This is a genomic window from Nitratireductor aestuarii, from assembly GCF_014641695.1.
GTDB lineage: Bacteria > Pseudomonadota > Alphaproteobacteria > Rhizobiales > Rhizobiaceae > Chelativorans > Chelativorans aestuarii.
On sequence record NZ_BMIF01000011.1, the window covers coordinates 57,672 to 113,822 of the forward strand.

Annotated in this window: 56 protein-coding genes and 1 tRNA gene (2 of these 57 running past the window's edge); 30 read left to right on the forward strand and 27 right to left on the reverse strand. The window is 59.3% G+C overall.

Annotation, left to right across the window (positions count from 1 at the left end; genetic code table 11):
• The 11 genes from IEX27_RS16315 to IEX27_RS21415 all read right to left on the reverse strand — a co-directional run.
• Positions 1-279, reverse strand: partial view of a phage head closure protein gene (locus tag IEX27_RS16315; RefSeq protein WP_188722150.1) — the 5' portion only. Its footprint begins 57 nt before the window's first position; only the first 279 of its 336 coding nucleotides appear in the window; it begins with the start codon at positions 277-279; its stop codon lies beyond the left edge, outside the window.
• Positions 279-848: a head-tail connector protein gene (locus IEX27_RS16320; protein ID WP_188722151.1), complete on the reverse strand. Its 570-nt coding sequence runs from the start codon at positions 846-848 to the stop codon at positions 279-281. Before IEX27_RS16320 ends, IEX27_RS16315 begins: the two co-directional genes overlap by 1 nt.
• 168 nt (positions 849-1,016) lie before the next feature.
• Positions 1,017-2,282 (reverse strand): phage major capsid protein, encoded by a 1,266-nt coding sequence (locus IEX27_RS16325; RefSeq protein WP_373869890.1) that lies wholly within the window; start codon positions 2,280-2,282, stop codon positions 1,017-1,019.
• A complete protein-coding gene (locus tag IEX27_RS16330) occupies positions 2,279-2,932 on the reverse strand; it encodes an HK97 family phage prohead protease (protein WP_188722214.1) in 654 nt (217 codons plus the stop codon). Before IEX27_RS16330 ends, IEX27_RS16325 begins: the two co-directional genes overlap by 4 nt.
• A gap of 27 nt (positions 2,933-2,959) precedes the next feature.
• The gene (locus IEX27_RS16335) at positions 2,960-3,292 is read right to left on the reverse strand and encodes a DUF6107 family protein (RefSeq protein ID WP_188722153.1); all 333 of its coding nucleotides are present in this window, start codon (positions 3,290-3,292) and stop codon (positions 2,960-2,962) included.
• Positions 3,293-3,294: 2 nt separating this feature from the next.
• Entirely contained in the window at positions 3,295-4,482 is a 1,188-nt protein-coding gene (locus tag IEX27_RS16340) for a phage portal protein (protein WP_188722154.1), read from the reverse strand.
• A gap of 326 nt (positions 4,483-4,808) precedes the next feature.
• Positions 4,809-5,333, reverse strand: a complete 525-nt coding sequence (locus tag IEX27_RS16345) for a hypothetical protein (protein WP_188722155.1) — start codon at positions 5,331-5,333, stop codon at positions 4,809-4,811.
• Positions 5,334-5,838: 505 nt separating this feature from the next.
• On the reverse strand, positions 5,839-8,172 hold the full coding sequence (locus tag IEX27_RS16350) for a hypothetical protein (protein WP_188722156.1): 2,334 nt from the start codon (positions 8,170-8,172) through the stop codon (positions 5,839-5,841).
• Between the two features lie 111 nt (positions 8,173-8,283).
• Positions 8,284-11,865 (reverse strand): hypothetical protein, encoded by a 3,582-nt coding sequence (locus IEX27_RS16355; protein WP_188722157.1) that lies wholly within the window; start codon positions 11,863-11,865, stop codon positions 8,284-8,286.
• 112 nt (positions 11,866-11,977) lie between these two features.
• Positions 11,978-13,285 carry a DNA-packaging protein gene (locus IEX27_RS16360; RefSeq protein WP_444980175.1) on the reverse strand — a complete coding sequence of 436 codons (1,308 nt, stop codon included), beginning with the start codon at positions 13,283-13,285 and terminating at the stop codon, positions 11,978-11,980.
• Complete coding sequence (locus tag IEX27_RS21415; protein WP_244630407.1) at positions 13,206-13,697, reverse strand: hypothetical protein; 492 nt, start codon at positions 13,695-13,697, stop codon at positions 13,206-13,208. The genes IEX27_RS16360 and IEX27_RS21415 overlap by 80 nt, the downstream gene beginning before the upstream one ends.
• A gap of 591 nt (positions 13,698-14,288) precedes the next feature.
• Between IEX27_RS21415 and IEX27_RS16365 the strand changes: the two genes are divergently transcribed.
• The 4 genes from IEX27_RS16365 (at position 14,289) to IEX27_RS16380 (ending at position 19,051) form a co-directional block, all read left to right on the forward strand.
• Positions 14,289-16,424 carry a transglycosylase domain-containing protein gene (locus tag IEX27_RS16365; protein WP_188722159.1) on the forward strand — a complete coding sequence of 712 codons (2,136 nt, stop codon included), beginning with the start codon at positions 14,289-14,291 and terminating at the stop codon, positions 16,422-16,424.
• Between the two features lie 119 nt (positions 16,425-16,543).
• A complete protein-coding gene (locus IEX27_RS16370) occupies positions 16,544-17,152 on the forward strand; it encodes a DUF1214 domain-containing protein (protein ID WP_244630413.1) in 609 nt (202 codons plus the stop codon).
• Complete coding sequence (locus tag IEX27_RS16375) at positions 17,145-17,699, forward strand: DUF1254 domain-containing protein (protein WP_188722161.1); 555 nt, start codon at positions 17,145-17,147, stop codon at positions 17,697-17,699. Before IEX27_RS16370 ends, IEX27_RS16375 begins: the two co-directional genes overlap by 8 nt.
• Before the next feature lie 425 nt (positions 17,700-18,124).
• Positions 18,125-19,051 (forward strand): hypothetical protein, encoded by a 927-nt coding sequence (locus IEX27_RS16380; protein WP_188722162.1) that lies wholly within the window; start codon positions 18,125-18,127, stop codon positions 19,049-19,051.
• Here IEX27_RS16380 and IEX27_RS16385 read toward each other — a convergent pair.
• The 3 genes from IEX27_RS16385 to IEX27_RS16395 are packed head-to-tail and all read right to left on the reverse strand — an operon-like array spanning position 19,027 to position 21,925.
• Positions 19,027-19,371: a DUF1491 family protein gene (locus IEX27_RS16385; RefSeq protein WP_188722163.1), complete on the reverse strand. Its 345-nt coding sequence runs from the start codon at positions 19,369-19,371 to the stop codon at positions 19,027-19,029. The two genes, IEX27_RS16380 and IEX27_RS16385, sit on opposite strands and share 25 nt — an antisense overlap.
• Positions 19,372-19,383: 12 nt before the next feature.
• Positions 19,384-20,184 (reverse strand): peptidoglycan-binding domain-containing protein, encoded by an 801-nt coding sequence (locus tag IEX27_RS16390; RefSeq protein WP_188722164.1) that lies wholly within the window; start codon positions 20,182-20,184, stop codon positions 19,384-19,386.
• Entirely contained in the window at positions 20,156-21,925 is a 1,770-nt protein-coding gene (locus IEX27_RS16395) for a sensor histidine kinase (RefSeq protein WP_188722165.1), read from the reverse strand. The genes IEX27_RS16390 and IEX27_RS16395 overlap by 29 nt, the downstream gene beginning before the upstream one ends.
• Positions 21,926-22,164: 239 nt before the next feature.
• Between IEX27_RS16395 and IEX27_RS16400 the strand changes: the two genes are divergently transcribed.
• Together IEX27_RS16400 and IEX27_RS16405 are read left to right on the forward strand one after the other, a co-directional pair.
• Positions 22,165-22,497 carry a DUF5330 domain-containing protein gene (locus tag IEX27_RS16400; protein WP_188722166.1) on the forward strand — a complete coding sequence of 111 codons (333 nt, stop codon included), beginning with the start codon at positions 22,165-22,167 and terminating at the stop codon, positions 22,495-22,497.
• 62 nt (positions 22,498-22,559) lie between these two features.
• Positions 22,560-22,985 (forward strand): SufE family protein, encoded by a 426-nt coding sequence (locus IEX27_RS16405; RefSeq protein ID WP_188722167.1) that lies wholly within the window; start codon positions 22,560-22,562, stop codon positions 22,983-22,985.
• A 65-nt stretch (positions 22,986-23,050) separates the two neighbouring features.
• On the opposite strand, the gene msrB is transcribed toward IEX27_RS16405, so the two are convergent.
• Positions 23,051-23,464: a peptide-methionine (R)-S-oxide reductase MsrB gene (msrB, locus tag IEX27_RS16410; protein ID WP_188722168.1), complete on the reverse strand. Its 414-nt coding sequence runs from the start codon at positions 23,462-23,464 to the stop codon at positions 23,051-23,053.
• Positions 23,465-23,677: 213 nt separating this feature from the next.
• On the opposite strand from msrB, the gene IEX27_RS16415 reads away from it, so the two are divergent.
• The 7 genes from IEX27_RS16415 to mnhG are packed head-to-tail and all read left to right on the forward strand — an operon-like array spanning position 23,678 to position 29,553.
• Positions 23,678-26,029, forward strand: coding sequence for a putative monovalent cation/H+ antiporter subunit A (locus IEX27_RS16415; RefSeq protein ID WP_188722169.1), 2,352 nt, complete (start codon positions 23,678-23,680; stop codon positions 26,027-26,029).
• A gap of 1 nt (position 26,030) precedes the next feature.
• Positions 26,031-26,450 carry a Na(+)/H(+) antiporter subunit B gene (locus tag IEX27_RS16420; protein ID WP_188722170.1) on the forward strand — a complete coding sequence of 140 codons (420 nt, stop codon included), beginning with the start codon at positions 26,031-26,033 and terminating at the stop codon, positions 26,448-26,450.
• Entirely contained in the window at positions 26,450-26,827 is a 378-nt protein-coding gene (locus tag IEX27_RS16425; RefSeq protein WP_188722171.1) for a Na+/H+ antiporter subunit C, read from the forward strand. Before IEX27_RS16420 ends, IEX27_RS16425 begins: the two co-directional genes overlap by 1 nt.
• Before the next feature lie 8 nt (positions 26,828-26,835).
• Entirely contained in the window at positions 26,836-28,389 is a 1,554-nt protein-coding gene (locus tag IEX27_RS16430) for a Na+/H+ antiporter subunit D (RefSeq protein ID WP_188722172.1), read from the forward strand.
• Positions 28,386-28,859, forward strand: a complete 474-nt coding sequence (locus tag IEX27_RS16435) for a Na+/H+ antiporter subunit E (RefSeq protein WP_188722173.1) — start codon at positions 28,386-28,388, stop codon at positions 28,857-28,859. Before IEX27_RS16430 ends, IEX27_RS16435 begins: the two co-directional genes overlap by 4 nt.
• A complete protein-coding gene (locus IEX27_RS16440; protein ID WP_188722174.1) occupies positions 28,856-29,191 on the forward strand; it encodes a cation:proton antiporter in 336 nt (111 codons plus the stop codon). Before IEX27_RS16435 ends, IEX27_RS16440 begins: the two co-directional genes overlap by 4 nt.
• Positions 29,188-29,553: a monovalent cation/H(+) antiporter subunit G gene (mnhG, locus tag IEX27_RS16445; RefSeq protein ID WP_188722175.1), complete on the forward strand. Its 366-nt coding sequence runs from the start codon at positions 29,188-29,190 to the stop codon at positions 29,551-29,553. The genes IEX27_RS16440 and mnhG overlap by 4 nt, the downstream gene beginning before the upstream one ends.
• A gap of 68 nt (positions 29,554-29,621) precedes the next feature.
• Here the strand turns inward: mnhG and IEX27_RS16450 are convergent, their stop codons facing one another.
• Positions 29,622-29,909 (reverse strand): cytoplasmic protein, encoded by a 288-nt coding sequence (locus IEX27_RS16450; RefSeq protein ID WP_188722220.1) that lies wholly within the window; start codon positions 29,907-29,909, stop codon positions 29,622-29,624.
• A 221-nt stretch (positions 29,910-30,130) separates the two neighbouring features.
• On the opposite strand from IEX27_RS16450, the gene IEX27_RS16455 reads away from it, so the two are divergent.
• From IEX27_RS16455 to IEX27_RS16465, 3 genes are all read left to right on the forward strand, one after another.
• On the forward strand, positions 30,131-30,550 hold the full coding sequence (locus IEX27_RS16455) for a helix-turn-helix domain-containing protein (RefSeq protein ID WP_188722215.1): 420 nt from the start codon (positions 30,131-30,133) through the stop codon (positions 30,548-30,550).
• Positions 30,547-31,371, forward strand: coding sequence for a DUF6456 domain-containing protein (locus IEX27_RS16460; RefSeq protein WP_188722176.1), 825 nt, complete (start codon positions 30,547-30,549; stop codon positions 31,369-31,371). Before IEX27_RS16455 ends, IEX27_RS16460 begins: the two co-directional genes overlap by 4 nt.
• Positions 31,372-31,478: 107 nt before the next feature.
• Positions 31,479-33,590: a S9 family peptidase gene (locus tag IEX27_RS16465; RefSeq protein ID WP_188722177.1), complete on the forward strand. Its 2,112-nt coding sequence runs from the start codon at positions 31,479-31,481 to the stop codon at positions 33,588-33,590.
• A gap of 64 nt (positions 33,591-33,654) precedes the next feature.
• Here the strand turns inward: IEX27_RS16465 and IEX27_RS16470 are convergent, their stop codons facing one another.
• The 3 genes from IEX27_RS16470 to IEX27_RS16480 form a co-directional block, all read right to left on the reverse strand.
• Entirely contained in the window at positions 33,655-34,563 is a 909-nt protein-coding gene (locus IEX27_RS16470) for a cytochrome c (RefSeq protein ID WP_188722178.1), read from the reverse strand.
• Positions 34,564-34,569: 6 nt separating this feature from the next.
• Positions 34,570-35,010, reverse strand: coding sequence for a c-type cytochrome (locus tag IEX27_RS16475; RefSeq protein ID WP_188722179.1), 441 nt, complete (start codon positions 35,008-35,010; stop codon positions 34,570-34,572).
• 179 nt (positions 35,011-35,189) lie between these two features.
• Positions 35,190-35,792, reverse strand: a complete 603-nt coding sequence (locus tag IEX27_RS16480; protein ID WP_188722180.1) for a superoxide dismutase — start codon at positions 35,790-35,792, stop codon at positions 35,190-35,192.
• 323 nt (positions 35,793-36,115) lie between these two features.
• Between IEX27_RS16480 and IEX27_RS16485 the strand changes: the two genes are divergently transcribed.
• On the forward strand, positions 36,116-36,772 hold the full coding sequence (locus tag IEX27_RS16485; protein ID WP_188722181.1) for a haloacid dehalogenase type II: 657 nt from the start codon (positions 36,116-36,118) through the stop codon (positions 36,770-36,772).
• A gap of 180 nt (positions 36,773-36,952) precedes the next feature.
• Complete coding sequence (locus tag IEX27_RS16490; RefSeq protein WP_188722182.1) at positions 36,953-37,714, forward strand: L,D-transpeptidase family protein; 762 nt, start codon at positions 36,953-36,955, stop codon at positions 37,712-37,714.
• A 56-nt stretch (positions 37,715-37,770) separates the two neighbouring features.
• On the opposite strand, the gene IEX27_RS16495 is transcribed toward IEX27_RS16490, so the two are convergent.
• Positions 37,771-39,330 carry a helicase HerA-like C-terminal domain-containing protein gene (locus IEX27_RS16495; protein ID WP_188722183.1) on the reverse strand — a complete coding sequence of 520 codons (1,560 nt, stop codon included), beginning with the start codon at positions 39,328-39,330 and terminating at the stop codon, positions 37,771-37,773.
• Positions 39,331-39,614: 284 nt separating this feature from the next.
• On the opposite strand from IEX27_RS16495, the gene IEX27_RS16500 reads away from it, so the two are divergent.
• Together IEX27_RS16500 and IEX27_RS16505 are read left to right on the forward strand one after the other, a co-directional pair.
• On the forward strand, positions 39,615-40,973 hold the full coding sequence (locus tag IEX27_RS16500) for a methylmalonyl-CoA mutase family protein (RefSeq protein ID WP_188722184.1): 1,359 nt from the start codon (positions 39,615-39,617) through the stop codon (positions 40,971-40,973).
• Positions 40,973-41,374 (forward strand): GFA family protein, encoded by a 402-nt coding sequence (locus tag IEX27_RS16505; RefSeq protein WP_188722185.1) that lies wholly within the window; start codon positions 40,973-40,975, stop codon positions 41,372-41,374. The genes IEX27_RS16500 and IEX27_RS16505 overlap by 1 nt, the downstream gene beginning before the upstream one ends.
• 25 nt (positions 41,375-41,399) lie before the next feature.
• Here the strand turns inward: IEX27_RS16505 and IEX27_RS16510 are convergent, their stop codons facing one another.
• The 4 genes from IEX27_RS16510 to IEX27_RS16525 form a co-directional block, all read right to left on the reverse strand.
• On the reverse strand, positions 41,400-41,942 hold the full coding sequence (locus IEX27_RS16510) for a dihydrofolate reductase family protein (RefSeq protein ID WP_188722186.1): 543 nt from the start codon (positions 41,940-41,942) through the stop codon (positions 41,400-41,402).
• 23 nt (positions 41,943-41,965) lie between these two features.
• A complete protein-coding gene (locus IEX27_RS16515; protein ID WP_188722187.1) occupies positions 41,966-42,349 on the reverse strand; it encodes a VOC family protein in 384 nt (127 codons plus the stop codon).
• A gap of 193 nt (positions 42,350-42,542) precedes the next feature.
• Positions 42,543-42,619, reverse strand: a tRNA-Pro gene (locus IEX27_RS16520).
• 149 nt (positions 42,620-42,768) lie between these two features.
• A complete protein-coding gene (locus IEX27_RS16525; protein ID WP_188722188.1) occupies positions 42,769-43,059 on the reverse strand; it encodes a DUF982 domain-containing protein in 291 nt (96 codons plus the stop codon).
• A 167-nt stretch (positions 43,060-43,226) separates the two neighbouring features.
• Between IEX27_RS16525 and IEX27_RS16530 the strand changes: the two genes are divergently transcribed.
• From IEX27_RS16530 to cydB, 4 genes are all read left to right on the forward strand, one after another.
• Positions 43,227-43,913: an SDR family NAD(P)-dependent oxidoreductase gene (locus IEX27_RS16530; protein WP_188722189.1), complete on the forward strand. Its 687-nt coding sequence runs from the start codon at positions 43,227-43,229 to the stop codon at positions 43,911-43,913.
• A 110-nt stretch (positions 43,914-44,023) separates the two neighbouring features.
• Positions 44,024-45,028, forward strand: coding sequence for an asparaginase (locus IEX27_RS16535; protein WP_188722190.1), 1,005 nt, complete (start codon positions 44,024-44,026; stop codon positions 45,026-45,028).
• A 160-nt stretch (positions 45,029-45,188) separates the two neighbouring features.
• Complete coding sequence (locus tag IEX27_RS16540) at positions 45,189-46,622, forward strand: cytochrome ubiquinol oxidase subunit I (protein ID WP_188722191.1); 1,434 nt, start codon at positions 45,189-45,191, stop codon at positions 46,620-46,622.
• Positions 46,623-46,627: 5 nt separating this feature from the next.
• Complete coding sequence (gene cydB / locus IEX27_RS16545) at positions 46,628-47,632, forward strand: cytochrome d ubiquinol oxidase subunit II (RefSeq protein WP_188722216.1); 1,005 nt, start codon at positions 46,628-46,630, stop codon at positions 47,630-47,632.
• 58 nt (positions 47,633-47,690) lie between these two features.
• Here the strand turns inward: cydB and IEX27_RS16550 are convergent, their stop codons facing one another.
• The 3 genes from IEX27_RS16550 to IEX27_RS16560 all read right to left on the reverse strand — a co-directional run bounded on the left by IEX27_RS16550 (position 47,691) and on the right by IEX27_RS16560 (position 50,479).
• Positions 47,691-48,341 carry a helix-turn-helix domain-containing protein gene (locus IEX27_RS16550; RefSeq protein ID WP_244630408.1) on the reverse strand — a complete coding sequence of 217 codons (651 nt, stop codon included), beginning with the start codon at positions 48,339-48,341 and terminating at the stop codon, positions 47,691-47,693.
• A 181-nt stretch (positions 48,342-48,522) separates the two neighbouring features.
• Positions 48,523-49,140: a response regulator FixJ gene (gene fixJ / locus IEX27_RS16555; protein WP_188722192.1), complete on the reverse strand. Its 618-nt coding sequence runs from the start codon at positions 49,138-49,140 to the stop codon at positions 48,523-48,525.
• Positions 49,130-50,479, reverse strand: a complete 1,350-nt coding sequence (locus tag IEX27_RS16560; protein ID WP_444980176.1) for a PAS domain-containing sensor histidine kinase — start codon at positions 50,477-50,479, stop codon at positions 49,130-49,132. The genes fixJ and IEX27_RS16560 overlap by 11 nt, the downstream gene beginning before the upstream one ends.
• 301 nt (positions 50,480-50,780) lie before the next feature.
• On the opposite strand from IEX27_RS16560, the gene IEX27_RS16565 reads away from it, so the two are divergent.
• From IEX27_RS16565 to ccoG, 6 genes are all read left to right on the forward strand, one after another.
• A complete protein-coding gene (locus tag IEX27_RS16565; RefSeq protein ID WP_188722193.1) occupies positions 50,781-51,620 on the forward strand; it encodes a universal stress protein in 840 nt (279 codons plus the stop codon).
• A 216-nt stretch (positions 51,621-51,836) separates the two neighbouring features.
• The gene (gene ccoN / locus IEX27_RS16570) at positions 51,837-53,471 is read left to right on the forward strand and encodes a cytochrome-c oxidase, cbb3-type subunit I (protein ID WP_188722194.1); all 1,635 of its coding nucleotides are present in this window, start codon (positions 51,837-51,839) and stop codon (positions 53,469-53,471) included.
• Positions 53,472-53,483: 12 nt separating this feature from the next.
• Positions 53,484-54,215 carry a cytochrome-c oxidase, cbb3-type subunit II gene (gene ccoO / locus IEX27_RS16575; protein ID WP_188722195.1) on the forward strand — a complete coding sequence of 244 codons (732 nt, stop codon included), beginning with the start codon at positions 53,484-53,486 and terminating at the stop codon, positions 54,213-54,215.
• Positions 54,216-54,226: 11 nt separating this feature from the next.
• Positions 54,227-54,388: a cbb3-type cytochrome c oxidase subunit 3 gene (locus IEX27_RS16580; RefSeq protein ID WP_188722196.1), complete on the forward strand. Its 162-nt coding sequence runs from the start codon at positions 54,227-54,229 to the stop codon at positions 54,386-54,388.
• Positions 54,381-55,247 carry a cytochrome-c oxidase, cbb3-type subunit III gene (gene ccoP, locus IEX27_RS16585; RefSeq protein ID WP_188722197.1) on the forward strand — a complete coding sequence of 289 codons (867 nt, stop codon included), beginning with the start codon at positions 54,381-54,383 and terminating at the stop codon, positions 55,245-55,247. The genes IEX27_RS16580 and ccoP overlap by 8 nt, the downstream gene beginning before the upstream one ends.
• A 220-nt stretch (positions 55,248-55,467) precedes the next feature.
• On the forward strand, positions 55,468-56,151 hold the 5' end (the start) of the coding sequence (gene ccoG, locus IEX27_RS16590) for a cytochrome c oxidase accessory protein CcoG (protein ID WP_188722198.1). The gene runs 864 nt beyond the window's last position; only the first 684 of its 1,548 coding nucleotides appear in the window; it begins with the start codon at positions 55,468-55,470; the stop codon falls past the right edge of the window.

The window sequence follows — 56,151 nt, forward strand, 5'->3', positions numbered from 1 at the left end:
CCTGATCGTCACGATGTAGAGATGTCGCCCGTCAGTCACGAAGCGCATCCCGCTCTTGAGCCCGTCTCTAAAGCGCACGAGCACCTTGTGGGTCACCCGTTCGTGCTCCTGCCCCGCCCCGAAATAACTATGGGCGTTTACGGGCTCGATCTGGCCGAATACCACCGCCCATTCCGTCCAGGTCTGGGTGTGGCCGCCAAAGCCATCCGGAGTCACCACCGCGCTTTCAATGCGAAGCTCGGTTCTCAATTGTCCCGGATCTATGAACTGCAACTTCATCACAGCCTTGGCGTCCTGAAATTGCGGATGATCCGTAAGAATTCATCGGGAATGGAAACGGGTTGATCCTTGGCGCCATAGGCTCCCCGGAACTCGTACCAATGAGAAACGAGAATGCCGATCGCGCGCTTGAGACTTTCCGGCACATCCGTACCGCTCTCGCCATACCCCGCATCGAAATCGATCTCGATGCCGTTGATGCGGCGACCAGGTGATGGAACGTTCTGGAAATAGAGGCGTGCGGGTACGCTCGACCGGTCGAGCAGATAGTGATCCGCAGAAAGCGCCGTGCTGTTCCCGTCCTCATCGAAAACGGAAACCGACGTGATGCTGACAACCGGTGTACGGCCTAGATAGACAAACCGGCTCTTCGGCCAGGAGTCCAGGATCAGACGCCAGGACTGGTCTATCAATGCACGGGATGTGCTGCGCTCAACCTCTTCGCGCGCGGCCTTGATCAGGCCTTCGATCAGAGCATCCTCACTGTCGTGCGTAACACGCAGATGCTCCTTGATCTCCGTCAGGGTGACGGGTTCAACGGCTGGTTCAGCCGTCCGTAACAATGTCATGCAAATGCCCCCAGTTACATGATCTCCGCCATACCGGTGAACCGGCAACGGCATAGCCTCCAACGACGCAAAGGTGCGGTCCCGGTGGGAGGAGAACCGGGACCGCTTCTCGCCGCGTGCAGAACGCAAGACCGCATCTGCACACGAACGATCCTTACTAAGGCGCTGCTAGGACGCAGCCACCTTGAGCAGCTTGATGGCTTCAAAGTCTTGAATACCACCACCTACGCGTTTCGTTGTATAAAACAGTACATATGGCTTAGCTGAGTATGGATCTCGCAATATTCTCACACCCGCGCGATCAACAACGAGATAACCGCGCTTGAAGTCACCAAAAGCTATTGGAAATTTATTTGCTTCAATATTCGGCATATCCTCGGATTCAACTACCGGGAAGCCCATGAGCATTGCCCTGGACGCAGCTGATGCAGGTGGCTGCCAGATATACTGACCGTTCTCATCCTTCAGCTTACGAAGCGCCGCCTGCGTCTTGCGGTTCATCACCCAGGTCGCATTCTGACGATATCCAGCCTTCAAAGCATAAACGATATCGATCAGCGTATCCGTCGGATCAGTGGTTGCGAGCGTCGAAGCCGCGCCCGTCGCAATGTAACCCACCTTGTCCCACGCCCAGCTCGCATCCGCCACCGTTGTATAGGCGAGGAACCCCTTCGGCTTGTTCGATCCGTCACCTGAGACGAATGCCGTGCCTTCCTGCTCGGCAAAAACGGTCTCGATCTCGCTTGCCAGCCACGCATCCAGATCGATCATGCTGTCGTCCAGAAGCGCACCCGTCGCAGCCGGCATCGCATAGAGTTCCGCCGTCGGGAAGGAAAGCTCCGCCAGTGTATTCGTGGTGGTCTGGGTACGCGACGCAGTCTCAGCAACCCAGCCCGTGCCGATACCCGTCGTTGCAAATGGCTTCTTCAGCGTCGTCGACGAAATCCTGCGCACCGATGAAATCGACCGGATCGGCGAGATCAAGGCCAGCCTGCGGCCAATCTCTGTTTCGGTTTCATCCGGAACCAGATACCCGCCATCCGCAGCCGTCCCATACGACATCGCCTTCTCTTCGAAGGTCCTGAGTTTGCGCTCGTCGCCGCTGCGCATATAGGCCTCGAAAGCCTGTTTGCGCTCGATGGAAAACGCCGAAGACGCAACCGTATCCACCCCCATGGGCGGCCTGGCGTTCTTCAGCGCAATCGCATCGACCAGACGCTTCTGCTCATCCAAAGCATTGGAAAGACGATCGACCTTTTCTGTAGTAATCGGATCCGCCACAGACCGGCGTTCAATCTCCTTCAACCGTTGATCATTGGCATCCTTGAAGGCTTCGAAGGAATACATAAGCTCTTCGATAGCCATGCTGATATCAGCGGATTTGGTTTCGACCAGACCCGCTTCTGCCCCTACTGTCATACTGCCCCGCTCTATTTTTGAAACATCTTCGCCGCCTGGCGGATCGTCTCCGCGACTTGTGGCGGCATGGTTGTTGCGGCATCCCGCTCGCGCTGCAGATATGCGAAGCCCTTCGCTATCACTGTCTTGGCCTCGCTTCGCGTCAGCCCCGCGTCTCGCAGGAGCCAGCGTTCGAAATCCCGGGTACTAGGTAAACCGGGACAACCCTTGACACGCTCAATGCGCGCCTCGGGATTCATGGGGAAAGTAACGACGGAAATCTCCCACAGATCCGCCTTCCGGATATGGCGCACGCCAGTCCGGGCGTCCTTGGTCGACTGGATGGTGCGAAACCCGATCGACAGCCCGTCGATAGCCTTGTTGCGCATCAGTTCCAGCACCTCGCTGGCTCTCGCAACACCCGGCGCTAGTCTGCCGACCACATACAGTCCGCGCGCATCCTCCTTGATTTTTTGCCATGTGCCGATCGGCTGGGCGGGATCGTGCTGAAACAGCATCCTGATCCCGCCCGCCCCCCGCCGATCTATGGATTCGACAAAAGCTCCCCTCTCGACGACCTCCCGTCCGAGATCTACCCGCCCGAACACGCTCGCGTAGCCCGAGAACGTACCGTCCCGATCCACGTCAGCGATCCTTAGCCCGGCGAACTTGCGTTCCCTTGCCATCATTGAATTTGCCTGCCCCCTGCTTGATTATTTCGGCGTCTTTTCGATCCGCCCGGCCGCGCGACGCTCCATCAGACGCAGCACCAGCCCGATCGCGTTCCATGCGCACAGGCTCGCCGCCGACGATCCCATCAGCACCATTTCGAACGGCGCCAGATACTCGGCCACGCCGAGCTCCGTTGCGATCTTGAGGCCCGCCGTACTGCCGAACACCAGCCCGCACGTCACACCCACCGCAAAGCGTATGGCCGCCTCGCGCCGTCCTGCCGGTAGAAAATACGCCACGGAAATTGCCGAACCCGCGAGCGCCCCGGACGTCTTGGCGAGCCACAGCCCTGCCGCGTCATTGATATCCGCCATCCTCATTGCCCGCCCTTGTTCAGGCTCAGTGGCTGATATCCGACGGCAGCGCGCTTCTCGTCATCCGTCAGGAACGACGCCGCACCAATCCGAGCCCAGAGTGACTCCCTCTCGGCCGAAAGCCCGTCGATCTGATCGGCATCATAGGCCAGCCGAATGTTCCCCCCGAACCTTCGCCCCAGGAACCCCTCGAATTCCTTGACGATCCGGCCAACCAGCGGCAGCACCGTGAGCCGATAGAACGCCCGGTTAGCCTCCTGATAGTTCGCATAGGTATTGTCACCGGGAATGCCGAGCAGCATCGGCGGTATGCCCAACGCCAGCGCCAGGTCCCTCGCCGCGCCATTCTTGGCTTCCATGAAGTCCATGTCCTTGGGCGTGAGGCTCATCGCCTTCCAGTCGAGCCCACCTTCCAGCAGCAGCGGCCTGCCTGCCCGGCTTGTCCCTGCATAGCCCTGCTCCAGCTCAGCCTTCAGCCGTTCGAACTGGTCGTCGGAGAGGTTACCACCCTCCTTCGGCGCATAAACGAGCGCACCGGAAGGTCTTGCCGAATTGTCGAGCAGCGCCTTGTTCCAGCGCGCCGCTGCATTGTGTATGTCGAGCGCAGGCATCGCTGCCGACAGCGGCGCAAAGCCATAGTGATCGTCGAGCGGATGGAACAGGCTAAGGTGCAGCGCACCAGGAAACGCCTCCAGTGGTATACGCCGCCTGGCAGAACCCATCGCATGCTCCAGCGCCACCGGCCAGCCACTCGCATCCGCGATAACCGACACCCGGTCCGGACGCAGGAGATGCAACTCCCTCGCCCCATTTGGCGCCTCCACCAGCTCCACATAGGCATTGCCGGAAATGAGCAGGTGACCGTAAAGCACCTCCAGGAAGCTCGGCCCCGCCTGCCTCTGGTTCGGCCGCTTCAGCAATTCCAGAACTGGATGCCCCTCCAGTTCCGCATCCCCGTCATAAGCCAGCCAGGGAATGGAGGCTGCCGCCTCCGCGATCATCTTCACGCCCCGGTGTGCAACCGGGTTGCGCATAAACCCCTCTCGACAGAGCGAACCATAGTCACTCCCTGTCCAGATCGCTTCTCCCTGGCCGTAAACGCCAATAAATCCCCAACCCCCGTGTTGTTTTTGTTCAACAAAAGCCTTCCCATCCCGGGAGTGTTTCCCCCAGGGCCAACCCCAAGCCATTTGATAAACCCCCACACGACCCCGCGGTCGTTGCATGTGCAATTCCTTGGAAAACGGAGACCCTGTTTTCCCGCCCGGAACTGCGAAGTGTTCTTAGAACAGAAGCCCGATCGCCAAACCCGCGAACAGACCCAGAGAAATTCCTCGCCAAAGAAGGCAGCACGGACAATCGGTCCACAGGCTTGCCGTCACCTTCGAAGTCCAGTGATCCGGTGCAGCGCACCAGCTCGGCAACAATGTAGTAGAAGCCCAGGCAAAACCGTTGCTGACAATATTGTCAGCCCATTCGTCGTCATCGTGTTGCGGTCTGTAGCGTACCGGATTGATCATGGCTGCCTCATCAACGGACAATCTCCACGCTGCTTCTGATCCGTATCACAGATATACACCTTGATATCATTAACCGTCTTTGTCAGTTCATCTGTCCTCTGCTCGACTCTGTCCAGGCGCGATGTAAACACGCCAAGAAAATCATTCGTCCGCTCCTCAAGCCGATCAAGCCGGTTAACACTCTTGGTTGAATCGGTCTGAACCGCCGCAATCTGATCAGAAAGCGAGGACGTACTCTTGTTCAGCGTCTCCGTAATGGAACCCACCGTCTGCTCACGATTTTGTGCAAGCTGTTCATTGACGAGCGCCTGGATGATCGAACCCACATTGACCTGCAGGATCAAACCTGAAAGCGCCAGAGCGATGGGAACAATGAGGAAAAATGTCAGTATGGACTTCTGCCACGGCGGCATGTCATGCAATATGACATTGATGACGCCCATCTGCTTGTCATCTCCGGCTCCGACAGAAGCCAGATCCTTTGCTGGTGGGGCTGCGGGTACTTCATTTTGGTCAGACATGGTACACTCCTGCGCGTGCCCCGCTGCGCTTATCGTTTATGCTTTTCGAAAGAGACGTCACGCACAGCCCACAAGGAATAGCCTGTGGGCTGCTGAAATTTTGCCCGGAAGCAGTCACCCCGGGCAAGATCAGGATGGATCGATGTGAGGATGCAACCGGAATGCCCGGCTGCCCTACTGCCCCTCGTTCGATCCCGGGTTCTGCCCGGAACCAGTCGTCGCAGTGCTCCCCGTGGTCGACGTAGACGCAGATTCCTTCATGCGCCTCGCAGCCTCCTGCAGAATGTGATCCGGCACCGGTACTGGCGGAGCAGTAAACTTCTTTCCACAATTGCAACCCATTTTCTTACCTCCTTATGGCTCTCAAGTATACAGACACAGCAAAACCACCGAGCCTTGTATTCGGAGATCTTTCTGCGCTGGATCGGTTGAAGTTTTGAGCAATCTACAAGGTCAGCGCCACTACCTCGTAGCTAGCGTTGCCCGATGGTCAGTATAACTGTTACTAGTTACAGATTCCTACCTTCCCCTTTATCTGGTAAGGTCGGCCGTCCAGGGTTTCATCCCTTACGCACATTACATTTCCACCGACATCATATGTCGTATAGCGCCTGAACTTGACAGAGCCGCCAGACTTCGCAGTCACCTTTAATGAGTTAATCGCGAACCCTTTCGTGATCTGATTAGGGTTGCCAGTGTCAGTGAACACCAGCTCCGTTACCTGCGTACCAGTCAACTTCGCCATTGCTGCAGCTGCACCGGTATCAAATCGCTTAAGCGCCCTGAGTATCCTGGTAGACGCAGCAAAGGCGACGTATTCCGCATCCAGCACCTCCACCTTTATTCCTTCCGGTATCTTTGCCGCATGGACCGGATTATTATTGTAAGTTGTAAAGAGATAAACCTCCATTTCAAAGTCAACAGGCTGGCTAAATGTCATTTTCACATCGGGGAATTTGCCTGATGCGTCCGGATTCGAGTAAAGCGGAAAATTGGTGAAATCAGATGAAGCTGCATTCACCACACTCACCGTAACGCCGTTATCAAGTGTCCGTGTCGTCGAATATACTTTCGGGTCGAAAATACTCGTAACTGGCGTTCCCTCTGGCGTTAAATCGCACAATTCTACGGGACCTTCACCCTTGGAGCGTGCGATCCATGTTACGAAGGAGTGTTGCTTTATTGGTACGTCTTTGACAGTGATCTTAATGGGCGACAAAATTTGACCGGATCCGGGTGCCTGCCAAGAAACCGACCGACCTACAACGATCTTTTGCGCTACCCCCCCTGTTTCCAACATGGCCTCGCCGCCAAGACACTCGATCTTAGCAGAGACTAAATCATAGCCAGCTGGGGGCACTGTGAACTCCACTCGCATGTTATCTTGATTGCCAACGTCCATCATCCCTATCGTCAGCTGCTCGGCACACCTACTTATGGAGCCCGACTGTTCCTGTTCCTGTTGCTGTTCTTCTTCTTCACCGCCACAGCCTGTGCAACACGGCCCTGGCTCGATAGTGAACCCGACGAAAGACGGCGCGTGGCACGCAGTACCACCACCAGTGTTGTGGTAGAAATGCTCTATTACATCTGGTATTTCATAGTAGTAGGCGAATACATGAACATTGTCCTTTGAACTTCGTATCGCTCCGACGGACTTGTCGGTTTGTAATAGATCCTTTGATCCTTCAGAATCTACAATTTCGTCAGGCCAGGGCGTTAAACCCCAAATACCTTCAAACGTGTCAAGATCAAGGAATTCGAGCCTGAACATGTCCATTTGCCGGACAACTTCATCGGGCTCAAAACGGAATTTGGAGCCGTTACTTGGGTGCTTCGTCCATACATTATTTAAATTACCGCCAGAGACAGGAGCATTCACAGATAACTTCTTACTATCTTGATTCCCGCAGCCGCCGCTGCCAACTTTCTGATTCGTAAAAAACTTTATACTTCCGACATCTCCTGTTCGTGGATGTTTCACCCGTAACCAGAAATTCTTATTTTCTCCATTATCCTGTTCATGGAGCACAAAGCCTTCTGATGGCCAGACCACATGCTTGACAGACGGAATACCATTCCCAACAGCCGCAACTGCCTTCACCGCTTTATAGGGATTGCCATCCATATCGGTATCGTTAGGCGTCCCGTCGACCTTTCCTTCGCAGTCATAGGTGTAGTGCCGAAGGAATGGCACCCCGCAAATTTTCTTGGCGTCAGCTTCATCGAGAATGACGCCATTTTTCGGGGCAATGTCGTACAGCTGAATTACGTTCACCGTCGCAGCACAATCGCCGCCTGAACTGGGAGGAACGACAGTTCCCACCACGGCATACGTTTGGGTTCCATCTAGTTCAAAATCAGTCGTTGTGATTTCACCATCCAACCCTTTGCAAATTTTGCGCAAGAACGGATGTTCACTACCGTCATCAAGGACATCCGTGAGTATGAACGTCTCACAATCACTTCGGTCAAAGGCTGGGTAAACCTTCCCCTTTGCTGAGACGGCATAAGGCTTCTGTCCATCAAGCTGCAAATCAAAGGTTTTAGTCGTTCCGTCAAGCTGCTTGCACACCTTCCTGAGGAAGTAGACCACGGTGCCGTCAGTTTGCTGGTCCATCATGGTGATGGTTTCGCAGTCGCGCTCATCGAAGGCTGGATAGACGGTTCCCGTCACCTGATAAGCCGTTATTCCGTCGAGCTCCATGTCGGTGACGGTTGTATTTCCGTCCTTATCCTTGCAGACCTTCCGTAAAAAATGAGTATCTACATCCCCATTTCTATCCATCAGCACGAAGGTTTCACAACCTACATCGTCAAAACATTTAACAAATGACATCTTTAACTCCATGACTGTGCACTGCCGATGCTGCCGCTCCGGCAGCACCAGGTCAGTAGTTCGCTTCAATCGTGCTATCTGCCCACCCGAAGACAGCCATGCTTATTGGGATTAGGATTTGCACGGACCTAATGTGCCGACAACCTTATACTCCTCACCGCTCAACGTTTGTAACGTCTCTGTCACGCGTCCTTCGCAGGTCGTTTTTGTCGTCAAAATCAGTGGAATTGGTTCCTTCTCGACGAGGAACTTCAACGAAGTAAGAAGAATCTGCTGGTCGGCTGTCATCGTTAGGTTAAGTATATTCGTTTCCCGAAATGTTGCTGTCGGCGAGACCGCAAAAGCGGGGAACTTCACGCTCCCGTTATTAAATGTGGCGTCCCCTGTAAGTGCGATCAACTCGCCCTTAATCCCCATCACATTGGTAACATCGGAGGGATAACCTGGGGACAAAGTGTATTCTATGGTTACCGGCTCATCGAAAACGAATTCGAGTCCACCTATGAAGTAAAACATGTTCTGGTAAATCCCGCCAAACTTTAGCGCAACCCATTCTTTATCCGTCGCGGGGTTTCGTAGGCGAGAGGGTGTCCCTTCGGAGTTTTCATCACCGTATTCGGTTTCGTATACGTCTGGAGGAAGGATGTCGCAAATGTCTACGATAGTTGTCTTTGGGCAATCAGGACAGAACCCCGGCATTACCCGTGCTGGATCAGGCGTCCGGGTGAGAGGGGCACCATTTAGATCAGTGTCGTTGAAAATCTTGGAGGGTCGTCCTCTTATGGACACATGCCAACGCAGGAAAACCTCTGGCTCCTCAGGATCTCCATCGCACATCAACTGCTGCGTTACATCCAGATCTTCCGGCAAGAGCAGCGTCGCGGTTGCGGGTGGAGTGTCAGTCTTTGCGCCATTGATGTCGTAGTAGACCGGTTCCTTGCCCCTGCAACGCTTCTGGAAGATCGGGGTGATATTAGCCCCCTCCCACTGGTAAAGCGACCGCGTTTCACAATCATCGACAGCACAGCTGCCAAACTCTGCCGTTCCGCGCAGGGTATACTCATTGCCATCCACGTCGGTATCGTAGCTGAAGTTCAGCGACGGATCGCTCTTCACATAAACTTGCCAGCGGATGAAAGTCGTACTTGTCTCGGTACTCTCCTCGACGTCACACATGGCCTGCTGTTCGACATCGACGTCTTCAATAGGAACGAGCGTACCCGTAATTGTGCTGAACTCTACCTCGTTGTTGTCAGTATCGTAGTAGACCGGATCCTGGCCAGGGCAGAACTTCACCCGGTAATTCGTAATCGCCTTGTTGCCTTTGTCGACCGCGGAATAGAGCAGCGTCTCGCAATCATCTGCGGCTTCGCAACTGCCGGACACCGCCGTCCCGCGAAGGGTATGGTTCGATCCATCCAGTCCGGTGTCGTAGCTGAAGTTTTGCGCCAGGTCGCTCTTCACATAAACGTACCAGCGGACGAAAGTCGTACGGGTACCACTGTCCTCAACGTCACACATCAGCTGCTGTTCGACGTCCACGTCTTCCGGCAGCAGCAGTTTCGCATCCGCAGCCGGAGCATCGATTTCTACGCCATTGATGTCGTAGTAGACCGGGTCCTTGCCAGTGCAGATCTTCCTGAAGATTGGCTTGAACGTATCGCCTGTATTCTCGTACAGAGCCTTCGTGTCGCAGTCGCCGGTCGCACAATTGCCAAACGTCACCGTCCCGCGAACAGTATGCGCTTCTCCTTCGAGGTCGGTATCGTAGCTGAAGTTCAGCGACGGATCGCTCTTCACATAGACGAACCAGCGTACGAAAGTCGTACTGGGGCCGTCCTCCTCGGTGTCGCACATCACCTGCTGTTCGACGTCAACATCGTCGGCCGGAACAACCGTCCCCGCAGGTGTCGCAACCTCATTCGTCTCCGGATCGTAATAGACGACTGGCTCACCCGTGCAGTAACGCGCCAGATACGGCGTGATCGTCTGGCCGTCGATCGCCGATACCACGACCGTCTCGCAGTCATCGATCGGCTCGCAACCGCCAACCTTCGGTTCACCCGCCGGCGTAAAGGCAGACGTGCCATCCAGACCCGTGTCATAGCTGAAGTTCAGCGAAGGATTGCTCTTCACATAGACGTACCAGCGGGCGAACGTCGTCGTCCCGTCGCACATCACCTGCTGTTCGACGTCGACATCATCGGCTGGAACCACGGTGCCCGCAGGTGTCGCAACCTCATTCGTCTGCGGATCATAGTAGACGACTGGCTCACCCGTGCAGTAACGCGCCAGATACGGCGTGATCGTCTGGCCATTGATCGCCGATACCACGACCGTCTCGCAGTCATCGATCGGCTCGCAGCCGCCAACCTTCGGTTCACCCGCCGGCGTATAGGCCGACGTGCCATCCAGACCCGTATCATAGCTGAAGTTCAGCCCTGGATTGCTCTTCACATAGACGTACCAGCGAACGAACGTGGTCGTTCCGTCGCACATCACCTGCTGTTTGACGTCGACATCATCGGCTGGAACCACGGTGCCCGCAGGTGTCGCAACCTCATTCGTCTGCGGATCATAGTAGACGACTGGCTCGTCCTTGCAGTAGCGCGCCAGATACGGCGTGATCGTCTGGCCGTCGATCGCCGACACCACGATCGTCTCGCAGTCATCAACCGATTCGCAACCGCCAGCCTTCGGCTCACCTGCCGGCGTAAAGGCCGAGGCGCCATCCAGGCCCGTATCATAGCTGAAATTCAGCGAAGGATCGCTCTTTACATAGACGTACCAGCGGACGAATGTCGTCGTCCCGTCGCACATCACCTGCTGTTCGACGTCGATGTCTCCGGTCGGGAAAAGCTTGGCGCTGGCGCTCAGTGTAACAACGTTATTGTTCGCGTCATAATAGACCGGATCCTTGCCAGGGCAAAACTTGGCTCGGTAGGTGGAGATCGCCTTACCCTCGACCTGAGAATAGATCAGCGTCTCGCAATCGTCGGCGGCGTTGCAGCTCCCAACAACGACGTCTCCTGTAACGGTAACTATTTCACCGTTGATGTCAGTATCGAAGCTGATCCCGAGCGGCGCACCCTTGCTAAGCACATACCAGCGGATGAAGCTGTTCGTGCCATCGCACATCATCTGCTTTTCAAAGTCGACATCTTCGGGGAAGATAATCTCGCCCTCGGGTTTAACCCCATCTGGATGCAGGCTGTAGATCGTCCTCCAGACTAGATCATCTCCAAACCCGCTCGGATTGCTGCACAGTTCTCCAATAAACGGGATCAACGTTCCATCGTTGTTGCCATAGAATAAGAACTTGGTACAGTTCAGGCTACAATTGCCAGCGACCACTTTTCCTGGATCCGCTGGAGTGTATATAGCGCCTTCCAGATCTGTATCATAACTATAATTCTTGGTTGGATCGCTCTTGATATAAACAAACCACCGAATGAAGCTTATTGCGGTGTTTCCGTCGCACATCATCTCCTGTTCGATATCGATATCTTCAGGAATGATCTCTTCGACTATCGTCTCCTGATATGGCGTACCATCAAGATTGAAATCCGTGACAACATTTTCGCCATTAAGGTTACAGATCTCTCTGACAAAAGGCTCCAATTCGTCACTACTTTTCTTGTTATACATGAAAAGCATTTGACAATTTGGCTGAAGGCACATTGCATTAGACATTACATTAAATCCTTTACAATAAGGACGCACCACACTTGAAATATTGTCGACAATATTCAGTGCGAATTCACCTTGTAATGCCCCCCGTTTTCTCAACACACGCTTCGACTGATCACGCCAGATGACGGATCTTCGGTTCTGCATCTCCTCGTAAAATTAAACTGCTGATTGCCCAGACTAGGGCATCTACACGATCCGGAGAGTGTCCTTCCGACAGCCCATCCGGACCGAAATTGCACATTTCATCTTCCAGCTCTGGAAAGCGTCCCGCATGGCGGACCCGCCCCTGGGCATAGAGTGCTGCCACCGGCTCAGCTCTGGTCCACTTGCCCCGCGTCGCCCGCACTGGAGTCACCGGAACCGACGCATCTGCCGTCGCCAGAACCGAGGCGACCATGTCACCGCCCTGGTTTACCTCGGCCACAACCATGTCAGCCTCAAACCTGTGGTACAGGCTCACCACCTGTCTCGCCCAGTCCTGAGGCTTGAGCCCCTGCGCGGTTGCATCCTGCAGCACCCACGCGACGTCCCCCTGATCAATACCCGCCACAATGATCCCGCACGCATCCGAACTTTTCCGGCTACTCGCCGGCGGATCCACCGCGATAACGATACGGCGCATGGCGTGATAGTCAGCCTGCACCCGACCCGCTTCATCGATCTGCGCTCTCGTCCATAGCGCCCCCTGCCGGTCCTCGATGATCTCTCCGTCGAGTTCCTGCCGCCCCAGCGCCGTTCCGCCGTAGCGCTGCTCCACCGCTTCGATGAAGCTCGCGGAAAGATTGCCGCTATTGTCGGCGGTCTTCATGCGGGTCACAGTCACCTGCTCACTGCCCAAAAGATGCCGGATCAACCCGATCGGTCTGGGCGTCGTCGTCAGGATCTGTATCGGCCGTGTCCCGAGCCGCAGTCCAAACTGCAGCATGTCGAAACATGCATCCGCATCCTTCCATTTGGCGACCTCGTCGCTCCAGGCGGCATCAAATTGCGGCCCACGCAGGCTGTCCGGTTCGGTCGCTGAAAAGATCTGCGCCACCGCCCCATTCTCCCAGACAAGCCGCCTGCGGCTTGGCTCGTACTGCGGCCGGTTGCGGCGCGCGGTACTCAGGATCCCCGATGGTCCCTCGACCATCACTTCCCGCACGTCATTGAGCGTCTCGCCTACCAGCGCGATCCGCCCGTATCTGTGATCTGCGAACGGCCGAAACCCATTGACGAGCGCGTTTACCCATTCTGCCCCAAGCCGTGTCTTTCCCGCCCCACGGCCGCCAAGGACGAGCCAGATATCCCGGAGCCCCATCCCTGCCGGATACTGTGCGAGCCGGGAAGTCCCCACCCATTCATCCAATACCTGCGCGGCCACCTCCGCCGTCAGATACTTCTCCGCCCATGGTGGCAGCGAGTTCACAAGCGAGTTCAATGATCCGGGCGTCCACAAGGGCGAGCGCGGTGGCCAGTTCTTCATCGTCTTTTTTTTCTTTTTCTACTGAGTACCAGGTTCCGCGAACGACCCCATCGAGGCGCTCGACGATTTTCAGCAGGGCTGTCAGGGTATCCAGGCGCTGCTTGTCATATTGCCCGCCAAGCGCCGAAAACCCCAGCTTCTCGATCTCATCAACCATGCCAGTAATGAGGGCGGAAAGCCGCGTCTCCAACGCCGCCAGGCTTTCCTGGCTGGTTTCCCGAACCTTCCAGCCTTCCTTCTTTGCGATGCGCTCGAAATAGCTGACTGATCTCCCTGAAAGCAGGGCGAGCAGCTCAAAGTCTGGCGGCGCCCCTTCCATCAGCGAGCGGGCAGCCAGCATTACCCCTCCGGCCTTTCCGGATGTCATGCCCCCTCCTATTGCGAAATTTTTCTGGATTGCCCGTCGAACATCGATCGACGGCCGGTCTGATCGCCATCCGCACAGGAATGGTTTTCGCCCGCGCGCAAAACGCCAACTGCCCAAGGCAGATGCCCGGGATCGATGGTCTGGACAAACAAATCTGTTCTGCTGTGTGGGGCTCAGAAACTGCGGGAGCCCCGAGAAATTCGGGCGTGTTATGCGCCAAAGTGCCAGCACCAGCTGGCGAACCCCTCCCGGCTGGCACAAGATGCCGCACAGGGACAACACGCCCGCCGGTTCCGCATCCTCCAGAAATACGAAAAGCGCCGGCAAGATGCGCGGCGCTTCAAATCTCATGCCCACTTCTGGGACATTACAGAAGTTATATCAGATCACCGTCACGGTCAAGACATATCTTTCGCTTCATCACCTTCGTCACGCCACTCAACCTGAACAAATATTTTACCACATTGTAACCCAGCCACTCCTTTTCATGCCACTCGTGTGGTAAATTTCGTCACGGGGTGGCTCCCTTCACTTGCCGCAAGCAATTCGTGCCTCAACTATGTGTTAGGATGCAGACAGGCGGCCGCGGGGATGGATAGAAAAGCAAACAGGCGACGCTGGAAACCGTGGAGCATCAACCTCCTCGCCGTCGACGCATGGCTCGATTCCACGCTTTACGAAGCGCGTTTCAAGGCGGCCGACGCCTGGGAGAGCATTTCAATCTTCTTCCGCCGCTTCAAGGTAACCGGCTGGCGCCGCGGCTTCTTCGAACTCGCGAGCGAAGGCTTCACCCTTGGCACGGTCGGCTCCGTCCTTATGCTGGCGCTTGCCATTCCGGCCTTTCAGGAAACGGAAGGCAACTGGCTCGCCCAGGACGACTACGCGGTCACCTTCCTTGACCGCTACGGCAACGAGATTGGCCAGCGTGGCATCATCCAGCGAGACTCCGTTCCTGTCGAAGAGATGCCCGACCACGTCATCAAGGCCGTTCTCGCCACCGAAGACCGACGCTTCTTCGAACACTACGGCATTGATTTCATCGGCCTATTCCGTGCGATGTCGGAAAATATCCGCGCCCGCACCATCGTCCAGGGAGGCTCGACGCTCACCCAGCAGCTCGCCAAGAACCTGTTCCTGAGCAGCGACCGGACCATGGAGCGCAAGATCAAGGAAGCGTTCCTGTCGCTCTGGCTGGAAGCCAACCTCACCAAGCGCGAGATCCTGCAACTCTACCTCGATCGAGCCTACCTCGGCGGCGGAACCTTCGGCATTGCCGCAGCTGCCGACTTCTATTTCAACAAGCGCGTCCAGGATCTGTCGCTCGCCGAAGCCTCCATGATCGCGGGCCTCTTCAAGGCCCCTGCCCGCTACGCACCGCACGTCAATCTGCCCGCCGCCCGCGCGCGCGCAAATGTGGTGCTCTCCAACATGGTCCAGGCGGGCTTCCTGACCGAGGGCCAGGTCCTGACCGCGCGGTTGAACCCCGCAAGCGCCGTGGACCGCGGTGATCGCGATACACCTGACTATTTCCTCGACTGGGCGTTTGAGGAGATCAAGAAGATCGTTCCGAAGGGAACCACCCATTCGCTGGTCGCGTATACGACACTCGACCCGGACCTGCAGAAAGCGGTCGAGGAATCCGTCGAATATCACCTGCGCCAATTCGGGAAGCAGTATAACGCTTCCGAAGGTGCAGTCGTCGTCATGGAAACCGATGGAGCTGTCCGCGCCATCGTTGGCGGACGGGACTACGGAAAGAGCCAGTTCAACCGTGCAACCAAGGCACTCCGTCAGGCAGGCTCCTCCTTCAAGCCCTATGTCTTTGCCGCTGCCATGGAAGCCGGGCTCACGCCCGATTACATGATCTCGGATGCTCCCATCTCGTGGGGCAACTGGTCGCCGAAGAACTATTCGCGCGGCTATGCCGGCAGGGTTTCCCTCAGCAACGCTCTTATCCGTTCATTGAACACGGTTCCCGTTCGGCTGGCGCGCGACCACCTCGGCATTGATAAGGTTGTCGAAATTACCCAGCGTATGGGCGTGGAGTCAGAGCTCAATGGTCACAAGACCATGGTTCTCGGCACCTCCGGCATGACCGTCATGGACCAGGCGACCGGCTACAGCGTGTTTGCGAGTGGCGGCTACACAGGTATCCGTCATGGAATCCTCCAGCTCACCACCCATAACGGCGAAGTGATCTATGACCATCGACGCCATGCACCTCAGCCCAAGCGGGTATTGAGCGAACAGGTGGTCTCTCAGATGAACAGCATGCTTGTGCTCGTCCCGGAGGCAGGCACTGGCCGCCGGGCCGCACTTGAAGGCATCCGATCGGCCGGCAAGACGGGCACGGGACAGTCCTATCGCGACGCCTGGTATGTGGGATACACAGGCAACTTCGTCGGCGCCGTCTGGCTCGGCAATGATGACTTTTCGCCGACCAAGGATATGACCGGCGGTACGCTGCCAGCGATGATCTGGCAGCGTTTCATGACCTTTGCCCATCAGAAGGTCATCCTGAAGCCCATCCCCGGCATCGAAAATCCTCTGCCGCGCGGCACGCAGGCGCCTGCGGTGGCGTCAGCAAGCGAGGTCGAGACAGGCGCGCCTTCAAATCTGTCGATGCCCTTCTCGACGGTCGACACTCTGAAGAAGATGGCTGACCAGTTCAGGAGCGCTCCCCCCATCCAGGCGAGCACCGGACCGGAAACCCTGTCGGTCCTGTGATCGCATCCTCCGCCGGAGTTCCTGAACCGCCTGCCTTTCGCGGAAAGGCTGAAATGATCTTAGCCGTGCAACAACAACAGCTTGGAACCTCTCAGTATTTCAAATAGAAGCTGATATTGGTGAAGTCAGCCGTCAGGAATTCGATGATCTACAGGGCCTTCCTCGTCGTACTATTCCTTGTCATCGCCATCGGCGGCGGGGCCTGGAGCGTATGGCTGGTACTCGAGCAGGCGCCGCCCTTCGGTAAGCTGACCTCGGGTCCCTGGGAAGCATTTCCTGTCGCCGGAACGCCCAACGCCGATCCCTATTCCCGCGCTCGCCATGTGCGCTCTGGCGGCCTCGCTCTCGGCCCTTCCGAGGGTATCGTCCTTACTGCCCACACCGATTCCAGCAATGGAGCTCTGAGCCGTAACTGCACTTATCGCATCGAAGGCAGCACACCTCCGGCTCGGCTCTGGACTCTCTACGTAGCCGATGCGCAAGGCAACGCTCTGCCTGGCAGCAAGCAGAAGCGGTCCGCAACCCACTCGCAAATGGCCGTACTCGAGAACAACAACCGCTTCTCGATCGCGGTTTCATCCCATCCTCTACCGGGGAACTGGGTTGCCGTCGAAGGCGATGGCCGGATGCAGATCGTACTGACCCTCTACGACACGCCGCTCGCCGCCGCTTCGCAGCTCTCGGAGATCTCCCTGCCAACGATCACCCAGGCAGGATGCGATGCTTAGGCTGTTTCACGCTATCGTTATGGGCCTGATCGGAGCTGGCATCGTCCACCTCGTGATCCTTTTCCTGCTGCCCAATTATTCGGTTCGTGACGCATGGACCCAGGTGTCCAGCGTCGCCGACTACTATGAAACCGTTCGTCTGCGGGGTGACAACAGCACCACCAGCGCTCTGCCTCATCCTGCCGACCCATTCATTGACGCGGCTGCCTGTCGGTTTAATCTCGAGGACGGGATGCTCTCCGTCCGCGGTCAGGGCGACATCCCGTTCTGGACCCTTGCAATCTATGACGAGCGCGGTCTCAACACGTTCAGCATCAGCGATCGGGTGAGCAGCGGACCCCTCCTCGACGCCGTCGTCCTCACACCAATCCAGATGCAGCGGCTCAAAGCTGATGAGGCCAATGAGGGCGATCAGTCCCTCTACCTCGAAACCAGTGTCATCGAAGGCTTCGTTCTCGTCCGCGCCTTCGTTCCGGATGAAACCTGGCAGCCGAAAGTGTCGGCGTTCCTGGACAGCCTCCAATGCGAGGCCTTGGAAAGCCAATAGCAGTTCCAGGAAACTACCCCTGTTTTCCGTGGATCAACAGCGCTCCGGCTTTTTCCTGCCCTCAGCTTTTTTCTGGCGATCTACCGAAGCGTAAACGTGATCATCCGGGAGTCTCTCATAGCGGATCCCTGGGAATATGGTGATCGTTCCCACCTCGCCAGTGCTGGGTTTGGTCTTTTGCCGCGCAAGTCCTCTACCCCGAAACATTGGAAGTATCGCTGCCATCTCTCGTTTCATGCCACTAACATTGTGCAACGCCCCCTCCATCTCCAACATTTCAGTACTATACTTAATTTTGTCTTACGGAGGAGGCAACTGCTTAGCGCGATACCTGCGGGTTAATGAGATGCTAACAAATAGCTCGTAAATTGAGCGTACCGCTGATGGCGGTTTGTTGTGTCGGGTTTCAGCGTTCAGGCCACTTGGTGATCACCGCGGACTTCAGGGATATTGCGTTTGAGGATGGCCCCCGTAAGTGCGAGGGTCTGTTCCGCGCATCCATCGCCGCCTTCGCCAACATCCCGCGTCCCACCCGCAACGAGATCGCCCAGATCGATGATCTTGCCATCGGGCTCTATGACTCGGTCTCCCGCGAAGCAAAGCACTACGCTGCAACGGTCCTCAGTAAATGCACCGACGTGCCGCCCGAGCTGCTGAAGCGCCTATGTGAGGAACCCGTCGACGTATCGGCGCCGCTCCTGATCAGCTCCAAAGCCCTGCGGACGATCGACTTGCTCCGCCTGATCAGCAAGCACGGGCTATCGCACGCTCGCGTTATCGCGCGCCGGAAGAACGTCGATCCTGTCATCGTCAACCTTGTTCGCCTGCTCAATGCCCGCGCGGAAAGCGAGATCGCTGAGCGTCAGTCACGCGAGCGTGCCCCCAACCCGGTGCTTGATCAGGTTCGGGACCAGCTGCGCACGCTGATTTCGTCGGCCGAGCCCACCGCACCGGAAGCCGCTCCGGCCACGGTCACCGTTGACCACGACAAACCTTATCCGGCGCTGCGCGATGCGGCACTTGCGTCTGATCCCGACGCTTTTCCGTCGGCTCTCGCAAAGGTTCTGAACATTTCTGGCTTCCGCGCCCGCAGGATCTGCGGCGCCATCACATACGGCGATCTGCTGACGTGCCTCAAGCACCTGGACCTTAACCAGGAGCAGGCCTTCCTGCTCACCGCCACGCTTTATTCGTCCCAGGTGTTCTACGGTCCGGCAATCCGCCTTTTCCTCGACCGTTTTGCGGCTATCAAGCCGGAGGAAGCGGCGCAGCGCCTTGAGGATTGGCGCAAGCAGGATGCGGCAGCGAACGTCTCAGGCTCAGGGCCTCAGTCCGCTGCTATCTCAAGGTAGTTTTCAACCTCCGCGTCCGTATCGAGCTCGATGATCCAGACGTCCGGGTCGAACCGCATCTCGCGCTCGAGCCGCCCCTTCACATCCTCCTCTTCGAAGGTTGCGAGTAGCCGGCTGAACTGTCTGTCCTGGGGTTTCGTCTCGTCGTAGCTCGTCTGGGCTGCTGGCCCGAAAAGTTCGAACTCGCCCATGCGCGTGCGCCTCACGACAAAGATCGCTCCGGCCTCATGGGCGCCCTTGCGCTCGATCGCCGCAAATCCGCCGTCAGAAAATACCCGGCGGACCAGAGCAGAAACCCATAGGTCGCTTGTGACGCGCATCCGCCAGTTCCTCTACTCGGCGAGGCCGATTTCCTGCATCTTGGCGATGAGCTCGCGGCTGACTTCACCGTTCACCTTCAGGCCGAAGAGCGACTGGAACTCGCGGATTGCCTCGCGCGTCCCCTTGCCCAACACGCCATCCACCTGGATCTCCGTGTGACCGAAGGCTCTCAGACCCGCCTGCACCCGCTTGATCGCGCTGGCATCGCTCGACACGGGCGCACTGGCTTGTGCAGGCTTCAGCGAGGCTTCCTTGCGCTCGGCGGCAGGCGCTTTGCTCAGTCCGAGCTGGATCAGCAGGGCCTCATCAATGTCGCTGCCGGCCGAAAGACCGACGATCCGGCGATAATTCTCCACCGCCGTCCGTGTCTGAGGTCCCGTCAGTCCATCCACCGGCCCCTGATACAGGCCAAGGCCGTTCAGCACCTGCTGGATAGAGCGTACATTGCTGTCGCCCATGGGGGGCGTGATCGACCCCGTCGGACCATTGTCCGAGAGCTCCACGGCTGGCGCAGGCGTGTCAACACGCGGCGGCACTTCCGAACGCACCTCCGCCGGAGCGGGCGTGGGTGTCGGGATCGCCTTCACCGGCATCAGCGGCGCACGCGTGGAAACGAACGCGCTCGGATGCACCTGGGCCTGATTCCACAGTGCATTCACCGAAACGACGGCAAGCGTCACAAGAAAGGCGGTCGAGCCGCCAAAAGAAACGGGGTTACGCGCAACCGCTGTCGCAAGCCGCGACACACCGGCATATAGAAGGCTCTTGCGAGCCTTCCGCCGCTTAGGCTGTTTTGCGGTACGGGACTTCATTCCATTCGCCACTCAACTTTGCTCCGCTTGTCCTTCCGGTCCGTTCAATCACCCCACCGCTTACCGGAAGCGAGACATGAACCTTCGTTCCCGCTCCCGGAGCACTTTCGATGCTCATACTTCCACCGCTAGCCTGCACAAGTCCGTCGACCAGCGATAGCCCCAGCCCCGTGCCCTGGCTCGAATGAGCATTCTTCACCTGGGTGAAGGGTTTGCCAAGCCGGGCAAGATCTTCCGGCGCAATTCCGATGCCCGTGTCGCTGACGGTCAGGTGCAGACGCTGCGCGCGCTGGCGAATTGCCAGCCGCACGCTGCCCTCCGGCGTAAACTTTACCGCATTTGACAGCAGGTTGATGAGAATCTGCTGCAGCGCGCGGCGGTCACAGTGAACCGTTCCGATCCGCTCGTCGAGATCGAGTTCCAGCTTCACTGCCTTGGCGTTGGCTTCACGCGACACGATTGCAAGCGTCAGCTTTGCAGCCTCATCCAGACGGAACTCCTCCACCTCACCCTCATATGTTCCCGCCCGCATCTTGGAAACATCCAGCACGGCGTTCACCACGTTGAGCAGATGGCTGCTCGCCTCATTGATCAGCGTCACGTATTCACGCTGCTTGGCATTGGCGAACGGGCCGAACATCTCGTTCACCAGCACATCTGAAAAACCTGCAATCGCATTGAGCGGCGTCTTCAGCTCATGGCTCACGGAAGCCAGCAGATGGTCACGAAGCTCAACGGCTTCCTTCACCTCCCGCTTCGCATCCGCCAGCGCGTTCTCAAGTTGAGATGAAGCCTCGTCATCCCGCAGGACGACGACGATCTCGCCTCCCTCGTTCATCGCCATATCGGCGAAAAACGCACGGTAGCCCGCCTCGGCCGGAACCCGAATGCGCAGGCGCAGTCCCTTCACAGCCTTTCCATCGCGAACATCTGCAACGGCCGAGAGGTAGCCTACCCGATCGGAGACGAGCACGCGCTCGAAGAAGCCGGTACCAACCAGCAGCTCAGGCTCGACGCCCAGGGCAGCCTTGGCACGCGCCGTGGCGGACATCACCTCGCCATTGGTCTGCAGCCGGAGAATGATCGCCCCTGCCGCAACAACCACCGCATCCGCGCTGCCTGCCTGCACTTCTTCAGAAGCCTCAGGCTCTTCTACAGCCGGGAAACGGATTGCAAGCAGCAGGCCATAGAAGAGCGGCGTCAGCCAGCTCCAGGCGGATGGGGCAACCTGCGGAACAAGGGAAACAAGAACAACAGAAACCAGCGCAGCAACCGCAGCAGCACCTACGCCCCAGATCAGCGCACGACGCTCCCGCGCAACCCAGCCGGCCTCGATCGCAAGAGCTCCAAGCAGAACCGTAAACGGAGACGTCAGTCCACCACCGAGCGCGATCATCGTGGCAATGCCAGCGCCGCCGGCACAAAGGCCCATTACTTCCGCGATACGGCGCTTACCCGTCGAGCAAAGTACGGCTGCGGCCGCCAGCAAGAGTGCGATGCTCAGAGCCAGACCAGCAATTGCACCTGGCACTTCGCCGAGGTGGCTTACGATCTGGGCCGTTCCAATGACAAAGACTGCCGGAGCACAGAACAGCACCTGCAAAAGACGCTTCTGGCAAACACGTTCACCCTCTTCCGCAACGGAAGGGTGCAGCAGCCTCTCGCAGAAGGCGCTGGTTGCCTGAAATCGGTCTTGCAGAATGGAGCTTTGAGTACTCAACTGGACGCGCTCTGTTTTCATTGAGGCAGTTTCTTACCTGCCGACCCTCGCATCGAGCACTTAAGGAAAGGGTAAAAATCGGGGCCGGGTGGCGGTCGAGCGTCCAAATTTTGCCGCCGGATTGTTGCCATGGTTAACAAACGGTCGACCCGACAAGGCCTTGATGAATCGGGAGAAACCTTGCGTTAACGGAATGCAAGAAGATCGGGCGTAAAAGAACCGGACGGCACTCCGTGTGCCGGGTCGTTCGAGGTTTGATTATGGGTTTTCTGCTTCGCTGCTGCTTCTGGATCGGGCTCGCCCTGCTCTTCATCCCGATCGGGACAGGCGACGGCGAATCTCCATCGGTCAACCCGATTCAGACGCTGATGGCGGCGCGCGATGCCATCGCCGACATCGCCTCCATCTGTGAGCGCCAGCCCATGGTCTGCGAGACGGCAACCGCCGCATTCCAGACGGTGCTTACCCGCGCCAGTGAAGGTATGCGCCTGGCTCAGCAGATGATCGACAACAGCGCGGCGGAACCGGACGGCGAGCCTGCCGATGCCACCCCGCCCGCAGCCATCCCCGTTGAGGCGAGACCGAAGGGCTAGTCGCGCGCTACCCGCTGCATTTTTCCGTGACGTTTCAGTGCTCAATGTCTATATGAACGCCCATGATGACAGACATTGACACCATCCGTGACAATTTCGCCTTCCTCGACGACTGGCAGGAGCGCTACCGCTACATCATCGAGCTTGGCAACGACCTTCCTGCCTACCCGGAAGAAGCGCGCGACGAGCAGCACAAGGTGCGTGGCTGCGTAAGCCAGGTCTGGCTTCACACCACGATTGGCGACGGTTCGGATCCCGAGATGAAATTCCTTGGCGATTCCGATGCGCACATTGTTCGCGGACTGGTCGCAATCATGCTCGCCCTGTTCTCCGGGCAGCGCGCAAGCCAGATCATGAAGATCGACGCCGAAGAGACGCTCCGCTCGCTGGGCCTCAACGAGCATCTGACACCGCAGCGCTCCAACGGCCTGCGTTCGATGATCCAGCGCATCAAGCACGAGGCCGCCTCGGCTCTCGCCACGGCCTGATTCACCCTTAGAACGAAACAGGGCACCCGGTGGGATGCCCTGTTCTTGCTCCGTGAAACGACGGCCTACTCGTCGCGCTCTTCAAATGAAAGCGCCGTACCATTCATGCAGTAGCGCAGGCCCGTAGGCTGTGGTCCGTCGTTGAAGACGTGCCCCAGATGGGCCTCGCAATCCGCACACCGAACTTCGATGCGATGCATTCCGTACGACGTGTCTTCAGCAAGAGAAACAGCGTCCTGTTCGACAGGAGCCCAGAAGCTCGGCCAGCCCGACCCGGAGTCGTATTTCGTCTCGGAGTCGAACAGGAGCTTTCCACAGCCGATGCAATAGTAGCGTCCCGGCTTCTTGTTATCCCAGTATGGCCCGGTGAATGCGCGTTCCGTACCGCCGCATCGCGTAACCTGATACTGTTCGGGAGTGAGCTGCTCGCGCCATTCCTGGTCGCTCTTCTGTACCTTTGATGCAGTCTCGTCGGACATCAGGGTGCCTCCTTTTTGTCCTCCACACATAGGTAATCAGACGTACTTTGTCAGCTTCACCATTATAAAAATCATGGCACTTTTCGTGAATAACGATCCTTTGAGTCCGGTTTGCCTTGCCCCCGGGGGATCGTCCGTTTATCCATTTCGCAGCAATTTCTTGGGAGAGACCTTCCATTTCTAACGTGGAAAGGTCGGAAAGGGACAGCGATAGTGCATCAGGAATGGGTTACCTTAACCGTACTGTTCTTGCCGTTCGTGGGAGCATTACTGGCCCCGTTTCTCACCCGCTTCCTGAACCATCAGGCAGCCTGGCCACTCGCAATCGTTCCCGCCCTCTGCTTCCTTCATTTCACCGGTTTCATCGGCACCGTCTCCTCTGGCCAAACCGTCACGGGCGGCTATCCCTGGTTTGAGTCACTTGATGTCGATTTCTCGTGGTTGATTGACGGCTTGTCCCTCACCTTCGCACTGCTGGTGACGGGCATCGGCACCTTGATCGTGCTCTATGCCGGCGGCTATCTGAAGGGTCATCCGCATCTGGGCCGCTTCTTCTCCTTCATCCTGCTTTTCATGGGTGCGATGCAGGGCCTCGTCGTCTCTGACTCTTTCCTGATGCTCTTCGTGTTCTGGGAACTGACGTCCATCACGTCCTTCCTCCTGATCGGCTTCGATCACGCCCGCGAAGCTTCCCGCCGCGCAGCGATCCAGGCGCTGATGGTTACCGGCCTTGGCGGTCTTTCGCTCCTGGCAGGCCTGCTCCTGATCTGGAACATCACTGGCGCGAACGCCCTTTCCACGCTTCTGGAACAGGGCTCAGCACTGCGTGACGCGCCGCTCTACCTCGCTGCCCTGCTGCTCATCCTCGGCGGCGCCTTCACCAAGTCGGCGCAGTTTCCGCTGCACTTCTGGCTTCCGAACGCGATGGAAGCGCCAACACCGGTTTCGGCCTACCTGCATTCAGCCACCATGGTGAAGGCCGGCGTCTACCTGTTGATGCGCCTCAATCCGGTTATGGGCGATACCGTGGCATGGGAGACGATCCTGCCGCTCTTTGGTGGCGCTACCCTCCTCGTAGGAGCGCTGCTCGGCATCCGCCAGACTGACCTGAAGCTGATGCTCGCCTACACCACGGTCGCCTCGCTCGGCCTGCTGGTCATGCTGACGGGCTTCGGCTCGGAAACCGCCATTGAAGCGGCGGTCCTCTATCTGGTCGCCCATGCGATGTTCAAGGGCGCGCTCTTCATGGTCGCCGGCATCATCGACCACGAGACCGGCACGCGTGACGTCCGCAAGCTCGGCGGCATCGGCAAGGCCATGCCCATCACCTTCGCCGCTGCCGTCCTTGCCGCCTGCTCCATGGGCGGACTGCCACCCTTCGCAGGCTTCCTCGCCAAGGAAGAGATCTATGCAGGCCTTGGCTTCGCAAACGGCTGGACCATCCTGCTCACCATCGTCGCCTTCATCGGCAACGCCTTGATGTTTGCCCTCGGCTTCGCGGTGGCGCTGAAGCCCTTCACCGGCGAAAAGGTCGAAACGCCGAAGAAACCCCACGAAGGCCCAGCTCTCCTCTGGCTCGGTCCCGTTGTACTCGCCGCTCTCGGCCTCGTCTTCGCGCTCCTCTCCACGTTCAGCCACGGCATCATCTCCACGCCAATGGCGAGCGCCGTCGCCGGAGAGCCGGTGAGCGTTTCGATTTCGGTCATCCCGCACATCGGGCTGCCGCTTCTCCTGTCGCTGCTGACAGTTGCACTCGGCGTGATCATCTTCATCCGCCTCACCTCGGCACGCGAAGCCATGGCGTCCACCCTGCAGGCCATTGGCTGGGGCCCGGACCGCGGGTTTGATCAGGCGATCCGCGGCATCATCCGCCTGTCGGCCCTGGTCACCAATCGCTTCCAGAACGGTCGTCTGGAATTCTATCTTACAGCTACCCTGGGCCTCCTCGCCGCCTCCATTCTCATCCCGATGATCGCCCTGGGCGAACTCCCCGTTCTGCCTGACTTCCCGGACCTGCGCTTCTACGAATGGGCGGTATTCCTCATCGCTGGCATTGGCCTTGCCGCGGTGCTCTGGGCGCGGGATCGCCTGACTGCGGTGGTCTCGCTCGGCATCCAGGGCTTTGCGGTCGCCATGCTCTTCATGCTCTTCGGCGCACCGGACCTTTCCTTCACCCAGTTCATGGTGGAGACGCTTTCGGTCGTCATCCTTGCGCTGGTGCTGACCCGCCTCAATCTGCAGCCGTCAGACCATCGTCCGCTGGGCCAGAAGCTCCTCGACGTCACCATCGCCTCGTTCTGTGGCGCCGGCCTCGGCCTGCTGCTCCTGCGCGTGACCCAGGTGCCCTTCAACGCCGGGCTCAGCGACTTCTACGCGCAATATTCCCGCGTCATCGCCCACGGCCGCAACGTCGTGAACGTCATCATCGTCGACTTCCGCGGTCTGGATACTCTGGGCGAGATCTCCGTGGTGATGATCACGGGACTGGCGATCCTCGCCCTGATCCGTGTCGCTACGCCGAGGTCGACCAAGACCGCGGCTCCAGCCAAGAAGAGCGAGGCCTGAGATGCAGACGCTGATCTTCAGAACCGCCGCCCCCTACATCTCCAGCCTGATGGTTCTGTTCTCCATCTTTGTAACGCTGCGAGGCCACAACGAACCGGGCGGCGGCTTCATCGGCGGCCTGATCGCAGCCTCAGCCGCAGCAGTCTATGGAATAGCCTACGGCGTTCCGGCCGTCCGCAAGGCGCTCTATTTCCACCCCATGGCTATTGCCGGTAGCGGGTTGATGCTGAGCGCCCTTTCCGGCGTCTTTTCCATCTTCCACGGCGTGCCCCTGATGACCGGCGTTTGGGGGTCCTTCGGGTTCCTCGGCGCAACGGTCGACATCGCCACCGTCGTCACTTTTGACCTAGGGGTCTACCTGGTGGTTCTCGGGTCCTTCACATCAATTGCGCTTGCGCTTGAGGAAAGGGAGGACGGCTGATGGACCTCATCTTCACGCTTACCGTTGCGGTATTCTTCACCGTCGGCTTCTACCTGATGTTGTCGCGGCACAACATCCGCATCCTGATCGGCATCGCGATCTTCGGCAACGCGGTGAACCTCACCATCTTCACCGCTGGCCGGATCACCCGCCTTGCCCCGCCGATCATCCCCATTGACGCCGACGCACTGGCCGCCGGAACCGCCAATCCCCTGCCTCAGGCTCTCATCCTGACGGCTATCGTCATTTCCTTCTCCTTCTTTGCCTTCCTTCTCGTCCTCGCCTTCCGCACCTATCAGGAGCTTGGCACCGACGACACGGACGACATGCGTGTCGCCGAACCGAAGAACGAAGGCCTTCCGCCCCTTGGATACTGAGCGTCTGCATGGCCATTGAACATAGTTCCGTAGATCTGTCTGACGCGATGATCCTCGAGCCGACCGCGCTCGCTGACTGGATCATTACAGCGCCGGTCATCATCCCGCTCATCGCAGGTGCCCTGCTGCTGATGATCCGGCACGAAACGCGCTTTCACGCCGGCATTGCGATCGGCGCGCTCCTTCTCGCCCTGCTCGGGCACATTGGGCTTCTTGCGCGTGTCCTGGAAACCGGCCCGCTCACGATGACCATGGGTCGCTGGCTACCGCCTTTTGGTATCTCGTTCACGGCGGATGTGCTCGGCGCCTCGATGGGCCTGGCGGCGACGCTCTCAGCCCTCGTCTGTGCCCTTTACTCCCTCACCGACATCGGCGCGAGAGGACGACGCTACGGCTTCTATGGCTTCCTGATGCTCATGATGGCAGGCGTCAACGGCGCCTTCATCACGGGCGACATCTTCAATCTCTACGTCTGGTTCGAAGTCTTCCTCATCTCGTCCTTCGGCCTGCTGGTTTTAGGCTCAGAACGTCGGCAGCTTGACGGCGCTACCAAATACGCGATCCTGAACCTCCTCGGCACGACGCTTTTCCTCACCGCCACTGCCCTGCTCTATGGCGCGCTCGGTACGCTCAACATGGCGGATATCGCCCGCGTGATGCCCGAGGTGCAGGATTCCATTCCGGCCGGAACGCTCGCCACGCTCTTCTTCTTCGCCTTTGCCATGAAGGCCGCCGCCTTTCCGGTCAACTTCTGGCTGCCAGCCTCGTACCACACCCCCCGCATCGCTGCTGCGGCCCTGTTCGGTGGTGTGCTGACCAAGATTGGCGTCTACGCCCTGCTGCGCACCTTCGGCATGCTGATGCCCGACCAACTGACGCTGCTCTCGACCCTGATCGCCTGGGTCGCCGCCGCGACCATGATCATCGGCGTGATGGGAGCTCTCGCCCAGACGGATCTGCGCCGCATCCTCGGGTTCGTGGTGATCTCCGGCGTCGGCACGATGATGGCGGGCCTTGCGCTCGGCTCGGTCGAAGGCTTCTCCGGCGCGATCTTCTACGCCTTCCACTCGATCCTCGTGATGACCGCGCTCTATCTTCTGGCAGGCGTCATGAACGGACTGGCCGGCACCTATTCGCTGCGCACGCTTTCCGGCCTCTACACATCCCACCCGCTGGTAGCGGCCTTCGCCTTCCTTCTGTTCCTCGCCGTCTCTGGCCTGCCCCCGGCATCCGGACTCTGGCCAAAGGTGATGCTGATCCGCGCGTCGATCGATGGTGGCGCACCATGGCTCGCATTCGCCATCCTGCTGTCTAGCCTGCTCACGATGCTAGCCCTTGGCCGCGTCTTCCTCCTGGCCGTCTGGCGCCCCGCCGTTGAACCGTCGACCGCCATGGTCGTCTCACCTGGGATTGGGTATGCCGCGCTCCTGGTGCTTGCTGTGCCAATCGTGTGGATGGGCGTCTATCCCGAACCCTTCGCGAATGTGGCGACCAAAGCGGCAGCCGGCCTCACCGACACGTCTGCCTATATCCGGAGCGTCTTCCCGGAGGTTGTCCAATGAGCACCTTCCTCGTCAATCTGATCCTGGCTCTCCTCTGGACGGCTGTGACCGGATCGTTCTCCTTCGCCAACATGGTGTTCGGCTTCCTGCTTGCGGCTTTCATCATCTATCTCGTTCGCGAGCAGACCGGTGCCCGGTCCTACTTCGTCCATGCATCCCGCATCCTCGGCCTGGTGATCCTTTTCATCAAAGAGCTGGTGAAGTCGGCCTCCAAGGTCGCGCTCACCGTGCTCAAGCCGAACATGGAGCTGAAACCGGGCTTCATTTCCTATGAGCTCAAGGTCACCAGCGACATGGAGATCACGCTGCTGGCAAATCTCATTACGCTCACGCCCGGCACCCTTTCCGTTGATGTGTCGGAGGACCGCAAGCTCCTCTTCATTCACGCGCTGGACTGCAGCGATCCGGCCGCGATCCGTGCCGACATTGAAAACGGTTTCGAGCGCGCCATTCTGGAGGCATTCCGATGAACGAGGCTGCAACCGGCTTCCTGGAGTTTGCGACCCTGATCGCGCTCGGCATCCTGTCCCTCGCCTTCCTGCTCACGGTGGCCCGCGTCATCCTTGGACCGGGCGTACCTGACCGCGTACTTGCGCTCGACATGCTCGTGGCGATTGCCATCGGCTTCATCGGTGTCATCGGCATCAGAACGGGCTTCACCATCTATCTCGATATCGCCATAGCGCTCGGCCTCGTGGGCTTCCTCACCACGGTAGCCTTTGCCCGTTTCATCATGAGCCGCCGCTACCGCCAGGACTATCAGGAAATTTCTGCCCGCCTGAACGCGAAGAGGCGTCCATGACCGAGCTTTGGAACATCCTCGTCGGCCTTCTGGTCATCATTGGCGCGCTCTTCACCCTCTTCGCGGCCATGGGCGTGCTGCGCTTTCCCGACCTTTACACGCGCATGCACGCGGCCTCCAAGGCTGGCGTCTTCGGCTCGGGGCTGATCCTCATTGGCCTTGCGATCCACGCCACGGACGTTGCCATGGCGTTGCGGGCGATCCTCGCTATCCTGTTCCTGATCCTCACCACGCCGATATCAGCGCATCTGCTCGCGAAGGCAGCCTATGGTGCAGGTTACCGCCCGTGGAAAGGCACTGCATGCGATGAGATGGCGCTCACACAAGAGCGTTCCGCGGGCAAGAAGAAGTCGAAGATCTAAAAAGCGGCAGCTGGCGCCTTGAAGAGGCGCCTCGATGCTTTCTGGAAATCTGGATTTGAGAGCCTCGGTCAGCAGGAACTGGCATCGTTGCGAGCCAGGGTCTCGTAGGCCTGCTTCAGCGCTATGTGGCGGTTGAGATCGTAGCTCCAGTGCCGGCGGATGCCTCGCAGACGCTCCCGCTCAAGAAGTCTTCCCAGCCTGATGATGGTGATTTTTCGCTCTTCGCCCCGCTGAGCCATGGCATCCGCGAGGTCGATCCCGCACGTCAAAAACAGGGCAGCGTTCTGCCGCGCAGCGCTTACCCTGTACTCCTGTTGCCTGGTGAATTCATTTATCTCTTTGTATATGATATCCATCCCCTACTCCTTGTTTATGAATAGTAAGTTTGCAATACAACCATAGGTAGGGGACATATTCCCTCACACACGCTGTTCGAGAAAATAAAATCGTGAGGAGAATCAAAATGCTACAAGAGCAGGACGGTTACGGTAGTTCTTTATTTGTTCACCTCGAATACGCATCAAGCTATAAGAATCCCATTCACTTGTGGAGGGTGCGTTCCGTGACAGCGATTGCGATGAGAGCGAATACCTGCGTTGCTCAGGCAGAAAACCCGCAGGAAAATCAACCGTCCACTACAACTTTTCCGAGAAAAATTAGCTCGGTTAATGATGAACGGATTTCTGACATCTGCGAGTGTGTACTCGACATACTATCAGCTTTGTTTAACGTAAGCGGACGCGAACTACGGCAACCAGGCCGAACATCGACCAGCATATCTCGTGTACGACAGATCGGCATGTACGTTACTCATGTAAACATGGGTCTGAGCATGGCCGAAGTGGGACGTGGCTTCGGGCGTGACAGAACGACGGTCATGCACGCCTGTCACCTGATCGAAGACATGCGCGACGACGCCGAGTTCGACCAGATCGTGCGCATGACCGAGCGCATCACGGCAATAGCATTCCGCCAACAGCTGGGAGGTTCGGAATGACTGGGGGCGAAGCGTCTCCTGAACGAGATCGCCGTCAGCGCCTCAGGATCCTCCGCTATCTTTCTTCCGGGGCAGCAACCATAGAAAGGGCCGCGACACCGGCCCTTCTTCTTCTCAACGGTAGCGATCGCGCCACCATTTCTGTTGAAAGTTCCATACTGGAGCTGCTTCTGTCCGATGGTCTCGTTGCCAGAATTGACGACCGCGTTGAGTTGACGTCTCTCGGGTCTTCATCCGCCAAGGAGGATCTACCTGACGACACACGCTACCGCGACCAGCACATGGATCTGGACTTCGCCACGTTCCGCACGAACGACGGCTATGTATCGTTGCTCGTCAACCGCGCGGAATCCCCCCTGGCGCAACTCGCGAGGCGCAAGACCCGAAACGGTAAGCCGTTCCTGACCGAAAAGGAATTTCTGGCCGGAGAACGTCTGCGCGCCGACTATACCCGGGGCCAGATGATGCCCCGCATGAGCGCGAACTGGGAAGCACCCGTCTCCAGTGGTGGACGCGGCGGCGGCGACCGTTACGGTGACCTCACCGACGCCGCCCTCGGTGCCCGCATCCGGGTCGACAACGCGCTCGAAGCCATCGGGCCCGAGCTCGCTGGCCCGCTGGTTGATGTCTGCTGCTTTCTCAAGGGCATCGAACAGGTGGAAGCGGAGCGCGGCTGGCCCGCACGTTCGGCCAAGCTGATCCTCAAGACGGCACTTGCAGCACTCTGCAGGCACTATGAACCGCGCGAAACCCGACGGGCCAAGACAAACATACTGCATTGGGGAGCTCCGGACTTTCGGCCTTCATTAACCGGCAACTGATTGTCCATGCTTTCGCCCCCGTGCTAGAGCAGTCTCCACTTGAGGTGCGGGCGCGCTCGGGGTCTGTCCCGGGGCCGCGTCAGCATCAGAACCTTCGGAGTCTCTCAATGGCAGTTTCAGTCCGGTTCCTCGACATTCCCGGCCCCCGTGCCGATCAGCGCCCGGTTACAGCGACCCATCACGGTCACACCCGTACCGATGAATATGCCTGGCTGCGGGCAGAGAACTGGCAGGAAGTACTGCGCGATCCGTCCGTGCTTGATCCGGCTCTGCGTCAGCATCTTGAGGCCGAGAACGCCTATGTAGCCGAACAGATGGCAGACACCGCGGATCTGCAGAAGACCCTTTTCGCCGAGATGCGCGGCCGCATCAAGGAGGACGATTCCTCGGTACCAATGAAGCACGGCCCCTACGCCTATGGCGCGGATTTCCGCGAAGGCGGCGAGCACCCGCGCTACTTCCGAACACCCCGCAATGGTGGCGACAAGAGCATCCTTATCGATGGCGACGAACTGGCCAAGGGCAAGGCCTATTTCCAGGTCGGCGCGGTCGACCCCTCGCCGGACCACGGACGCATCCTCTGGAGCTATGACGACAAGGGCTCCGAATATTACACGATCCGCATTCGCGACGCCGCAACGCTTGCCGACTTGTCTGACCTGGTCGAAGGCACCGGCGGCGATGGCGCGTTCAGCGCGGACGGCAGTGGGTTCTGGTACATCCAGCTCGACGAAAACCACCGTCCGGCAAAACTCTTCTTCCACCAGATCGGCACCGAGTCCTCAGAAGACCGCCTCGTCTTCGAAAACGATGAGCCCGGCTTCTTCATGAGCGTCGATGACAGCCCGTTGAACGACTGGATCATCGTCTCGCTCCACGATCACGAGACCAGCGAGAACTGGCTCATCCCTGCAAACGATCCGGCCGCTTCGCCCAAGCTCGTGGCAGCGCGTCAGGAAGGCGTGCAATACGATCTTGAGCCTGCAGGCGACGAGTTCTTCGTCCTCACCAATGCGGACGGGGCCAAGGACTTCAAGGTCATGTCAGCCCCCGCGTCAGATCCCCGTCCGGAAAATTGGCGCGAAGTCGTCCCGCATGAGGCCGGTCGCCTCATCATCGCCATCCAGGCATTCGAGCATTTCCTGGTCCGTCTGGAGCGCAAGGATGGCGCACCGCGGATCATCCTGCGCGACCGCAAGACCGGTAACGAAGAGACCATCGCCTTTGACGAGGAAGCCTATTCGCTGGGCCTCATTGGCGCGGTGGAATACGACACCGAAGTGATCCGCTTCTCCTATTCGTCGCTCACAACGCCCGAGCAGCAGTACGACTACAACATGCGCACCGGCGAGCGCACGCTGCTCAAGACACAGGAAGTGCCCTCCGGCCATAATCCGGAAGACTACGTAACCCGCCGTCTCATGGCTCCCGCGCCGGACGGGGAACTGGTGCCGATTTCGCTCGTCTACCGCAAGGGATTGAACCTCGACGGCTCCGCCCCCTGCCTGCTCTACGGCTACGGCTCCTACGGGATCTCGATCCCTGCCTCTTTCCGCACCAACATCCTGTCGCTCGTCGATCGCGGCTTCGTCTACGCCATCGCCCACATTCGCGGCGGCAAGGAAAAGGGTTGGGACTGGTACGAAAACGGCAAGCGCGCGAAGAAGACCAACACCTTCACCGATTTTATCGCTTGCGGCCGTCATCTTGTGAAGGAAGGTTACACCAGCCACGACCGCATGGTTGCCGAAGGCGGTTCTGCTGGTGGCATGCTGATGGGCGCCGTGGCCAACATGGCACCGCAGGACTTCTGCGCCATCGTGGCTCAGGTGCCCTTCGTCGATGTCCTCAATACCATGCTGGATGATACCCTCCCGCTGACACCGCCCGAGTGGCCGGAATGGGGCAACCCGATCACCAGCAAGGCGGACTACGACACGATCCTTGCCTATTCGCCCTATGACAACGTTGCGGAGCAGCCTTACCCGACACTTCTGGCCCTTGCAGGGCTAACCGATCCACGCGTCACCTATTGGGAACCGGCGAAGTGGGTCGCCCGCCTGCGCGACAAGACGACGAGCGGCAACCCCATCCTCTTCCGGGTCAATCTGGATGCAGGTCACGGCGGCGCTGCCGGCCGCTTCTCGCGCCTTGAGGAAGTTGCCTTCTACTACGCCTTCATGCTCAAGGCTGTGGGGGCGGCAGCTTCTGCTGCGTAAAACGTCTCTTTCCCCTCATAGTGAGCTTGTCGAACTACGAGGGGAATGCGCATTTGCCTGCCCTCTACGGCTTCGCCGGAACAGCCTTTAGATACGCGGCAATGGCCTCGCGATCCTCTGCTGTGAGTTTGGCCAGGTTGCGCACGACCTTGGCCATCTCGCCACCAGCAGAGTCAAAGTCTGGCGTGAAACCGCTCTCCAGATAGTAGGCGATGTCGCTTTCGCTCCAGTCGCCGATACCATCCTTGCTTGGCGTGATGTTCGGGATGCGGCCGCTGCCCTCCATGGAAGGAGCACCGGCAAGCCACTGGCTCTTGTCATGTCCGCCGCCAAAGTCGCGCGGCGTGTGGCACTCGCCACAATGCCCCGGTCCCTCGACCAGATACTGCCCGCGCAGAACCTTCGGATCGGCATCCTCAGGCAGATCCACCACCGGATCTTCCGAAAAATACCGCATCTTCCACAGGCCCACGCCCCGGCGAACCGAGAATGGGAACGAAAGGTCATGCTCACCCGCGCGACCTTCAACCTGCGGCAGCGTCTTCATGTAGGCAAATAGGTCCACCACGTCCTGCTCGCTCATACGCGCGTAGGACGTATACGGAAACGCCGGATAGTAGTGGCTGCCGTCGGGCGCGACGCCCCGCATCATCGCATTGGCAAAGTCGAGCTCGCTCCACGAGCCGATGCCATCCGTCGGATGCGGAGAGATGTTCGGCGCAACGAATGTGCCGAAGTCGGAACGCAGCGCAAGCCCTCCTCCAAGCTCAAGCTGCGCGTCGCCTTCAACACCTGTCCTGGCGTGGCAGGAGGTGCAGCCTCCCGCCCAGAACACCGCCTCGCCGCGCGCCGCCTCTCCCGGCTGCAGCCCCGAGAGAGCCGAGGCTTCGAGCGGGCTTGCCGCCGTCAGCAACCAGCCGGCAGCACCCGCGATAACCACGAGTGCCGCGCCGGCAAAGATTACTCCACGCATCAGACCCTACTCGAGCCTGTAGTTTTCATGGCAGGCGCCGCAGTTCTGCAGCACCGGACCTACCGCCTGCTGGAACGCCTTCAGGTCAGCAGGACCATCCTTGCCAGATGCCTTGAATGCAGCCTCGGCGGACGCCTGGAACTTGTCGAACGCTGCCTGGAATCCTGCCGGATCTTCCCAGATCTTCGGGGCAGCCTTCGTGTCCGCGCCGGAACCCTCCGGGAAGAACGCATGCGCGGACGTGGAAACGCCATAGAAGGTAGCGATTGCCGCTTTTGCGACAGCGGGCTGATAGTCCATCTCACCCTTGAGCATCGGAACGGCAATGCCGGCGGCTCCCGCCGCTGCGGCCATCAAAGCCTGCCTCGCTTTTACCGGATCGTCCTGAGCAGCAACTGTCCCCCCAGCCAGCATGAGCACAAAAGCAGACGTCAATAGCTTCTTCATATAGAATCTCCAAAAAGTTGACGGTGCAAGATAACCATCATTGCCGGCAACTCTCCAAAAAAGTGCACACTCTGGAATCAATCCTTTGTGAGAGGCTAAACGGCTATCCCCCTTGTGAATAACGAAAAAGCCCGGCCTTTTCAGACCGGGCTTTATCACTTCGAAATAGGAAAAGCGGATTAGCCGCGAGCCTTCTCGTAAAGCTCCAGGACGTAGTCCCAGTTGATCAGGCTGTCCACGAAAGCTTCGAGGTACTTTGGGCGCGCGTTACGGTAGTCGATGTAGTAGGAGTGCTCCCACACGTCGGCACCGAGGATCGGCGTAGCACCATGAACGAGCGGGTTCTCGCCGTTCGGCGTCTTCATGATCTCAAGCTTGCCGTCCTTGAACGCAACCCATGCCCAGCCCGAACCGAACTGCGTCACGCCAGCGTTGATGAAGTCTGCGCGAAACTTGTCGTAGCCACCCAGGTCGCTGTCGATTGCCTGCTGCAGCGCACCGGGAAGCTTGTTGCCCCCGCCGTCCTTCTTCATCCAGCGCCAGAAGTGGAGGTGGTTGAAGTGCTGACCAGCATTGTTGAAGAGCGGCTGATTCTTGCCGTAGGACTGCTTGACGATCTCTTCCAGAGAGAGATTGTCCATCCCTGCTTCTGCAGCCAGCTTGTTGCCGGTGTCGACATACGCCTTGTGGTGCTTGTCGTGGTGATACTCAAGTGTCTCCCGGGACATGAAAGGCTGCAGAGCCTCGTAGTCGTAGGGCAGATCCGGCAGTTCGAAAGCCATGCTTGCTCTCCCTTCTTTAGATACGTTAGCAACTCGTACTCGGACTGGGGATGACACCGCCAAGGGCGGTCATCCCACCGCGCGGTGTCTTAACAGTTCCACGAGTGGACGTCGAATGCGCCCATCTCCAATATAGTGATCTTCCACCGTTTGCCACCGGTACGACTCTGATTTCACGATCTTCCATCGCACAATCCTTGCGATCCGTTGGTTTACAGCGCCTCCCAAGGAACAGAATGCTGAGACGGCAAAGCACCGTGGGCTACCTTCTTGACCCCTCCTCGGGAATGGGCTGAACTACCTTCCCCGAAGGAGCCCGTGCCATGCAGTCTTCCGCCTTCATCTTCGATGCCTATGGCACCCTCTTCGACGTGCACTCCGCCGTCCGCCGCCACGCGGCCAAGCTTGGACCGGACGGTCAGCGCATGTCGGAGATCTGGCGGACCAAGCAGCTTGAATATTCCTGGGTCGGCACCCTCATGGGTGAACCCACCGACTTCTGGAACCTCACCGAACGCGCGCTCGATTATGCCTTCAAGAAGGTTCCCTCTGCGGACCGGAGCCAGCGCGACAACCTGCTTGAGGCCTACTGGCAGTTGGACTGCTATCCCGAAGTTCCCACCGTCCTCTCGGCATTGAAGCACGCCGGCCACCGCGTCGGCATCCTCTCGAACGGCCGGATGGACATGCTCCAATCCGCAGTCCGCAACTCCGCCATTGACGGGTTTCTCGACGACATCTTCTCGGTCGATCAGGTTGGCAGGTTCAAGCCCGCCGCCCAGGTATATGAAATGGTCAGCACCGCCTGGCGTCTCTACCCTGCAGCCATTTCCTTCCAGTCCTCAAACCGGTGGGATGTCGCGGGTGCCAGGAACTATGGCTTCCGCGCCGTGTGGATCAACCGCACCAACGAGCCGGACGAGTACCAGGCGCAGGCGCCGGACCTCATCCTCCCCTCCCTGAGTGGGCTTACGCCGTAGCTTAACCGCAACGACCGTTGCAAAAAGGCAATAGCATTGAAGTCAATGTGGTTCGGACGCGCCGAATAAGGTAGTCTGATGTCAACATTGCCTGAAGCGTGCTTGCATAACGGCGTTTTTTCAGCTTCATCGCTGTTCATAAGTTATGTCTCCCTTCATAATTCTTTTGGACCGAGAAGAATGTCCGCATTCGACGCATCCTCCCCTATTTCACGACGCGCGTTTCTCTCCGCGCTCGGCTCCGGCACAGCCGCACTTGCACTTTCCGGCTGCGCCAACGTACCGAGCAGCGAAAGCAAGGTTGTCGCACAGCGCCCCACCCCGCTGGTGACCCCGCCACCCGTCAACATCGGCACGCCGCAGCAGATGTATGCTGCAATGGTCGATGAGACCCACAACATCCCCGCCGTTCCGGTGGACAAGATCGACAGCCGCTATCTCCGTCAGGAGGTCGCAGACCCGACTGGCGAGCGTCCGGGAACGATCGTCGTGGATACCGCGTCCCACTTCCTCTATCTGGTCGGCTACGGTGGCCGCGCCATGCGTTACGGCGTCGGCCTCGGCCGTGATGGCTTCGCATGGGCAGGTCGCGCCCAGGTGGATCGCAAGTCCAGGTGGCCCAAGTGGTTCCCGCCGGCAGAAATGATCGACCGCCAGCCGAACCTCGAGAAGTACCGCGCCTCCTACGACAAGCAGACGAACACGTGGCTTGGTGGCATGGAACCGGGCGTGCAGAACCCTCTCGGTGCCCGCGCGCTCTACCTCTATGAGGATGGCAAGGACACGCTCTACCGCATCCACGGCTCACCGGAATGGTGGTCCATCGGCAAGTCGGTTTCATCCGGCTGCGTTCGCATGATCAACCAGGATGTGATCGATCTCTACGATCGCGTGCCCGAGGGTACGCCGGTCGTCGTGACAAGCGGCCTGCGCTCGGTTTAACCGGGTTCGCTCCGAACCAACGAAAAGGCGGCCCGCAAGCCGCCTTTTTTTCCGCCCTATCGCCCGCGCTTGAGACTTCCCAGGATGCCGCGAACGATCTCGCGGCCAAGCGTGGTGCCGACGGTCCGCACGACCGACTTCACGATCGTCTCGGTAACCGTCTGTCGCTGGTAGCCACCGCCACCACTCTTTGAGCGCTTCGTCGTCGTCCGGCTGCTGGAACCGCCGAAATCCGGCAGCGTCCAGCCGGTCCTGTTCGACGTGCCCTCTTCTTCCTCCTGCTGGCGCGCACGCTCCTCGGCCCGTGCACTTTCTTGGGCGCGCTGCTGCAGCATCTCGAAGGCAGAGTGCCGGTCGATCATCCGATCATAGACCCCCGTCACCGGACTTGTGTTGATGATCGCCTGCCGCTCCTGCGGTGTCAGCGGACCGATTCGCGATGAGGGTGGCCGGATCAGCGTCCGCTGGACGATCGAAGGGATACCCTTGTTCTCAAGCACGGAGACGAGCGCTTCACCGGTCCCCATCGTCGTTATTGCATCATAGCACGAGAAGGCCGGGTTGGGTCGGAAGGTCTCCGCCGCCACCTTCACCGCCTTCTGCTCCCTCGGCGTATAGGCGCGCAGGGCATGCTGCACACGGTTGCCAAGCTGCGCCAGCACCGTTTCCGGCACGTCGAGCGGGTTCTGGGTCACGAAATAAACGCCGACGCCCTTCGAGCGGATCAGGCGCACCACCTGCTCGATCCGCTCCAGAAGCGCCTTGGGAGCCTCATCAAACAACAGATGCGCCTCGTCGAAGAAGAACACCAGCCGCGGCTTCTCCGGATCGCCAACCTCGGGCAGTTCCTCGAACAGCTCCGACAGGAGCCACAGCAGGAACGTGCCGTAGAGCTTCGGCTTCATCATCAGCTTGTCAGCAGCGAGCACATTCACGTACCCGCGGCCATCCCGCGTCGTGCGCATCAGGTCAGAGATGTGAAGCGCCGGTTCGCCGAAGAACTTGTCGCCGCCCTGCCCCTCCAGCACCAGGAGCGACCGCTGGATCGCACCCACGGAAGGCTTCGTAATATTACCGTAGCGCGTGGAGAACTGCGACGCGTTATCCGCCACGTAAGCGAGCAGCGCCTGCAGATCCTTCAGGTCCAGAAGCAGCAACCCTTCTTCATCCGCAATGCGGAAGGCAATGTTCAGCACGCCCTCCTGCGCCTCGGTGAGATCCATCAGCCGCGAGAGCAGCAACGGCCCCATTTCCGAGACCGTTGCGCGGATCGGGTGCCCCTGTTCACCGAAAAGATCCCAGAAGATGACCGGCGCTTCGCGGAAGCTGTAGTTCTCGAGCTTCACCTCTTCCGACCGCTTGTGCAGGAAATCCTTGCTTTCTCCGGCAGCTGCAATGCCCGAGAGATCGCCCTTCATGTCGGCGCAGAACACCGGCACACCCGCGTCGGCAAAGCTCTCCGCCAGCACCTGCAGCGTCACCGTCTTGCCGGTACCCGTCGCACCGGTGATCAGCCCGTGCCGGTTCCCGTAACGCAGCAGCAGCCTCTCAGCCTGTTGATAAGTATCGTCTGGATTGCGGCTTGCACCGAGAAAGATGCTGTTTTCGGCGTCCATTCGCTGGTTCCTTTTCCGGGAGACTGCGGTTTCCTTAAGGTATAGCCAGCGCTTGTCCGGTCTGGCAACGCCTCCCCCACCCGGAGCCTGCTGGTTTTTTCCCGAGCCTGCCCTCGCCTTCCCGGCGCCATGAAGTCACCGCAACGATCTCGTACTGTGCCCCGATTGCAACGTTGCACTCGTTAACTCATTTTAGTGTATTCAATAGCTGGCATTGCCGCCGGCGAGCGCCCATCATAAACTACGGATTTGTTTCCCGTTGGCGACAATTGGAAAGGGATGAGATGACTTCCTCGACACCAACAGTATCGGATTCTCCAGCTCCCGCAGGTGAGCACGGGCTGGAAATTGTCTCCAAGCCGTTGGATCCGTCGAATAGCGAAGCTGCACCCGCCGCTGGTTCGGAACGGTCCATCCGCTGGCGCGTGATGCAGCGTGTGGATGACCCGGATCCCGCCCGCGCCACCGCCCAGGCGACCGAAGACCTCAAGAACGGCGCCAACGGCCTCTCGCTTGTCTTTGCCGGAGCGCCGAACGCCTTCGGTTTCGGCCTGCCCTCGAATATCGAGGGCTTGCGTGCCGCTTTGGCGGACGTGCCGCTCCAGGGCGTTCACCTGCGCGTCGACGTTCACCCCCAGAGCCGCGCGTCCATCGACTGGCTGGCGCAGCTGTTCCAGGAAAAGCAGGTAAACCCGACGGGCGTCCACCTCTCCTTCGGCGTCGATCCTGCATCACTCTTCGTGGGCACCGGCCAGCTGCGCATGTCGCTTGAGGCGCTGGAAGCATCCCTGCCCCAATCGCTGGGCGGCTTCTTCGCTCTGTCCCTGCCGGGTGTGCTGCTGGAAGCCGATGGCCGCGTTTATCACAACGCTGGCGCAAGCGAGACCCAGGAGCTCGGCATCATGCTGGCCTCCGCCTCCTCCTACCTGAAAATGTTCGAGGACGCCCGCCAGCCTCCGGTCTACGCCATGCCGCATCTGGGCTTCGCAACCAGCATGGACCAGGACCTTCTGTCTTCCACGGCAAAGCTGCGTGCCCTGCGCCTGCTCTGGGCGCGGATGCTGCGCGACTATGGCATCGAGCCCCAGCCGGTCCCGATCCATGCGGAAACATCCTTCCGCATGCTCAGCGCCCGCGATGTCGAGACCAACATCGTCCGCACCACCATGGCGACCTTTGCCGCTGCCGTGGGTGGTGCCGATTCGATCTCCGTTCTCCCCCATACGATCCCGCTGACGCTGCCCGAGGCAGACGCCCGCCGGATCGCGCTCAACACCAGCCTCGTCCAGGGCTTTGAAACGAGTGCCCAGGAACTGATCTCTGCCCAATCCGACTTCGTTGATAGCCTTGTTGAGCGCTACTGCGACCGTGGCTGGGACGAATACAAGCGCATTGAGGCGGAGGGCGGAGTGCTGCGCAGCATTGCTTCCGGCACGCTCCAGGCGCGCATTGCTGAAGAACGGAACGAGCAGCTCAAGCGCTACGGCACGCTGGTTGGCTCCACGATCTATCCGAAGGCTGCTGAGAGACCTCTCGTCCTGCCGAAGATCCTCCAGCAGATTTTCAACGATGCCGCGATCACCTGCGAGCCGCTTCTGCCGCAGCGTTTCGAGGCATTGGCCAATTCTGAAGGGGGAAACTGATGAGGATCCACGGTCAATGCCATTGCGGCAACATCACCTACGAGGCTGAGGTCGAACCCACCCCAGTAACGGTCTGCCACTGCGATGACTGCCAGCGCCTGACGGGTTCCCCGTTCCGCGTCACTGTTTCCACGCCCCGCTCGAACATCGAGATCAAGGGCGAGCCCAAGATCTACCGTCGGCAGGCGGACAGCGGCACCATGCGCCTCATGTACTTCTGCCCGGAATGCGGCTCCTCGCTCTTCGCAAGCGACGAAGACGTCGATGCCCGTCCCTGGGGCATCCGCTGGGGCTCGATCAACGAGCGCAAGCAACTCGCACCGACCCAGCAGATCTGGTGCAGCTCCGCAGTCGAATGGGGCATGTTCCCCGACCTTCCCCGCAAGGACAAGCAGAAGTAGCCCTGCATTAACTGACCAGTCTTGCCTAAATCCCTCGTTCCGCTGGCACGTAGCTAAGCCTGATCACACCACCGCTCATCATCTCGCTGTTCACCAGCTTCAATGGTGGGCGGTGCCGCGTGAAATAAGGCTTGCCGCTGCCAATTACGACCGGATGCAGGTAGAGGTGATATTCATCGATCAGACCGGCATCGCCTAAATTTGCAGCGAGCACCGTCCCCGCGACTTCCACGTTTCCGTCGAGCCTAATCTTTAGCTTGGCGACCTCATCCTCGACATTAGAATTGATCAGCGTTGCGTTCGGCCCGACGCTGTCCAGCGTGTTTGACACGACCCATTTCGGCTGGCTGCGCCAGGCTTCGGCATATTCCCGCTCAGCCTCATCCCATTCGGGATGCTCCTCGTCCCAGTACCGCATGACCTCATACATCCGGCGGCCATAGACCATGCCGCTAAGTCCGCGAACGTCTTCGATGAAGTGCCTGAACAACGCCGAATCAGGAGCGAAGGCATCATGGTCGACATAGCCGTCGAGCGACACGTTCAATGCATAGATGAGTCGTGCCATTGGCTTCCTCCGTGCCGCTGCTGTCACGCGCTGTTCAGATGCAGAATATTCCCATCCGGATCCTTGAACCACACCATCTTGAAGCTTCCGGCGTCATGCACCCCATCCCGGTAGGTCACGCCATCCATTTCGTAGTGCTCGAACGCCACACCCTTGCCGGCAAGCTCCGCCGCGATGGTGACTACGTCCGCTCCGCAATCCCAGACCACGGCATTGGCCTGGTTTGTACCGGCGAAATCCGACGGATAGACAACGAGATGCGTCGCACCGGTCTTATAGACCAATACGCCCTCCATTCCGTCGTCAAGAAGTTGAAGGCCGAGCACGTCGCTGTAGAATCGCTTCGCCCGCTCGATGTCGGTCACCGCAACGATGGCGGATGAGGATTTTCCCGTGAGTAGCGTCATGGAACGTCTCCCTGGCAGACATTCCCAAGGACGCATGAACAGGACGGTTTCCGACATGACCTCGAAACTTCGCTTATGAGAGGTCAAGCGGCTTCGCGCTAAGTAAAGCGCTGCGTCCTGCCCCAAGGGGTAGTTTCACTCTAGCTGCAGGGTAAATTGTCGGGAGATTTGGTCAGCTAAGCCTTTGACCAGCTGGTCGGAGTGAGAGGATTCGAACCTCCGACCCCCTCGTCCCGAACGAGGTGCGCTACCAGGCTGCGCTACACTCCGTGACCAGATGGCGGGCTTATAACCATGAGCATTTTGTGATGCAAGTCGAAACCGAAGCCTGCGCCACATTGCCCGTCGATTTTTTTGTGAGCAACCTTCGCCGGCTGAAGGGTGCTGCTTACGGCAGCACCGTAATCGCTGGAGCCCCTTTAGGCGGCGGTCAGCTCTGCTGCCGCAGTGCCCTGTATCGCCAGGTGATCTTCCACAAGGATGTGGCGCCGGCGCGCATAGGCGATGAACACGTCACACGCCTCTTCCGCCGGGCACTTTCCGCTCATCGCATCGCGGCAGGCATCAACGGCCGCCTCATGCACTTCATCCTGCTGCTCGGCTGGCACTTCACGAAGACATGAAAATGCGTCGTACACATTGGTGACCGAACGCACGAAGCCAAGGCCGACGAGAACCGTGACGGGCTGCGGAAATTCCAGATCTTTCATGACGAGCTCTTGTTTTTGTGAGGTCTTTTGGTGGATGCTGTCCCTGTGACGGCCCACTAACACTTACCCGCAACAAAGGTTCCTCAACGAAGAACGGGATCGGGAGGTGGGCCGCGAACGGTTGGGGCTTCGCGCATAGGCATTGGGGAAATGGCTTAGAGGGCCTGATGAACAGAACGGCGATCATCACGGGGGGCGCTTCCATCACCGGCATGGCGATTGCCGAGCATCTCCTGGAAGACGGCTGGTCCGTGGCCATCGTCGATTCGGATCAGGAGGCGGCGAAGGTCGCGGAGGATGCATTCAGCGGCGAAGATGTGCTGGTGATTCCAGCCGACATCTCCGACGAAGAGGAGATGGACCGCGCCTTCGATACGGCGGTAGATACCTTCGGCCTCTGCTCGGCCCTCATCAATTGCGCCGGCATCCGCCTTGAAGCTCCGTTTGAAGACACGAATGTCGAGCAGCTGCGCGAGGTTCTTGAGCTGAACCTTGTCGCTCCCTTCGTTGCCGCTCAGGCGGCATTCGCGCGTATGGCCGACCATCTGGTGATCATCAATCTCGTGTCCACCTGCGGGCTTCAGGCCCGCAAGGGCCGCAGCGCCCTTGCCGCATCCCATGCTGGGTTGCGCATGATGACCGAGATCCTCGCCATGGAAAATCTGGATCGTCCCGTACGCGTCAACTGCATCGCCACGGCCGGAGAAGTCAGCAAGCGCAAGATCTGGACCTCCCGCCCGTCCCGCACGCCGGGTACCACGGAGATTGTCGGTGCCGTCTCCTATCTCCTTTCAGACGCAGCCAGCATGGTAAGCGGCCAGACCCTTGTGCTGGGCAGTGACGAATCTGACTAAGCACCTCCCGGAATCGCGATAATGATCCAGTAGAGCCCATCCACGTTGAACCTGTACTCAGATGGGACTATGAGGTCTCGAGGAGGAGCTTGAACGCGATGCAGGTGCAGATGAGCAATCCAATTCTCGTAGAAATTCTTCGCGGCAAGGTGGTCGAAAGCCGCCACCGTGGTTCCATCGCCGTCAGCGACTCAAGCGGCAAGCTCCTGCTTTCCGTCGGCGATGTCGACCGTCCCGTCTTTCCGCGTTCCGCCGTGAAGGCCATCCAGGCGCTGCCCTTCGTCGAAAGCGGCGCCGCCGATGCCCTCGGCTTCGGCAACAGTGAGATCGCACTCGCAAGTTCTTCCCATTCCGGCGAGCCGGAACATGCTGAGCTCGCCGCCTCCATGCTGGCAAAGGCCGGGCTCGACCAGACTGCACTCGAATGCGGAGCGCATTGGCCCACGAACCATCAGGCGACGATCGACCTTGCCCGCACCGGAGCCGAGCCCTGCCCGCTCCACAACAACTGCTCCGGCAAGCATTCGGGCTTCCTTTGCACCTGCGTGCACACCGGCATCGACCACCGCGGCTACGTATCCGTGGACCACGAGTACCAGCGCCTGATCCGAGCGACCATGGAGAACGTCACGGGCGCGATCCACGGCGCGGAGACCTGCGGAACCGACGGCTGCTCAATTCCCACCTATGCGGTGCCGCTGCGCAATCTGGCTCAGGGCTTTGCAAAGATGGCCACGGGCGACGGACTTGAGCCACAGCGCGCAGCTGCAGCCCGTCGTATCCTCGTGGCCTGCATGGCCGAACCCTTCCTCACCGCTGGCACCGGGCGCGCTGACACGAAGATCATGCTGGCAGGCAAGGGCCGTATCTTCACCAAGACCGGTGCCGAAGGCGTCTTCTGCGCGGCGGTTCCCGAGCTTGGCCTTGGCATCGCGCTCAAGTGCGATGACGGCACGACCCGCGCCGCTGCAATCATGGTCATGACCACGTTGGCAAGACTTCTTGCAGCCGCTGATCCCCTCCGCGCGGAACTGGTCGAAATGGCTCATCCGGTCATCAAGAACTGGAACGGCATCGAAGTCGGTGCAATGCGCCCAGCCGGCGATCTCGCCTGACAGGCGGGCGCCACCTACCGATCCGGCTATATGGGGCGGACTGTCATCCAGTCCGCCCACACCACTCCTTCTGAAGCCCATACTGGACTGCGTCACCTGATAGTGTAGTGTAACTCCACCGTCGGGGGTTTGGAGGCTGCATGAGCTCGAGGAGCGACGCATGGAGTTCGACCCTGTCCTGCTGGCCAGAATTCAGTTTGCCTTCACGATCTCCTTCCACATCATCTTTCCAGCGTTCACGATCGGGCTTTCCGCCTACATAGCGGTCCTCCTGCTCACATGGATGCGCACGAAGAACGAGCGCTACCATCGGCTCGTAAGGTTCTGGACCAGGATTTTTGCAGTGTCCTTCGCCATGGGCGTGGTTTCCGGCATCGTGCTCACCTACCAGTTCGGGACCAACTGGAGCCGCTTCTCGGAGTTTTCAGGCAACGTCATTGGCCCGCTGATCGGCTATGAGGTGCTCACCGCCTTTTATCTTGAAGCGACCTTCCTCGGGATCCTGCTCTTTGGCTGGAACCGGTTCCCACCGTGGCTCCTCACCCTCGCCTCAGTCCTCGTCGCCATCGGCACGGCAACCAGCGCGTTCTGGATACTCTCGGCCAACAGCTGGATGCAGACTCCTGCCGGCCATGAGATCCGCGACGGCATCGCCTATCCAGTCGACTGGCTGCGGGTGATCTTCAATCCGAGCTTCCCCTACCGCCTCGCGCACATGCTCAACGCCGCCTATCTTACGACCGCCGCGGTCGTGCTGGCTGTCGGCGCGCGCTATCTGCTCCGCAACCGTTTCCCGGAGGAAGGCCGGACCATGATGCGCATGGCCGTAGGCATGATCGCAATTACTGCACCCCTGCAGCTCTTCATCGGCGACCTGCACGGCCTCAACACGCTGGAACATCAGCCCGCGAAGGTCGCCGCGATGGAAGGCCATTGGGACGAGGCCAAGGGCAGCGCCTTCGTGCTCTTCGGCATCCCTGACCGCGACGCCCGCAAGAACCACTACGAGATCGCCATACCGGGCCTCGGCGGCTTGATCCTCAAGCACGAGTGGGACGGTCGCTACGCCGGCCTCGAGCAGTTCCCACGCGACGAGTGGCCACCTGTCGCCAACGTCTTCTTCACCTTCCGCCTCATGGTCGGCATCGGGCTGTTCCTGATCCTGATCGGCTTCTGGGGGGCCTGGCTCTGGTGGCGCGGCCAGCTCTTCACCAACCGGCTCTATCTGTTCATCTCATCCTATGTCTGGCCGCTCGGCTTCATTGCCATTCTGGCCGGATGGTTCGTCACCGAGCAGGGCCGCCAGCCATGGCTGGTTTATGGCCATCTGCGCACGATCGACGGCATCTCGCCGGTGCCTGCCGCTAGTGTACTGGGCACGCTGGCGCTCTTCGTCTTCATCTACTGCATCATCTTCGCGATGGGCATCTACTACATCAACCGGCTCATCGAACGCGGCCTGTCGCGGGAAGCCAAGGCGCCGCCCGAGGGCCTTCCCAACCGTCCGCTTTCAGCTGCCGAGGAGGCGACCCGCGAAGCGCTTGGCCGCGGTCCCGGCACGCCCGGCTATTCAGCGGAGGAGATGAAACCATGATCGGTATGGAATGGTATCTTCCGCTCATCTGGGCAGGCATCATCGGCATCGCCGTGATGATGTACGTCATCCTGGACGGCTTCGATCTCGGGATCGGCATCCTCTTCCCCTTTACCCACAAGGAGGAGGAACGTGATCTCATGATGAACTCCGTCGCTCCCTTCTGGGACGGCAACGAGACCTGGCTGGTGCTGGGAGGTGGCGGGCTTTGGGTGGCCTTCCCCAAGGCCTATGCGATCATCATGCCGGCTTTCTATCTGCCGGTGATTGGAATGCTGCTGGCGCTCGTCCTGCGCGGCGTATCCTTCGAATTCCGCTGGGTCGCCAAGCCAGGCCACCGGATCTGGGATATCGCCTTCGCCACGGGCTCCATCGCCGCAGCCTTCCTGCAAGGTATTATCCTCGGCGGCCTCCTGCAGGGTGTGACGGTCGTCGACGGCCAATATGCCGGTGGGCCGTTCGACTGGCTCACGGTGTTCTCGGTCTTCGTCGGACTTTCCGTGGTGGCAGGCTACGCCCTTCTCGGCGCAACCTGGCTCCACATGCGCACGGAAGGTCCGGTGAAGAAACTTGGCCTGCGCTATGCACCTACTCTTCTAGCGCTGGTCCTGGTCGCCATGGCAGCCATCAGCCTTTGGACACCGCTGTCGCTTCCGCGTGTAGCCGAACGCTGGTTCGTTCTGCCCAACCTGCTCTACCTGTGGCCGATCCCGCTCGCGGTTGCGGTCATCGCCTTCGCAATCTGGCGAGGCTTGCAGAAGGGCAGCGAATTTCTCCCCTTTGCCGGCACGATCGCCCTGTTCATCCTGGGATATGCCGGTCTGGCGATCTCCAACGTGCCCTACCTTGTGCCGCCGACGCTCACCTTCTGGGATGCAGCCGCCTCGCCCGCCTCACAGATATTCTTCCTGATGGGCACAATTTTCCTGCTGCCGCTGGTGCTTGGCTACACGGTCTTCGTCTACTGGATGTTCCGGGGCAAGATCGCGCCGGGTGAAGGCTATCACTAACTAAAAAGGGCATGGTTCTAAAACCATACCCTTTGAAGAAAAATGCCTTAGATCAACCTTACGCGCAGATGCCGCGCAGTGCCTCGATCTGCAGGATATCCACGCCCCGGGTGCCATGCAGCTTGATGTAGCCCTTGCTGCGGAACTTCGAGAACACGCGCGAAACCGTCTCGATGGTGAGGCCCAGGTAGTCCGCGATATCGGTGCGCGACATAGCGAGCTCGAAGTGCTGCTCGTGGCCGAGCCGATCATAGAGGTCGACCATGAAGGCAGCGATACGCTCGCACGCCGTTTGCCTGCCGATCACCAGGAGATGATCCTGGGCGCGCACGAGTTCCCGCATCGCCAATGTCAGCAGCGACTTGTCCTCGCGGATGGGCCCTCTGAAAACGCGGACTGCAGCGTCGCAGACAGCCTCGGCGAAAAGGTGATGCTGGCCGTCAGCAAAGCCGAAGACCTCGCCCGCCACGTGGAAGGCGCAGATCTGACGACGCCCGTCCGAAAGAAGACGGAACAGCCGGACAACGCCGTATTCAACCTGGTAGAGAGCCGTTGCGCGGTCACCCTGCGCGTAGATCTGCGCATTGGGCGAGAAGAACTCCACCTGTCGGGGCTGTGAGTCACCAAGCGATCCGCCGCTGGCGATGACACCCGCCAGTGCCCGATCCAGCATCGCATCTGGATTTGGCTGCGCGCGATAGGCAAGCATTGCACTCTCCGTGTCCGGAACCTCTATGACAATGCTTTTCTAATACCCCTTACGACGGCGCAAAAAAATTCGGACGGACCCTAAGGGTAACTACGTAACTCGTTAAAATAATGCGACAATTTGACTTGCAACGTCTCCGTGTAGACCTCTGACGAGACCAGGTCATTCCTCCGCATGCGCGCTATTGCGGCGCTTCGCTGACGGAGAGCACCATCCGCACCAGCTCGGGCAGGCTCTTGCAATTCATCTTGGCCATCACGTTGGCCCGGTGAACTTCAACCGTACGGGGGCTGATGTCGAGATTATAGGCAATTGCCTTGTTCGACTGGCCAGCCACGACACCCTGCATGACCTGGTGCTCGCGCTCGGAGAGTTGCGCCATCCGTTCGCAGATGGACTCGATATCAGTGGGCGTTCCCGGACGCTTCTCGATCAGCTCGATCGCGCGTCCCACCGCCCCGATGATCACATCGTCCTCAAAAGGTTTCTCGAGGAAATCGATCGCCCCGGCTTTCATCGCCTCTACCGCCATCGGCACGTCACCGTGTCCGGTGATCACGATGGCCGGAATGGTGATGCTTTCGCTGCGCAGGCGCTTGATCAGATCGACGCCGCTCATGTCCGGCATTCGGAGGTCAGTGATCAGAACCGCACTCGTCAATCCTTTTGCCTGGCGCATGAAGGATGTAGCCGAATCATGCACCCGCACCGCGTAACCGGAAATGGAGAGCAGGAACGCCAGGGAATTCCTGACAGGCTCCTCATCGTCTACGATATGGACTACAACCTCAGCGCTCATTCACTACCCTTTGCTCCATCGTAACCGGCAGCGTGAACTGGAAGGTAGCACCTCCCCGTCCGTTCCGCCGAGTCGTCAGTTCCCCGCCATGGGATTCTATAATGCGTTTGGAAATGGAAAGGCCAATCCCCATTCCGCCAGCCTTGGTGCTGACGAATGGCTGAAACAGTTTGGTCGCCATTTCTTCCGAAACGCCAGGACCGGTATCGGACACCTCTACCGCGATAAACCCGTCTCCTTGTCCGGCGATATTCACCTGCAATTCGCGCACTTCGCTCTCGCGCATTGCTTCCATGGCATTGCGCATCAGATTGATGAGCACCTGCTGGATCTGGACCCGGTCCACCTGCACTGTCGATGCGATGCCATTGTAGTTGAAGAGCGTACGCACCCCGAGCTCGCGCGACCCCACCAGCGCAAGCGCCGCCGCCTCCTCAACCAGGTTCTGAATGTCCTCCGGATGACGTTCGGTCTCGCCGTGCGTCACGAATTCACGCAGGTGCCGGATGATCTGGCCCGCCCGCAGCGATTGCCGGGCGGTTTCTTCCATCGCACCGCTGATCTGCTCGGCGACCGGTCCATCCAACCTGTCCAGAAGCCGTTTACTGCCCTGAACGTAGTTGGCGATGGCGGCCAGCGGCTGGTTCAACTCGTGCGCCAGCGTCGAAGCCATTTCGCCGAGTTCGTTGATGCGGGCGAGCCGCGCAAGCTCCGCCTGGATCTCCTGCAGGCGCGCTTCGGTTTCCGCTCGGTCCGTCAGGTCGCGCACGAAACCGGTGAAGAAGATCTTCCCCCCGCTGTTCATCTCACCGACTGTCAGCTTCATCGGGAATGTTGAGCCGTCCTTGCGCAGGCCCACTACCACCCGGTCGATGCCGATGATCCGTCGCTCACCGGTCGACAGATATCGCTCGATGAACGCATCGTGCCTGCTCCGGTAGGGCTCGGGCATGAGCATGTTGATATTCAGGCCCACCACTTCCTCTTCTTCATAGCCGAACTGGCGAATTGCGGCCCGATTGAACGTGATCATCTTGCCTTTGTCATTGATGACAATCGTCGCATCAGGAACGGTATCCAGAACGGAGCGCAAATGCGCCTGCTGGGCTTCAAGGTCGCTTTGCGTCTTGGCCGCCTGCTCCTGTGTCTCGCGGAAAGCAGTACCCGCCAAAAGCATCAGTCCACACGAGATGGCGCAGACCAGCGCCGGGCCAACGGAAAACTCCGTGTAGTAGAACTCGTAGGCTGCGAGAACCGCCGCAGCAACCGCGGTGAAAATAGCCGCGCCAACGAGATTTCCCCACCGATACGAAGCACCCAGCACCAAAGCCGGAGCTATCGGCAACAACCACACGAGACCCAATTCGTTACCCCCCTGCAAACCGATTGGATGCAACCGGTACAAAGTACACTATAAGTACAGCTTACTACCAGAATTTGTGGCAGCACGCCTAGTCTTCCAAGCGCCGATCACTCCTGCAAACTTTGATCCAACGCAAAGGCAACCGCAACCAACTCCAGTAGAATTCCGTTTCAATAAGGGAAGCTGCCCGCTTCCGCCAACAATAACGTGCCTGCTGCCACCAGACCGCGCATCAGAGGGAGGCGGGACTGACTAGGACGCACTGGAGGAGTACAGAATGACTAGGCTTCAGTGCCTATTGGTTGGTTCGCCGGCAAACGAGCCCTTCGCGCAGACGCCCGCCCTCTCTTTCGGCAACGAGCTTGCCCGGGCTGCCTCCGCTCGGCTCACCGTTTGCGTCCTGCCGCCGCTCGCCTCCCTCGCGCTGTTCCGCCGCGGCAATGAACTCGTCAGCGCCGTCCGCACGGAAATCGAACGGGTGAAGGAGATCACGCGTCTCGCCGCTTTCGAGGCCCAGAAACTCATTGGCAACCGGGGTTCCGCCTCTCCATCACTGTCGGACACCCCGATGTCGGAGACGCAGAGCGCCCGTCTCATCCGTCTCTCCCGCGTCAATGACCTGGCGGTTCTCGATGCCGCACATTGCGTCGAATGCCCTCAGCGCGAAATCATCGAGGAGGTCCTGTTCGAGAGCGGACGCCCCCTCATCATTGTACCGGAAACGGGTGGCAATCCGACGCCAAAACGAATCGCCATCGCTTGGGACGGTAGCGCCCACTGCTCCCGCGCCATCCACGATGCGCTCCCCTTCCTGCGCGCCGCAAGTGAAGTCTCCATAGTAACCGTTGCCGGCGAGAAGGACCTTTCGTCGATGACACCCGGTGCGGATCTCGCCAACTACCTCCTTCTCAAGGACGTTCCTGAGATCCGCGTCGAAATGCTGAGCGCTCCCGATCGCAATATTGCGGACCGCCTCAACCGCTATGTCCAGGAGAGCGGCGTGGAATTACTTGTCATGGGCGCGTCGATGCAATCGCGCTACCGCAATGCGATCCTCGGTAGCGTTACCGGCGCCATTCTGGACCGTCCTCCGACCACTCTTTTCATGGCTCACTGAAAGTTCCGGAACTTCCATCCTCCCATGGTTGACCAGTCGAACCGAGGGATGCGGTTGCACGCCCAAAACTTCAGAGAATCCAAGGGGTGACAAAGTGCGCACCCCTCTCAGCCCCTTCCATTGACTCAAATCAAGGCCCCTCGTTCGGCGATCCTGACAAGGATAGCCAAACGCGAAGGCAGCGATGCCCTCGTGACTTCATCCGAGGAAGGCTCAATGAAATACGGAAAAGAGATAGTCCTTCTGACGCTGGCGGCGTTCCTTGCGCTTGCCGGTGCAGCCCTGGGCGAAGACACCGCTTTCAGATCCCACATGTGGGTTCTGTTCTTCTCGCTTGCCGCCTTTACGATCGTCCTTTTGCGTCAGGTGTCCTGGGCATCCGTAGGTGACCCGGCATCCATCCCGCTACGTTCCGACGGAACAGAGCGCTATCTGGACGGACCCATCCGCTACGGTGCGATTGCCACCGTATTCTGGGCGGTCGTTGGACTTCTGGTCGGCGTCGTCGTTGCGCTTCAGCTTGCGTTCCCGCAGCTGAACTTCGAACCTTTCCTGACCTTCGGCCGCATGCGCCCGCTGCACACGTCGGCCGTCATCTTTGCCTTCGGCGGAAACGCGCTGATCGCCACCTCCTTCTACGTGGTCCAGCGCACCAGCCGTGCCCGCCTCTTCGGTGGTGATCTCGCCTGGTTCGTGTTCTGGGGCTACCAGCTTTTCATCATCCTGGCTGCCACGGGTTACCTGCTCGGCATCACCCAGAGCCGTGAATATGCTGAGCCGGAATGGTACGTGGACGTCTGGCTGACGATCGTCTGGGTTGCATATTTCCTCGTCTTCTTCGGCACCATCCTGAGGCGCAAGGAACCGCACATCTACGTCGCGAACTGGTTCTACCTGTCCTTCATCATCACCATCGCGATGCTGCACATCGTCAACAACCTGGCGATGCCGGTCTCCTTCCTCGGTTCAAAGAGCTATTCCCTCTTCGCCGGCGTCCAGGATGCGCTGACGCAGTGGTGGTACGGCCATAACGCCGTGGGCTTCTTCCTGACCGCAGGCTTCCTCGGAATGATGTACTACTTCGTTCCGAAGCAGGCGAACCGTCCGGTCTACTCCTACCGCCTGTCGATCATCCACTTCTGGGCGATCATCTTCCTCTACATCTGGGCCGGCCCCCACCACCTGCACTACACCGCCCTGCCCGACTGGGCGCAGACGCTCGGGATGGTCTTCTCCATCATGCTGTGGATGCCGTCCTGGGGTGGCATGATCAACGGCCTGATGACGCTCTCGGGCGCCTGGGACAAGCTACGCACCGATCCGATCATCCGCATGATGGTCATGGCCGTTGCCTTCTACGGCATGGCGACCTTCGAAGGCCCGCTGATGTCGATCAAGGCGGTCAACTCGCTCAGCCACTACACCGACTGGACCATCGGCCACGTACACTCCGGCGCTCTCGGCTGGAACGGCCTGATCTCCTTCGGCGCGGTCTACTTCCTCGTCCCGCGTCTGTGGGGTCGTGAGCGGCTCTACTCGATCCGCATGGTCAGCTGGCACTTCTGGCTCGCCACGATCGGCATCGTCATCTACGCCGCAACCATGTGGGTCTCCGGCATCCAGCAGGGCCTGATGTGGCGCGAGTACGACGATCAGGGCTTCCTGGTCTACACCTTCGCCGAAACCGTCGCGGCCATGTTCCCCTACTACGTCATGCGTGCGGTAGGTGGCGGCATGTACCTCCTGGGCGCAATCCTCATGGCGTTCAACGTCTACAAGACGATCCGCGGTGAGCTGCGTGAAGAAGCCCCCATGGGTGGCAGAGCGCCAGCCCTGCAGCCAGCAGAATAAGGAGCCGTAACAATGGCACTTCTCGACAAGCACGCGATAATCGAGCGTAACGCCACGCTGCTCCTGGTTGGCTCGCTCTTCGTGGTCACCATCGGCGGCATCGTGGAAATCGTGCCCCTCTTCTACCTCGAGAACACCATCGAGAAGGTGGAGGGGATGCGCCCCTACTCGCCGCTGGAGCTGGCAGGCCGCAACATCTACATCCGCGAAGGCTGCTACACCTGCCACAGCCAGATGATCCGTCCGTTCCGCGACGAGGTCGAACGCTTCGGCAACTACAGCCTGGCCGCAGAGTCCATGTACGACCACCCCTTCCAGTGGGGCTCGAAGCGCACGGGGCCTGACCTCGCGCGTGTCGGCGGCCGCTACTCGAACGAGTGGCACGTCCAGCACCTGATCAACCCGCAGTCCGTCGTCCCCGAGTCGGTCATGCCGAGCTACAGCTTCCTGGCAAAGAAGCCGCTGGAAATCGGCGACTTCTCGACCCAGCTCGTGGCGAACCTCAAGGTCGGCGTCCCTTACACCGAGGAGATGATCAGCAACGCCAACGCGGACATCCGCGTCCAGGCCGATCCGGACGGCGATCATGACGATCTTCTGGCGCGCTATCCCAAGGCAGTGGTCGGCGACTTCGATGGCAACCCGCAGGCCCTGACCGAAATGGATGCGCTCGTAGCCTACCTGCAGATGCTGGGCACCCTGGTCGACTTCTCGACCTATGACGAAACCGGCGGATATCGCTGAGGGAGGGCTGAATGGAAATCTACACCGCACTCCGTCAATTCGCTGACAGCTGGGCGCTTCTCTTCATGACGCTCTTCTTCGCCGGCGCCGTACTGTTCGTCTTCCGCCCGGGCGCCAAGCACCACGCCCAGGAAGCCGCCCTTATTCCGCTCAAGGACGATCAAGATGACTGAGAAGCATATCGATGAACTGTCGGGCGTTGAGACGACCGGCCACGAGTGGGATGGCATCCGGGAACTGAACAATCCCATGCCGCGCTGGTGGCTGTGGAGCTTCTACGCCACCATTGTCTTTGCTCTGGGCTACACGATCGCCTTCCCCGCCTGGCCGCTGGTCAACTCCGCCACACAAGGCGTGCTCGGCTGGTCCAGCCGGGGCCAGCTGACCCAGACCATGAATGAGGTTGCCGAAGCCCAGGCCGATCTCCGTGCCGCGCTCGCCGAAAAGTCGCTGCCCGAGATCATTGCCGACGACAAGCTCTATCGCTTTGCCCGTTCCGGCGGCGAAGCTGCCTTCAAGGTCAACTGCGTCCAGTGCCACGGTTCGGGCGCTCAGGGCTCGGCCGGCTACCCGAACCTGAACGATGACGACTGGCTTTGGGGCAGCGACATCGAATCGATCCATCATACGATCGCGCACGGCGTCCGCTACGCGGGTGACGAGGAAACCCACGTTTCCGAAATGCCCGCCTTCGCCGACATGCTGCAGGGTCCGGAAGTACGCCAGATTGCCGCCTATGTCGCATCCCTGACCCGCGACCCCTCCGATCCGGCTCTGGCTGACGCGGGCAAGCAGCTTTTTGCTGACAACTGCGCCGCCTGCCATGGTGAGAGCGGCACCGGCGACCAGTCGATGGGTGCCCCGAACCTGGCCGACGCAATCTGGCTCTACGGCTCGTCGGAAGCTGAGATCGCCGCCCAGATCCGCAAGCCGAAGCACGGTGTCATGCCCGCATGGCAGGCTCGTCTCGGCGACGTCACGGTAAAGCAGCTTGCCGTCTACGTTTACTCGCTCGGCGGTGCTAAACAATAAATCCCGCCGTTTGATCTAGATCAAAGCAATCACAATTCTCCCCAGTAGGTTGCAAAACGAAACTTCCTGTGGGGGGAAGCAGGGGAGGAAACTTCCGGATCACAGTATCCGGAACTTTCCTCCCTTTTTCGTTCAGGATCCTCCCGATCACACCTGCGGCATTCCGGTGCATTTGATCCTGGTCAAGGCCCTTACCCTGTGCAGGGGGCAAACCCATCACATGGCAAATATTTCAGATATCCCGCACCTCGACGTCGAACCGGTAAACGCCAAGCGCAACCGGCCACCCCTTTATGCTGCACGGAAGAAGATCTTCCCGAAGCGCGTGACAGGGCAGTTTCGTCGCTTCAAGTGGCTGGTGATGCTCATCACCCTTGGCATCTACTATCTGACGCCCTGGATTCGCTGGGATCGCGGCCCCTACGCGCCGGATCAGGCCGTGCTGATCGACCTTGCCAACCGCCGGTTCTATTTCTTCTTTATCGAGATCTGGCCGCAGGAATTCATCTATATCGCAGGCCTGCTTGTCATGGCGGGCATCGGCCTCTTCCTGATTACCGCAACCATCGGCCGTGCCTGGTGTGGCTACACCTGCCCCCAGACCGTCTGGGTTGATCTCTTCCTAGCCGTCGAACGCCTGATCGAAGGTGACCGGAACGCCCGGATCAAGCTCAACCAGGGTCCCTGGACTGCCGAAAAGATCCTGAAGCGTGTCACCGTGCACTCAAGCTGGCTCATCATCGGCCTGCTGACGGGCGGCGCCTGGATCTTCTACTTCGCCGACGCCCCCTCCCTGCTACGCGACTTCGTCACCGGCCAGGCTCCCGTCGTCGCCTACACCACCGTCGCGATCCTGACCGCCACCACTTACATCTTCGGTGGCCTGATGCGCGAACAGGTCTGC

Coding starts and splice junctions, on each gene's coding strand:
- IEX27_RS16320 (WP_188722151.1), bottom strand. CDS start 848: ATGACATTGTTACGGACGGCTGAACCAGCCGTTGAACCCGTCACCCTG.
- IEX27_RS16330 (WP_188722214.1), bottom strand. CDS start 2,932: ATGGCAAGGGAACGCAAGTTCGCCGGGCTAAGGATCGCTGACGTGGAT.
- IEX27_RS16335 (WP_188722153.1), bottom strand. CDS start 3,292: ATGGCGGATATCAATGACGCGGCAGGGCTGTGGCTCGCCAAGACGTCC.
- IEX27_RS16340 (WP_188722154.1), bottom strand. CDS start 4,482: ATGGCTTGGGGTTGGCCCTGGGGGAAACACTCCCGGGATGGGAAGGCT.
- IEX27_RS16345 (WP_188722155.1), bottom strand. CDS start 5,333: ATGTCTGACCAAAATGAAGTACCCGCAGCCCCACCAGCAAAGGATCTG.
- IEX27_RS16350 (WP_188722156.1), bottom strand. CDS start 8,172: ATGTCATTTGTTAAATGTTTTGACGATGTAGGTTGTGAAACCTTCGTG.
- IEX27_RS16355 (WP_188722157.1), bottom strand. CDS start 11,865: ATGTCTAATGCAATGTGCCTTCAGCCAAATTGTCAAATGCTTTTCATG.
- IEX27_RS21415 (WP_244630407.1), bottom strand. CDS start 13,697: ATGACATCCGGAAAGGCCGGAGGGGTAATGCTGGCTGCCCGCTCGCTG.
- IEX27_RS16365 (WP_188722159.1), top strand. CDS start 14,289: ATGGATAGAAAAGCAAACAGGCGACGCTGGAAACCGTGGAGCATCAAC.
- IEX27_RS16375 (WP_188722161.1), top strand. CDS start 17,145: ATGCTTAGGCTGTTTCACGCTATCGTTATGGGCCTGATCGGAGCTGGC.
- IEX27_RS16385 (WP_188722163.1), bottom strand. CDS start 19,371: ATGCGCGTCACAAGCGACCTATGGGTTTCTGCTCTGGTCCGCCGGGTA.
- IEX27_RS16390 (WP_188722164.1), bottom strand. CDS start 20,184: ATGAAGTCCCGTACCGCAAAACAGCCTAAGCGGCGGAAGGCTCGCAAG.
- IEX27_RS16395 (WP_188722165.1), bottom strand. CDS start 21,925: ATGAAAACAGAGCGCGTCCAGTTGAGTACTCAAAGCTCCATTCTGCAA.
- IEX27_RS16400 (WP_188722166.1), top strand. CDS start 22,165: ATGGGTTTTCTGCTTCGCTGCTGCTTCTGGATCGGGCTCGCCCTGCTC.
- IEX27_RS16405 (WP_188722167.1), top strand. CDS start 22,560: ATGATGACAGACATTGACACCATCCGTGACAATTTCGCCTTCCTCGAC.
- msrB (WP_188722168.1), bottom strand. CDS start 23,464: ATGTCCGACGAGACTGCATCAAAGGTACAGAAGAGCGACCAGGAATGG.
- IEX27_RS16420 (WP_188722170.1), top strand. CDS start 26,031: ATGCAGACGCTGATCTTCAGAACCGCCGCCCCCTACATCTCCAGCCTG.
- IEX27_RS16425 (WP_188722171.1), top strand. CDS start 26,450: ATGGACCTCATCTTCACGCTTACCGTTGCGGTATTCTTCACCGTCGGC.
- IEX27_RS16430 (WP_188722172.1), top strand. CDS start 26,836: ATGGCCATTGAACATAGTTCCGTAGATCTGTCTGACGCGATGATCCTC.
- IEX27_RS16435 (WP_188722173.1), top strand. CDS start 28,386: ATGAGCACCTTCCTCGTCAATCTGATCCTGGCTCTCCTCTGGACGGCT.
- IEX27_RS16440 (WP_188722174.1), top strand. CDS start 28,856: ATGAACGAGGCTGCAACCGGCTTCCTGGAGTTTGCGACCCTGATCGCG.
- mnhG (WP_188722175.1), top strand. CDS start 29,188: ATGACCGAGCTTTGGAACATCCTCGTCGGCCTTCTGGTCATCATTGGC.
- IEX27_RS16450 (WP_188722220.1), bottom strand. CDS start 29,909: ATGGATATCATATACAAAGAGATAAATGAATTCACCAGGCAACAGGAG.
- IEX27_RS16455 (WP_188722215.1), top strand. CDS start 30,131: ATGAGAGCGAATACCTGCGTTGCTCAGGCAGAAAACCCGCAGGAAAAT.
- IEX27_RS16460 (WP_188722176.1), top strand. CDS start 30,547: ATGACTGGGGGCGAAGCGTCTCCTGAACGAGATCGCCGTCAGCGCCTC.
- IEX27_RS16465 (WP_188722177.1), top strand. CDS start 31,479: ATGGCAGTTTCAGTCCGGTTCCTCGACATTCCCGGCCCCCGTGCCGAT.
- IEX27_RS16470 (WP_188722178.1), bottom strand. CDS start 34,563: ATGCGTGGAGTAATCTTTGCCGGCGCGGCACTCGTGGTTATCGCGGGT.
- IEX27_RS16475 (WP_188722179.1), bottom strand. CDS start 35,010: ATGAAGAAGCTATTGACGTCTGCTTTTGTGCTCATGCTGGCTGGGGGG.
- IEX27_RS16480 (WP_188722180.1), bottom strand. CDS start 35,792: ATGGCTTTCGAACTGCCGGATCTGCCCTACGACTACGAGGCTCTGCAG.
- IEX27_RS16485 (WP_188722181.1), top strand. CDS start 36,116: ATGCAGTCTTCCGCCTTCATCTTCGATGCCTATGGCACCCTCTTCGAC.
- IEX27_RS16490 (WP_188722182.1), top strand. CDS start 36,953: ATGTCCGCATTCGACGCATCCTCCCCTATTTCACGACGCGCGTTTCTC.
- IEX27_RS16495 (WP_188722183.1), bottom strand. CDS start 39,330: ATGGACGCCGAAAACAGCATCTTTCTCGGTGCAAGCCGCAATCCAGAC.
- IEX27_RS16500 (WP_188722184.1), top strand. CDS start 39,615: ATGACTTCCTCGACACCAACAGTATCGGATTCTCCAGCTCCCGCAGGT.
- IEX27_RS16505 (WP_188722185.1), top strand. CDS start 40,973: ATGAGGATCCACGGTCAATGCCATTGCGGCAACATCACCTACGAGGCT.
- IEX27_RS16510 (WP_188722186.1), bottom strand. CDS start 41,942: ATGGCACGACTCATCTATGCATTGAACGTGTCGCTCGACGGCTATGTC.
- IEX27_RS16515 (WP_188722187.1), bottom strand. CDS start 42,349: ATGACGCTACTCACGGGAAAATCCTCATCCGCCATCGTTGCGGTGACC.
- IEX27_RS16525 (WP_188722188.1), bottom strand. CDS start 43,059: ATGAAAGATCTGGAATTTCCGCAGCCCGTCACGGTTCTCGTCGGCCTT.
- IEX27_RS16530 (WP_188722189.1), top strand. CDS start 43,227: ATGAACAGAACGGCGATCATCACGGGGGGCGCTTCCATCACCGGCATG.
- IEX27_RS16535 (WP_188722190.1), top strand. CDS start 44,024: ATGAGCAATCCAATTCTCGTAGAAATTCTTCGCGGCAAGGTGGTCGAA.
- IEX27_RS16540 (WP_188722191.1), top strand. CDS start 45,189: ATGGAGTTCGACCCTGTCCTGCTGGCCAGAATTCAGTTTGCCTTCACG.
- cydB (WP_188722216.1), top strand. CDS start 46,628: ATGGAATGGTATCTTCCGCTCATCTGGGCAGGCATCATCGGCATCGCC.
- IEX27_RS16550 (WP_244630408.1), bottom strand. CDS start 48,341: ATGCTTGCCTATCGCGCGCAGCCAAATCCAGATGCGATGCTGGATCGG.
- fixJ (WP_188722192.1), bottom strand. CDS start 49,140: ATGAGCGCTGAGGTTGTAGTCCATATCGTAGACGATGAGGAGCCTGTC.
- IEX27_RS16565 (WP_188722193.1), top strand. CDS start 50,781: ATGACTAGGCTTCAGTGCCTATTGGTTGGTTCGCCGGCAAACGAGCCC.
- ccoN (WP_188722194.1), top strand. CDS start 51,837: ATGAAATACGGAAAAGAGATAGTCCTTCTGACGCTGGCGGCGTTCCTT.
- ccoO (WP_188722195.1), top strand. CDS start 53,484: ATGGCACTTCTCGACAAGCACGCGATAATCGAGCGTAACGCCACGCTG.
- IEX27_RS16580 (WP_188722196.1), top strand. CDS start 54,227: ATGGAAATCTACACCGCACTCCGTCAATTCGCTGACAGCTGGGCGCTT.
- ccoP (WP_188722197.1), top strand. CDS start 54,381: ATGACTGAGAAGCATATCGATGAACTGTCGGGCGTTGAGACGACCGGC.